The sequence below is a fragment of the Micromonospora sp. DH13 genome (assembly GCF_020873825.1).
Classification (GTDB): Bacteria; Actinomycetota; Actinomycetes; order Mycobacteriales; family Micromonosporaceae; genus Micromonospora; species Micromonospora haikouensis.
Window position 1 is genome coordinate 1 of sequence record NZ_JAHWGR010000042.1, and the last position, 57,671, is coordinate 57,671.

At 75.8% G+C, this 57,671-nt stretch carries 45 protein-coding genes and 1 pseudogene (1 of these 46 running past the window's edge); 24 read left to right on the forward strand and 22 right to left on the reverse strand.

Features of this window, described 5'->3' with window-relative positions; translation table 11 throughout:
* Positions 1–264 (reverse strand): MbtH family NRPS accessory protein (locus LPA42_RS29015; RefSeq protein ID WP_228987002.1); only part of this gene is annotated, 264 nt, incomplete at its 3' end.
* 298 nt (positions 265–562) lie between these two features.
* Between LPA42_RS29015 and LPA42_RS29020 the strand changes: the two genes are divergently transcribed.
* Positions 563–4,033, forward strand: a complete 3,471-nt coding sequence (locus LPA42_RS29020) for a non-ribosomal peptide synthetase (RefSeq protein ID WP_077939826.1) — start codon at positions 563–565, stop codon at positions 4,031–4,033.
* A gap of 94 nt (positions 4,034–4,127) precedes the next feature.
* On the forward strand, positions 4,128–5,225 hold the full coding sequence (gene aroF, locus LPA42_RS29025) for a 3-deoxy-7-phosphoheptulonate synthase (RefSeq protein ID WP_077939827.1): 1,098 nt from the start codon (positions 4,128–4,130) through the stop codon (positions 5,223–5,225).
* Between the two features lie 61 nt (positions 5,226–5,286).
* On the opposite strand, the gene LPA42_RS29030 is transcribed toward aroF, so the two are convergent.
* Genes LPA42_RS29030 through LPA42_RS29040 form a run of 3 tightly spaced genes read right to left on the reverse strand, consistent with a single transcriptional unit; the run spans position 5,287 to position 8,008 of the window.
* Positions 5,287–5,949 (reverse strand): response regulator transcription factor, encoded by a 663-nt coding sequence (locus LPA42_RS29030; RefSeq protein WP_077939828.1) that lies wholly within the window; start codon positions 5,947–5,949, stop codon positions 5,287–5,289.
* Positions 5,946–7,031, reverse strand: a complete 1,086-nt coding sequence (locus tag LPA42_RS34610) for a sensor histidine kinase (protein ID WP_077939829.1) — start codon at positions 7,029–7,031, stop codon at positions 5,946–5,948. Before LPA42_RS34610 ends, LPA42_RS29030 begins: the two co-directional genes overlap by 4 nt.
* Positions 7,032–7,081: 50 nt before the next feature.
* Positions 7,082–8,008 (reverse strand): UbiA family prenyltransferase, encoded by a 927-nt coding sequence (locus LPA42_RS29040; RefSeq protein WP_198956746.1) that lies wholly within the window; start codon positions 8,006–8,008, stop codon positions 7,082–7,084.
* Positions 8,009–8,236: 228 nt separating this feature from the next.
* Between LPA42_RS29040 and LPA42_RS29045 the strand changes: the two genes are divergently transcribed.
* Positions 8,237–9,091, forward strand: coding sequence for a BTAD domain-containing putative transcriptional regulator (locus LPA42_RS29045; protein ID WP_077939830.1), 855 nt, complete (start codon positions 8,237–8,239; stop codon positions 9,089–9,091).
* Between the two features lie 101 nt (positions 9,092–9,192).
* Positions 9,193–10,146 (forward strand): annotated as a pseudogene (locus LPA42_RS29050) (hydroxyacid dehydrogenase); the annotation flags it as partial.
* Between the two features lie 77 nt (positions 10,147–10,223).
* Here the strand turns inward: LPA42_RS29050 and LPA42_RS29055 are convergent.
* Positions 10,224–11,456 carry a CdaR family transcriptional regulator gene (locus LPA42_RS29055; protein WP_077939867.1) on the reverse strand — a complete coding sequence of 411 codons (1,233 nt, stop codon included), beginning with the start codon at positions 11,454–11,456 and terminating at the stop codon, positions 10,224–10,226.
* Between the two features lie 84 nt (positions 11,457–11,540).
* On the opposite strand from LPA42_RS29055, the gene LPA42_RS29060 reads away from it, so the two are divergent.
* Both LPA42_RS29060 and LPA42_RS29065 read left to right on the forward strand, forming a co-directional pair.
* Complete coding sequence (locus LPA42_RS29060) at positions 11,541–12,632, forward strand: ferredoxin reductase (protein ID WP_077939831.1); 1,092 nt, start codon at positions 11,541–11,543, stop codon at positions 12,630–12,632.
* Between the two features lie 14 nt (positions 12,633–12,646).
* The gene (locus tag LPA42_RS29065) at positions 12,647–13,819 is read left to right on the forward strand and encodes an acyl-CoA desaturase (protein ID WP_077939832.1); all 1,173 of its coding nucleotides are present in this window, start codon (positions 12,647–12,649) and stop codon (positions 13,817–13,819) included.
* Positions 13,820–13,874: 55 nt separating this feature from the next.
* Here LPA42_RS29065 and LPA42_RS29070 read toward each other — a convergent pair whose 3' ends face one another.
* The 5 genes from LPA42_RS29070 to LPA42_RS29090 form a co-directional block, all read right to left on the reverse strand.
* Positions 13,875–14,723, reverse strand: a complete 849-nt coding sequence (locus LPA42_RS29070) for a hypothetical protein (protein WP_077939833.1) — start codon at positions 14,721–14,723, stop codon at positions 13,875–13,877.
* Positions 14,724–14,836: 113 nt separating this feature from the next.
* Positions 14,837–15,016 carry a hypothetical protein gene (locus LPA42_RS29075; RefSeq protein ID WP_077939834.1) on the reverse strand — a complete coding sequence of 60 codons (180 nt, stop codon included), beginning with the start codon at positions 15,014–15,016 and terminating at the stop codon, positions 14,837–14,839.
* Between the two features lie 148 nt (positions 15,017–15,164).
* Positions 15,165–15,872 (reverse strand): spermidine synthase, encoded by a 708-nt coding sequence (locus tag LPA42_RS29080; protein ID WP_228987003.1) that lies wholly within the window; start codon positions 15,870–15,872, stop codon positions 15,165–15,167.
* A gap of 124 nt (positions 15,873–15,996) precedes the next feature.
* Positions 15,997–16,365 (reverse strand): DUF4180 domain-containing protein, encoded by a 369-nt coding sequence (locus tag LPA42_RS29085; RefSeq protein WP_077939836.1) that lies wholly within the window; start codon positions 16,363–16,365, stop codon positions 15,997–15,999.
* On the reverse strand, positions 16,358–16,819 hold the full coding sequence (locus tag LPA42_RS29090; protein WP_228987004.1) for a helix-turn-helix domain-containing protein: 462 nt from the start codon (positions 16,817–16,819) through the stop codon (positions 16,358–16,360). Before LPA42_RS29090 ends, LPA42_RS29085 begins: the two co-directional genes overlap by 8 nt.
* Positions 16,820–16,944: 125 nt before the next feature.
* On the opposite strand from LPA42_RS29090, the gene LPA42_RS29095 reads away from it, so the two are divergent.
* Positions 16,945–17,502, forward strand: coding sequence for a histidine phosphatase family protein (locus tag LPA42_RS29095; protein WP_077939838.1), 558 nt, complete (start codon positions 16,945–16,947; stop codon positions 17,500–17,502).
* Positions 17,503–17,538: 36 nt separating this feature from the next.
* Here LPA42_RS29095 and LPA42_RS29100 read toward each other — a convergent pair whose 3' ends face one another.
* The gene (locus LPA42_RS29100; protein WP_043968569.1) at positions 17,539–17,808 is read right to left on the reverse strand and encodes a metal-sensitive transcriptional regulator; all 270 of its coding nucleotides are present in this window, start codon (positions 17,806–17,808) and stop codon (positions 17,539–17,541) included.
* A gap of 165 nt (positions 17,809–17,973) precedes the next feature.
* Here LPA42_RS29100 and eccB point away from each other — a divergent pair, with 165 nt between their 5' ends.
* Positions 17,974–19,362, forward strand: coding sequence for a type VII secretion protein EccB (gene eccB, locus LPA42_RS29105; protein WP_077939839.1), 1,389 nt, complete (start codon positions 17,974–17,976; stop codon positions 19,360–19,362).
* A gap of 97 nt (positions 19,363–19,459) precedes the next feature.
* On the opposite strand, the gene LPA42_RS29110 is transcribed toward eccB, so the two are convergent.
* Complete coding sequence (locus tag LPA42_RS29110) at positions 19,460–20,062, reverse strand: bifunctional 2-polyprenyl-6-hydroxyphenol methylase/3-demethylubiquinol 3-O-methyltransferase UbiG (protein ID WP_077939840.1); 603 nt, start codon at positions 20,060–20,062, stop codon at positions 19,460–19,462.
* 249 nt (positions 20,063–20,311) lie between these two features.
* Between LPA42_RS29110 and LPA42_RS29115 the strand changes: the two genes are divergently transcribed.
* Positions 20,312–21,142: a sugar phosphate isomerase/epimerase family protein gene (locus tag LPA42_RS29115; protein ID WP_077939841.1), complete on the forward strand. Its 831-nt coding sequence runs from the start codon at positions 20,312–20,314 to the stop codon at positions 21,140–21,142.
* A 56-nt stretch (positions 21,143–21,198) separates the two neighbouring features.
* Entirely contained in the window at positions 21,199–22,488 is a 1,290-nt protein-coding gene (locus LPA42_RS29120) for a hypothetical protein (protein WP_096761729.1), read from the forward strand.
* Positions 22,489–22,529: 41 nt separating this feature from the next.
* Here LPA42_RS29120 and LPA42_RS29125 read toward each other — a convergent pair whose 3' ends face one another.
* From LPA42_RS29125 to LPA42_RS29150, 6 genes are all read right to left on the reverse strand, one after another.
* A complete protein-coding gene (locus LPA42_RS29125) occupies positions 22,530–23,234 on the reverse strand; it encodes a CBS domain-containing protein (protein WP_077939843.1) in 705 nt (234 codons plus the stop codon).
* Between the two features lie 128 nt (positions 23,235–23,362).
* Positions 23,363–23,770: an arsenate reductase ArsC gene (locus tag LPA42_RS29130; RefSeq protein WP_077939844.1), complete on the reverse strand. Its 408-nt coding sequence runs from the start codon at positions 23,768–23,770 to the stop codon at positions 23,363–23,365.
* A 35-nt stretch (positions 23,771–23,805) separates the two neighbouring features.
* Positions 23,806–24,873, reverse strand: a complete 1,068-nt coding sequence (arsB, locus tag LPA42_RS29135; protein ID WP_077939845.1) for an ACR3 family arsenite efflux transporter — start codon at positions 24,871–24,873, stop codon at positions 23,806–23,808.
* Positions 24,870–25,577 carry an arsenate reductase ArsC gene (locus LPA42_RS29140; RefSeq protein WP_077939846.1) on the reverse strand — a complete coding sequence of 236 codons (708 nt, stop codon included), beginning with the start codon at positions 25,575–25,577 and terminating at the stop codon, positions 24,870–24,872. Before LPA42_RS29140 ends, arsB begins: the two co-directional genes overlap by 4 nt.
* Entirely contained in the window at positions 25,570–26,259 is a 690-nt protein-coding gene (locus tag LPA42_RS29145) for a helix-turn-helix domain-containing protein (protein ID WP_077939847.1), read from the reverse strand. Before LPA42_RS29145 ends, LPA42_RS29140 begins: the two co-directional genes overlap by 8 nt.
* A 33-nt stretch (positions 26,260–26,292) precedes the next feature.
* Entirely contained in the window at positions 26,293–26,634 is a 342-nt protein-coding gene (locus LPA42_RS29150; RefSeq protein ID WP_077939848.1) for a helix-turn-helix transcriptional regulator, read from the reverse strand.
* 73 nt (positions 26,635–26,707) lie between these two features.
* On the opposite strand from LPA42_RS29150, the gene LPA42_RS29155 reads away from it, so the two are divergent.
* Both LPA42_RS29155 and LPA42_RS29160 read left to right on the forward strand, forming a co-directional pair.
* A complete protein-coding gene (locus tag LPA42_RS29155) occupies positions 26,708–27,196 on the forward strand; it encodes a GNAT family N-acetyltransferase (protein ID WP_255378745.1) in 489 nt (162 codons plus the stop codon).
* Positions 27,197–27,236: 40 nt separating this feature from the next.
* Positions 27,237–28,631, forward strand: coding sequence for an FAD-dependent oxidoreductase (locus LPA42_RS29160; protein ID WP_077939849.1), 1,395 nt, complete (start codon positions 27,237–27,239; stop codon positions 28,629–28,631).
* A gap of 73 nt (positions 28,632–28,704) precedes the next feature.
* Here the strand turns inward: LPA42_RS29160 and LPA42_RS29165 are convergent, their stop codons facing one another.
* Complete coding sequence (locus LPA42_RS29165; protein ID WP_144082794.1) at positions 28,705–29,574, reverse strand: hypothetical protein; 870 nt, start codon at positions 29,572–29,574, stop codon at positions 28,705–28,707.
* 50 nt (positions 29,575–29,624) lie between these two features.
* On the reverse strand, positions 29,625–30,101 hold the full coding sequence (locus tag LPA42_RS29170; RefSeq protein ID WP_077939851.1) for a macro domain-containing protein: 477 nt from the start codon (positions 30,099–30,101) through the stop codon (positions 29,625–29,627).
* 77 nt (positions 30,102–30,178) lie between these two features.
* Here LPA42_RS29170 and LPA42_RS29175 point away from each other — a divergent pair, with 77 nt between their 5' ends.
* Complete coding sequence (locus LPA42_RS29175) at positions 30,179–30,595, forward strand: GNAT family N-acetyltransferase (RefSeq protein ID WP_077939852.1); 417 nt, start codon at positions 30,179–30,181, stop codon at positions 30,593–30,595.
* A gap of 77 nt (positions 30,596–30,672) precedes the next feature.
* Here LPA42_RS29175 and LPA42_RS29180 read toward each other — a convergent pair whose 3' ends face one another.
* Together LPA42_RS29180 and LPA42_RS29185 are read right to left on the reverse strand one after the other, a co-directional pair.
* Positions 30,673–30,927: a flavin reductase gene (locus tag LPA42_RS29180; protein ID WP_074473215.1), complete on the reverse strand. Its 255-nt coding sequence runs from the start codon at positions 30,925–30,927 to the stop codon at positions 30,673–30,675.
* A complete protein-coding gene (locus LPA42_RS29185) occupies positions 30,927–31,211 on the reverse strand; it encodes a hypothetical protein (RefSeq protein WP_228987005.1) in 285 nt (94 codons plus the stop codon). Before LPA42_RS29185 ends, LPA42_RS29180 begins: the two co-directional genes overlap by 1 nt.
* Positions 31,212–31,543: 332 nt before the next feature.
* Between LPA42_RS29185 and LPA42_RS29190 the strand changes: the two genes are divergently transcribed.
* The 11 genes from LPA42_RS29190 to LPA42_RS29240 all read left to right on the forward strand — a co-directional run.
* The gene (locus LPA42_RS29190; protein WP_077939853.1) at positions 31,544–32,311 is read left to right on the forward strand and encodes a DUF5753 domain-containing protein; all 768 of its coding nucleotides are present in this window, start codon (positions 31,544–31,546) and stop codon (positions 32,309–32,311) included.
* Positions 32,302–32,502 carry a DUF397 domain-containing protein gene (locus LPA42_RS29195; RefSeq protein WP_077939854.1) on the forward strand — a complete coding sequence of 67 codons (201 nt, stop codon included), beginning with the start codon at positions 32,302–32,304 and terminating at the stop codon, positions 32,500–32,502. Before LPA42_RS29190 ends, LPA42_RS29195 begins: the two co-directional genes overlap by 10 nt.
* An 893-nt stretch (positions 32,503–33,395) precedes the next feature.
* The gene (locus LPA42_RS29200; protein WP_077939855.1) at positions 33,396–37,127 is read left to right on the forward strand and encodes an amino acid adenylation domain-containing protein; all 3,732 of its coding nucleotides are present in this window, start codon (positions 33,396–33,398) and stop codon (positions 37,125–37,127) included.
* Positions 37,124–40,276 carry a thioesterase domain-containing protein gene (locus LPA42_RS29205; protein WP_077939856.1) on the forward strand — a complete coding sequence of 1,051 codons (3,153 nt, stop codon included), beginning with the start codon at positions 37,124–37,126 and terminating at the stop codon, positions 40,274–40,276. Before LPA42_RS29200 ends, LPA42_RS29205 begins: the two co-directional genes overlap by 4 nt.
* Entirely contained in the window at positions 40,258–42,582 is a 2,325-nt protein-coding gene (locus tag LPA42_RS29210; RefSeq protein WP_228987006.1) for a lantibiotic dehydratase, read from the forward strand. The genes LPA42_RS29205 and LPA42_RS29210 overlap by 19 nt, the downstream gene beginning before the upstream one ends.
* Complete coding sequence (locus tag LPA42_RS29215) at positions 42,579–46,133, forward strand: non-ribosomal peptide synthetase (RefSeq protein ID WP_077939857.1); 3,555 nt, start codon at positions 42,579–42,581, stop codon at positions 46,131–46,133. The genes LPA42_RS29210 and LPA42_RS29215 overlap by 4 nt, the downstream gene beginning before the upstream one ends.
* 11 nt (positions 46,134–46,144) lie before the next feature.
* Complete coding sequence (locus tag LPA42_RS29220; protein WP_077939870.1) at positions 46,145–51,646, forward strand: type I polyketide synthase; 5,502 nt, start codon at positions 46,145–46,147, stop codon at positions 51,644–51,646.
* 56 nt (positions 51,647–51,702) lie between these two features.
* Positions 51,703–52,656: a TauD/TfdA family dioxygenase gene (locus tag LPA42_RS29225; RefSeq protein ID WP_077939858.1), complete on the forward strand. Its 954-nt coding sequence runs from the start codon at positions 51,703–51,705 to the stop codon at positions 52,654–52,656.
* Entirely contained in the window at positions 52,656–52,844 is a 189-nt protein-coding gene (locus LPA42_RS29230; protein WP_043968608.1) for an MbtH family protein, read from the forward strand. Before LPA42_RS29225 ends, LPA42_RS29230 begins: the two co-directional genes overlap by 1 nt.
* Positions 52,841–55,963, forward strand: coding sequence for a non-ribosomal peptide synthetase (locus LPA42_RS29235; RefSeq protein ID WP_077939859.1), 3,123 nt, complete (start codon positions 52,841–52,843; stop codon positions 55,961–55,963). The genes LPA42_RS29230 and LPA42_RS29235 overlap by 4 nt, the downstream gene beginning before the upstream one ends.
* Positions 55,960–57,671 carry the 5' end (the start) of a non-ribosomal peptide synthetase/MFS transporter gene (locus LPA42_RS29240; protein ID WP_077939860.1) on the forward strand. Its footprint extends 3,817 nt past the window's final position, so the window shows 1,712 of its 5,529 coding nt (coding positions 1–1,712); it begins with the start codon at positions 55,960–55,962; its stop codon lies beyond the right edge, outside the window. Before LPA42_RS29235 ends, LPA42_RS29240 begins: the two co-directional genes overlap by 4 nt.

Consider the following 57,671-nt stretch of genomic DNA (forward strand, 5'->3'; position numbering starts at 1 on the left):
CTGCTGGTGCTGCGGGTCGGCGACGGCGACCCGCCCCGACGCCCCGGCCGGCAGCCGCACCGGGAGGTGCGCCGGTGGGTGGGCGGGCGGGCCGGTGGCGGGGACGCCCCGGGTCCGGCTGAGCTCACCGATCTGGGCCAGGCAGCGCAGCCGGCTGCCGATGAAGTGGGTGTCGGCCCAGCCGGCCGGCGTGGGGTGGGCGTGTGGCCACAACGCGTACCGCCCGGCCCGGTTGACGACGACGCGGAGGAACTGTGCTGCCATGGCCGGCCTCCCGTTCCGTCGGTGGACCGGTCCGCCATATCCGGCACGGACCGGCTCCGGTGGATTGAGTGGGAAATGATACGTCGCGTCGGTTGCCTCCCGGTTACCCGCGCCCGCCGGCCGTCGCGCCATCCGGCGTCGGGCCCGCCGTCGGGACGCCCGTAACCGGGGTCTAACCCGGCCTGCCTAACGTCCGCCGGAGACCGACAACCAGCGACGGGGGCGGGGCCGTGCCGATCCGGGCGCGACGCCCGCCGACCCGAGACCGAGATCCGTCGACCACCTGAAGGAGGCGGCCGTGCCCGACACCGCTGCTTGGGAGCGACATCTGCAGGACGTCCCGCGGGCGGTCAACCTGCCCGCCGACCGGACCGCCGCCGCGCGCGACGCGGCGCCCGTCGTCCGGGAGGTGCCGGGCGGGCCGTACCCGGCCGCCGACCTCCTCGCCGGCGTCGGCGCGCTGCTGCACCGCTACGGCGGCGAGCCGCGCCTGCTCGTCGGCCGGTCCGTGGCCGCGACCGGGCGGCTGCTCGCCGTCCGGCTCACCGTCGAGGGCGGACAGACCGTCGCCGGGCTGCGCGCCGCCGCCGCCGAGGCCGTCCGGGCGGCCGTCGACCTCGGCGGGGTCACGCCGGCCGAGCTGGCGCGGCTACGCGGCGTGGACCCGGCCGGCGGGCAGCGGCCCTGCCACGCGGTGGTGGTCGACGGGCCGCCGGAGGCCGCCGACCCGGCCGCCGCCGAGCTGACCGTCACCAGCGCCGACGGGCGCACGTGCCTCGTCGCGGACCCGCGCTTCGCCCCCGGCACCGTCGCGCGCATCGCCGCGCACCTCGGCCGGCTGCTCACCGCCCTCGCCGGTGACCCGGACGCCCGCGTCGCCGAGCTGCCCCTGCTCGGCCCCGACGAGCGGTCGGCCATCCTCTACGAGTGGAACGACACCGCCCGGCAGTTCCCGCCGGAGCAGTTCCCCGAGCTGGTCGCCCACGTCGCCCGCGAGGCCCCCGACCGTCCCGCCGTCGTGGCCGGCGACCGCACCCTCGGCTACGGCGACCTCGACGCCGACGCCAACCGGCTCGCGCAGCACCTGGCGGGCCTCGGCGTCGGCCGGGGCGACCGGGTCGGCGTCTGCCTGGAACGCTCCCCGGAGAGCATCCTCGCCCAGCTCGCCGCGTTCCGGCTGGCCGCCACGGCGGTGCTGCTGGACCCCGAGTACCCGCAGGAGCGGCTGGAGTTCATGGTCGACGACTCGCGGGCCGCGGCCGTGCTGACCCGCGCCGGCCTGCGCGCCCGCCTCGGCGCGGTGGCCTGCCCCGTCGTGGAGGTCGAGGGCGACGAGTGGCGGGCCGCCCCTGCCGTCGACCCCGGCTGCCCGGTCGCCGACGAGGAGGTCTGCCACATCGCCTACACCTCCGGGTCCACGGGCAAGCCGAAGGCGGTGCTGCTGCGCCACGGCCCGCTGCGCAACACCGTGCACGTCCTGCGCGAGCAGTGCGGCCTCGCGCCGGGGCAGCGCGGCACCTGGCTCTGCTCGCCCGGCTTCGGCCTGGTGCAGGTGGACTGCTTCCCGATCCTGGCCGTCGGCGGCACCGTGCACATCCCGGAGCCGGCCGTCGCCGCGTCCCCGGAGCAGCTGCGCGACTGGCTGGTCGAGCAGCGCATCGAGCAGTCGCTGGTGCTCACCGCGATGGCCGAGCGGCTGTGGCGGCTGGACTGGCCCGCCGGCACCGCGCTGCGCTGGATGCGCATCGCCGGCGAGCGGGTGCGCTCCTGGCCCGACCCGCAGCTGCCGTTCCGGGTGCTCAACGTCTACGGCTCCGCCGAGGCCACCGTGGTCGGCACCTGCGACCTGTCCACCCTGGCCGCCGAGGCGCCCGACGGCCGCCCCGACCGGATGCCGCCGGTGGGCCGCCCGGTGGCCAACGTCCGGGCGTACGTGCTGGACGCGAACCGCCAGCCGGTGCCCCCCGGGGTGCTCGGCGAGCTGTACGTCTCCGGCGAGAGCCTGTCGCGCGGCTACCTCAACCGGCCGGAGGTCAACGGCGCCAAGTTCCTGCCCAACGAGCTGCCCGGCGACCCGTACCCCGTGCTGTACCGCAGCGGCGACGTCGCCCGGTACTGGCCCGACGGCACCGTGGAGATCGTCGGCCGCACCGACAACGAGGTGAAGATCCGCGGCTACCGGGTGCACCTCGGCGAGATCGAGAGCGTCCTGGCCGAGCAGCCGGGGGTGCGCCAGTGCGCGGTGCTGGCCCGCGAGGACACCCCGGGGGAGCGGCGGCTCGTCGCGTACGTCGAGCCGGACCGCGCCCGGCCGCCGGAGCTGACGGCGGTCCGGGCCGCCCTGCGGCGGCGGCTGCCGAGCTACATGGTGCCGGCGGCGTACGTCGTCGACGACCTGCCCACCACGGCCAACGGCAAGATCGACCGGGCGGTGCTGCCGCCCCCGCCGCGCACCCGCCCCGAGTTGGACACGCCGTACCGGGCGCCGGAGAACCCGGCGCAGGAGCGGGTGGCCCGGATCTGGGCCGAGGTGCTCGACCTCGACGACATCGGCGTCGACGACGACTTCTTCGAGCTGGGCGGCGACTCGCTGCGGGCGATGCGGCTGCTGGCCCGGCTGCGCGACGAGGCGCGGCTGCGGCTGAAGATGTCCGAGCTGTTCCGCGCGCCCACCGTGGCCGCCCTCGCCGAGCGGGCCGGCACTCCCCGGCGGGCCCCCGGGGTCGTGACGCACGACGCGGCGGGCCGCCACGCGCCGTTCGGCCTCGGCGCGGCCCAGGCCGGCCTGGCCGGCGCACCCGGCGTGCGGTACGTCGAGTGGCAGCGCGACTGGCTCGACGTGGACCGGTTCGTCGCCGCGTGGCAGCGGCTGGTCACGCAGCAGGACGCCCTGCGGCTGGTTTTCGCCGCCGACGGCACCCAGCGGGTCGTCGAGCGCGCGCCCGCCCCGCCGCCGGTGCGCGACCTGACCGACGCCGTCGACGCCGCCGACCGGCTCGACCAGGTCCGCGCCGAGCTGCTGGCCACGCCGTTCGACCTGGCCGAGGGGCCACCGTACCGGCTGCGGTTGACGCTGCTGCCCGACGACGTCGTCGCCGTGCACCTGGCCGTGCACCCGGCGGTCGCCGACGACCGCAGCCTCGACGAGGTGCTGCCCCGGCTGCTCGCCGCCGGCTACGAGGAGCCGGACGGGCCCGCGCCCGCGCTGACCGTCCGGGACCTGCTGCGCGCCGAACCCGCGCCGCCGGCGGAGTCCGCCGCGCCGGCGGGGCCCGTCGCCGCCGATCCGGTCCGGTTGCAGCGCGCCGTCGGCGACGGCTGGTCCGCGCTGGCCGCCGCCGCCCGGCGGGCCGGCACCGGCCCCGAGGAGCTGCTCGGCGCGCTCGCCGTCGACGCGTACGCCGAGGCGACCGGGGCCCCGGCGGCCCTGGCTCCGGCCCCGGCCGGCGCGCCGGCGGCGGCCCGGGACGTCGTGGGCCCGCTGACCGGCGGCCCGACCGACGGGGGGCCCGCCGTCGCCGTGCGCGTGCTGCGCGCCGACGACGACGGCGAGGACTGGCTGCCGGTACGCCGGGCGAACCTGCTGCCCGGCGTCGCGGCCGACCTGACCGCGCGGGTGACCGGCCCCCGGCTGGAGCTGGACTGGACCTGCCCGGGCGGCGAGGCGGCCCGGGCGACGCTCGACCGCGTCGACGCCGCCCTGCGCGCCCGGCTCGCCGACCCGGCCGTCGACCCGACCGCCCCCGCCACCGTCGCGGTGGGCGGCTGACCTCCACCGGTGGCGGCGGCGTCGGTCGCCGCCACCGGCTCAGGGCCCGCGCCGGCCGGCGCGGACCCCCGTCGAAGATTCAGCGAGGTGAACCATGACCGTGATCATCGTGCTCCGGGAGACGGCCACCGAAAGCGAACTGTCCCAGGTGCTCAACCTGGCCGACCGGGTCGGCTCCGACGTGCGCCGGCACAGCCCCCACCTGCTCTCCCTCACCGGCGACCTGGCGACGGTGGACCAGGCGGTCGCGCACCTGCCCCAGGTCCGGCACGTCGCCGGAGTGCCGGGGCAGTACCCGTGCGCGTCCGCCCAGGCCCGCATCGGGCTGCCCAGCAGCGTGCGGCTCGGCGACGCCACGGTCGGCCCGGGCGGGTTCACCGTCATCGCCGGCCCCTGCTCCGTGGAGAGCCGCGACCAGCTGCTGGAGGTGGCGCACGCCGTACGCGACTGCGGCGCGCACGCCCTGCGCGGCGGCGCGTTCAAGCCGCGCAGCTCCCCGTACGCCTTCCAGGGGCTGGGCCGGCGTGGCCTGGCCCTGCTGGCGGAGGCCCGCCGCGCCACCGGCCTGCCGGTCGTCTCCGAGGTCCTCGACGTCCGCGACCTCGACGCGATGCTGCCGGCGGTGGACATGCTCCAGGTGGGGGCCCGCAACATGCAGAACTACGCGCTGCTGCGGGAGCTGGGCCGGCTGCGGGTGCCGGTGTTGCTCAAGCGCGGCCTGGCCGCCACGATCGACGAGACGCTGATGGCCGCCGAGTACATCCTCGACGGCGGCAACCCCGACGTCGTCCTCTGCGAGCGCGGCATCCGCACCTTCGAGACGGGCTACCGCTTCACCCTCGACATCGCCGCCGTGCCGGTGTTCAAGGAGCGCAGCCACCTGCCGGTGATCATCGACCCGAGCCACGCCGCCGGGGAGACCAGCCGGGTGCTGCCGCTGGCCCTGGCCGCGGCGGCCTGCGGCGCGGACGGGATCATCGTGGAGACCCACTGCGACCCCGCCGCGGCGCTCTGCGACGGCAAGCAGGCCCTGCCCACGCACCGCCTGCCGGAGCTCGTCGACGGGGTGCTCCAGGTGGCGCGCGCCGCCGGGCGGCTCACCGCCGACCGGCGGGCCGGCGAGGAGCGCGAACTGGTGCTGGCGGGGGCGCCGGCCGGGCCGGTGGCGGCGGCCCGGGTCGTCCGGCGCTGACCGTCGGGCCTGAGCTGACCGGCCGGCCCCGGCCCGGTGCCACCCGGGGCGGCCCGGTCGGTCAGCTGGTCTCCTCGGTGGAGAGCAGCCGCGCGGCCACGGCCTTGCGGATGGCGTCCACCCGGGACACCGCGTCGAGCTTGGCGTAGATGTTGGTCAGGTGCCGCTTCACGGTGCCCTCGGTGATCCCGAGCCGGTGGGCGATCTGCCCGTTGCTGTACGCCTGCGCGACCAGCCGCAGCACGTCCAGCTCCCGCTGCGACAGCAGCGGCGGCGTGCCCTCCTGGTGGCTCTCCAACTGGCCGATCGTCTCCCGGGACACCGACAGCAGCACGTTGTCCCGCCCCCGGCCGACGGAGTGCACGGCGGCGATCAGCTCCTCGCCGGCGATGTTCTTCACCAGGTAGGCGTACGCGCCCCGGGCCAGCAGGTCCTGCACGATGGCCGCGCTCTCGTGCATGGTGAGCACGATGACCCGGGTGTGCGGGAACTCCCGGCGCACCCGGTCGATGACGACCGGCGTGCCGGGGCCGGGCATCTCGACGTCGAGCAGCAGCACGTCCGGGTGCAGGTGGGCCACGAGCGCGAGGGCCTCGTCGGAGGTGGCCGCCTCGCCCACCACGGCGCAGCCCGGGTCGGTCTCCAGCAGTTCGCGCAGGCCGTCGCGGAACAGCATGTGGTCGTCGGCGACGACCACCCGGGTCTGCCCGGTGCCGTGGGTCATCGCGACTCCCCGGACAACGGCACGCAGATGGCGACCGTGGTGCCCCCGGCGGGGCCGGGGCAGATGGACACCGCCCCGCCGACCAGCTCGACGCGTTCCCGCATGGACAGCAGGCCGCCGCCGGAGAGGTCCTGGGGGCTCGGCGTGAAGCCGCGGCCGTGGTCGCGGACGGTCGCGGTGAGCGCCGTGCCGCACACCTCGACCGAGACGTCCAGCCGGTCGCTGCCGGAGTGCAGCAGGGCGTTGCGGACCGCCTCGCGCAGCACGAGGTAGATCTCCTCGGCGATGGCCTGCGGGACGGTGCGGGTGTCGCCGGTGACGGTGCAGGTGATCGCGACGCTCGACGGGACGCTCGCCTTCAGGTAGCCGCGCAGCGCGTCCTCCAGCCCGGCCGGCCCCACCGAGTGCCGCAGCTCCTCGGACAGGGCCCGGGTCAGCGACAGCGCGTCCCGCATGGCGCGCCCGGCCTGGTCGAGCTTGCCCTCGGCCCGGTCCGACCGGCGTTTCTGGTAGATGCGGTGCAGGTCGAGGTGTTGCAGCCCCACGCCGATGGCGTGCGCCACCCGGTCGTGCAGCTCCCGGCCGATCCGGCGGCGCTCGGCCAGGTGCGAGGTGAACACCCGCTCCAGCAGGAAACCCACGTAGGACAGGGCGCCCGTCTCGATCCGGGCCATGATCGTGCGGTGCAGCGTGGCGGCGATGGTGGCGGTGACCGCGCCGTCGTCGGCGTCCCCGCGGGCGTACTCGCGGATCAGCGGGGGCAGGGCGGCCTCGAAGAGCAGGGTCGCGGCGCGCAGCGACTGGACGGGGTGGATGCCGCGCTGGGCGCGGTCGCGGCCGACACTGAGCGTGAACGGGGTCGCCACCGGCGTCATCTCGGCGGTGCCGCTGGCCCCGTACCGGTCGACGTCGTCGATGACCGCGTTGGCCTGGCACAGCGCCTGCCGGCGCGCCTCCGGGTCGGCGAAGATCGCGTTGCCGGTGGCCCGTAGTCGCTGCTCGTAGGCGTCGAGGATCTCGGCCCGGACCGCGGGTGGCAGGCCGCGTCCGGTCGTGCCCGCATCTGTCCTCGTGTCCCCCACCGCACCTCTCAGCCCAGCGCCGGCTCATGGTCCGAGTTGACCCCCGCACACTAGTGTCCCTGAGTGCCGACACAGGTCGCAACCGGACCGAGTAGCGCCAGGTGGGCCAGGTACTGGGTGGCCATGAAGACCCGGTACGGGCGGCGTCGACGCGCCGGCGTGCCGTCCCCGGCCGTCCCGCAGGTCAACCCGGTCAGCACCAGCGCCCCGGCCACGGTGAGCCAGGACGCGACCCGGACGGCCGGCCACGCGTCGTGGGCCGCGAGCAGGAAGGCGAGCGCGACGGTGAGCGCGACGGCCGCCACGGACCGGCGGGCCCACGGCACGCCCCGCGTGACGGGCAGGGTGCGTCGCCCGGCGAGCCGGTCGCCGGGCACGTCGGAGAGGTCCTTGGCGAGGGCCCCGACGGCCATCCACAGGGCCATCGCGACGCAGAAGACCCACAGGTGCGGCACCGGCCGGGCCCCGGCGCTGTCCGCCCCGGCCAGGTAGGTGAGCAGGCCGGCGATCACCACCGCGCCGGCGGTGCCGGCGACCCGGCGCTTCAACGGCGCCCGGCCCATCGAATACCACCAGCCGAGCGCGAGCTGCCCCGCGCCGAGCAGCACCAGCGTCGAGCCGACGGTCGCGGCCACCAGCAGGCCGGCCGCCGCCAGCCCGTGCGCGGTCCGCAGGGCGACGTCCCGGTCGAGCCGGCCCCGGGCGATCGGGCGGCGGGAGCCGTTGGCCCGGTCCTCGGTGACGTCGGCGACGCCGTTGAGCAGGTAGACGCTCCAGGTCAGCAGCAGCCAGGCCAGCGCGCCCCGGCCGAGGGCGCCGTCGAGGTCCGCCCCGGACAACGCGCCGGCCGCCGCGCCCGCGGCGAACCGGAGCAGGAAGATCACCTGCACCACCGGCCGGGCCTCCACGAAGGACAGGCCGAGGGCCCGCCACCACCGGCCCGACGGTCGGGTCGCCGTCAGCGTGCTCATGGTCATCGTCACCAGCTCCCCTCGGTCGTCGTCGGACCGATCGTCCGGTGTGGACGACGGCGCGGTCGTCTGTCGCAGGTCACAGCGCCCGGGTGCGGTAGGTCGTAGCCCGACTGTCACCTTGGTCGTAGGGGGAGTACCCAGTTGCGAACGGTTCCCTTGTGGACTCGGGAGGTCGTTTTAGCGTCGGAGGTGTCGATGAAGGTTTCCGTCACCGCCTGAGAAGGGACACCCATGCTGCCGAACCCTCCCGCCGCCGTCACCGTTCGTTTCCTCGGTGACTTCGCGGTCACCGTCGACGGCGTGCCCGTCGAGCGCTGGCGCGCCGGCAAGGCGCGCAACCTCTTCCAGTTCCTCGTGCTCAACCGGGGTCACGTGGTGCCCCGGGAGCGGCTCTACGAGGTGCTCTGGCCCGACAGCGACACGGACCGGTCGACCTCGCTGAAGGTGGCCGCCCACGCGCTGCGGCAGATCCTCGGCAGCTGCCCCGGCGGCACCGGGGTCGAGATCGTCTACCAGGACGTCGGATACCTGCTGCGGTGCGCCGAGATCTGCGTCGACGCCGAGGAGTTCGAGGCGGCCGTCGACGCCGCGCGGGAGGCCGAGCGGACCGGCGACACCGGCGGGGCCCTGGCCGCCCACCACCGGGCGATCAGCCTCTACCAGGGCGACTTCCTCAACGGCGAGACCGCCGACTGGGTCGACGAACAGCGCCAGTGGACCCGGGCCATGGTGCTGCGGTCGCTGCACCACCTGCGCGCCGACGCCATGCTCCGCGACGATCCCCGCGCGGTCGTCACCTGGTGCCGGCGCATCCTGTCGGTCGACCCGTACCAGGAGGAGGCGTACCAGAACCTGCTGGTGGTGCACGGCATGCTCGGCGAGCTGGGTCAGGTCCGCAGCTGGTACGACCTGTGCGTGCAGCGGCTGCGCGACGGCCTCGACGTCGGCCCGACCGGGCGTACCCGGCAGATCCGCGATCTCGCCCTCACCGGGCGGCTGCGCGGGCGGCGGGCCTCGGCCCCCCGTCCGGCGTCGCCCCGCCGCCCCGCCGCGCGGGGCCTGCAGCCGCTGTCGCTGACCGCGTAACCACCGGCTAACGCCCACGGTCCATCGTCGGCGCACCGGCGCGTCGCGTGCCGGGGGAGATCCGGACGTCCCCGAGGAGAGCGAAGATGAGCGAGCAGACCATGACGACCGGGGCCGGCGCCCGGCAGCGGGTGCTGGTCACCGAGGAGCTGGCCGGGGAGGCGCTGCGCCTGCTGGCCGACGAGTTCGACGTACGTCGGGTCGACGGCGCCGACCGGGCGGCGCTGCTGGCGGCCCTGCCCGACGCCGACGCCGTCGTCATCCGCAGCGCCACCCGCATCGACGCCGAGGCCCTCGACGCGGCGGTACGCCTGCGGGTGGTGGCCCGCGCCGGCGTCGGCGTGGACAACGTCGACGTGCCGGCGGCGACCGCCCGGGGCGTGCTGGTGGTCAACGCGCCCACCTCGAACGTCGTGTCCGCCGCCGAGCAGGCCGTCGCCCTGCTGCTCGCCGTGGCCCGGCACACCGCCACCGCCAGCGCCGCGCTCAAGCAGGGGCGCTGGCAGCGGTCCCGGTTCACGGGCGTGGAGATCGCCGGGAAGACCGTGGGCGTCATCGGCCTGGGCCGCGTCGGTGTGCTCTTCGCCCAGCGGATGGCCGCGTTCGGCACCCGGGTCGTCGCCTACGACCCGTACGCCACCTGCGAGCGGGCCGCCCGGGTCGGCGTCGCCCTCGTCGGCCTCGACCAGCTCCTGGCCACCAGCGACTTCATCTCCCTGCACCTGCCGCGCACCCCGCAGACCGTCGGGCTGATCGGCCGGGCGGAGCTGGCGCGGGTCAAGCCGGGGGTACGGATCGTCAACTGCGCCCGGGGCGGCCTGGTCGACGAGGAGGCGCTGGCCGAGGCGATCGCCGCCGGCCGGGTGGCCGGGGCGGGCGTCGACGTGTTCGCCACCGAGCCCTGCGTGGCCTCGCCGCTGTTCGCCCTCGACGAGGTGGTGGTCACCCCGCACCTGGGCGCGTCCACCGCCGAAGCCCAGGTCAAGGCGGGCGTCGCCGCCGCCGAGAGCGTCCGGGCGGCCTTGCGCGGCGACGACGTCCCCGACGCGGTCAACCGGCCGGGCCCGCGCCGCGCCGCCGTGCCGGCCTGAGCGGGCGGCCCGACCCGTCCCGCGCCCACCGACACCGGCGGTCAGCCCGGCTCCGGCGGTGGCGGCAGCACCGCCAGGGCGAGCGTCAGGTCCAGCACGGTCTGCGGGTCGAGCAGCCGGTCGCCGTACAGCTCCCGCACCTGCGCCATCCGGTAGCGCACCGTCTGCGGGTGCACGAACAGGGCCGCCGCCACGTCGTCGCGGCGGCCCTGGTGCAGCAGCCAGGCCCGCAGCGTCTCGGCGAGCCGGTGGGCGGTGGCCGGCGGCAGCGCGGCGAAGGGCTCCAGCACCTGCGCCCGCAGGTCGGCCAGGGCCTCCGGGTCCACGCTGAGCAGCAGCCGCGCCAGGTGCCGCTCGGTGTCCAGGGGCGCGTCGGCGTCGTCGCGGGGCAGCCCGAGCAGCAGCGCGCGGGCGGCCCGCTCGTACGACCCGGCCACCCGGTGCCACGGCCGGGCCGGTCCCAGCACCGCCCGGTGACCGCGGAGCACCCGGGCCAGCTGCCGCCGTCGGCCGCCGTGGACGTCGGGCACCAGCAGCACGGCCAGCTCCTCGGCCGGCTCCGGCCCCGGCACGTCCTCCCCGCTCTCCAGCGTGTGCGGGCTGAGCGCGGTCAGCACCGTGCGCAGGCCGCTGCGGGGCAGCAGCACGACGGTCAGCGTCTGCGGCGGGGGCCAGTCCGCCCGGGCGGCGCTGCGGCGCAGCACGTCCTCGGCCTCGCCGGCCAGCAGCTGCTGGGTGAGCCGCTCCAGGTAGCGCTGCCGCGCCCGGCCCACGCTGGCCAGCTCGTCGGCGTGCCCCGCCACGCTGGCGGCGGACAGTTCGTCGATGTAGGCGAACATCAGCTCGGCGAACTCGGCGACGGTCGTCGCCGCGAGCCCGGCGCGCACGGTGGTGGTGGAGACCTCCCGCCAGGCCACCCGCGCCCCCACCCGGTACGCCGCCAGCAGCGCGTCCATGCTGCGGCCGGAGCGGGCCTCGCCGCTGCCCAGGGCGTACGCCGCCTCCAGCGCGGGGGCCAGCGGGGTGCTCGGGTCGGCCGCCGCCTGGGGGCGCCCGACGAGCTGGAGGAAGGTGCCCAACGCGATGCGTACCGCGTTTTCGATCTTGGCCCGCATCTGCCCGGTGAGGGTGCCCGAGTAGGCCGGCACCTCGGCCGTGATCGCGGTGACCGTGCGCTCGGCGACCGCCGGCAGCACCGCGAGCAGGCGGGCGGCCGTCGGCGCGTCCAACGCGAGGTGGGCCGCGCGGCGACCGGTCCCCGACTCTTCCGACATCTTGTTCTCCCGGAACAAAACCGTGCGGGCCTTTCATCTTTCTTGGCCAAGATGTTATGCGATCGTGTCCGCCACCCTGGTCCTATGACCACCACCGTCCCGCGCCCGTCCGGCCGCCGCACCGTCCGGGACAGGCTGTTCCGGCTCGCCGAGACGGTCACCACGCCGCTGCTGCCCGACGACTACCTCGACCTGGTCGCCCCGCTGCGCTCCGGCGCCGCCCTGCGCGGGCGGATCCTCGACGTCCGGCCCGAGACCCGGAACGCGGCGACGGTGACCATCCGGCCCGGCCGGGGCTGGCAGGGGCACACCCCCGGGCAGTACGTCCGCCTCGGCGTGGACGTCGACGGGGTCCGCCAGTGGCGGGCCTACTCGCTGACCTCCGCCCCCGGCCGCCGCGACGGGCTGATCTCGGTCACCGTGAAGGCGATCCCGGACGGCCGGGTCAGCAACCACCTGGTCCGCCGGGTCCGGCCCGGCACCCTGGTCCAGCTCGACCAGGCCCAGGGCGACTTCGTCGCGCCCGCGACCGCGCCGCGGAAGGTCCTCTTCCTCACCGCCGGCAGCGGCATCACCCCCGTCATGGGGATGCTGCGCGCCGGCGTGCCCGCCGCGGCGGACGTCGTGCTGGTGCACTCCGCGCCCACCCCCGACGACGTGATCTTCGCCGCCGAGCTGCGCGGCCTCGCCGACCGGGGCGCGATCCGTCTCGTCGAGCGGCACACCGACACCGACGGCGTGCTCGGCGTGGCCGAGCTGGCCGACCTGGTGCCCGACCACCTCGACCGGCAGACCTGGGCGTGCGGCCCGGTCGGCCTGCTCGACGCGGTCGAGGCCCACTGGGCCGCCCACGGGGCGGCCGACCGGCTGCACACCGAGCGGTTCCGGCCCACGGTGATCTCCCCGGGCACGGGTGGCGACGTCACCTTCACCCGCGCCGGGGTCACCGTCGCCGCCGACGGCGGCACCCCCCTGCTGGACGCGGGGGAGGAGGCGGGGGTGCTCATGCCGTCCGGGTGCCGGATGGGCATCTGCTTCGGCTGTGTGGTGCCGCTGCGCCAGGGCGCGGTCCGGGACCTGCGCAACGGGGAGATCACCACCGCCGTCCCCGGCGACGGCGTGCTCATCCAGACCTGCGTGTCGGCGGCGGCCGGTACCTGCGACATCGACCTCTGACAGGAGAACCGGACGTGACCGCCATCCAGAAGAAGGCCCACAACCCGATCGCCCACCTCACCGCCACCGACATCGAGGAGCTGGGCCGGGAGCTCGACGCCATCCGCGACCGGGTGCTCGCCAGCCGCGGCGAGGCCGACGCCGCCTACATCCGCAAGGTCATCTCGACCCAGCGCCGGCTGGAGCTGGGCAGCCGGGCGGTGCTGCTGTTCTCGCTGTTCCCGCCGGCCTGGGTGGTCGGCACCCTCGGCCTCGCCGTGGCCAAGATCCTGGAGAACATGGAGATCGGCCACAACGTCCTGCACGGCCAGTACGACTTCATGCGCGACCCGAAGATCCACTCGACGACCTGGGAGTGGGACCACGTCTCCCCGGCCGAGCAGTGGAAGCACTCGCACAACCAGCTGCACCACACGTACACCAACGTGCTCGGCAAGGACAACGACCTCGGGTACGGCATCATGCGCGTCGACGAGGACCAGCCGTGGCACCCGGTCCACCTCGGCCAGCCGCTGTGGAACCTGATCAACGCCTGCTTCTTCGAGTACGGCATCGCCGCGTACGACCTGGAGCTGGGCCGCAACCTGCGCAAGGGTCGGCACAAGGCCCCCGAGTTCCGGGCCCGGGCCCGCGCGGTCGGTCGCAAGATCCGCCGCCAGTTCCTCAAGGACTACGTCATCCACCCGCTGCTGTCGGGGCCGTCGTTCCTCAGCACCCTCGCGGCCACCTTCACCGCCAACCTGATCCGCAACCTGTGGAGCCACTCGGTGATCATGTGCGGGCACTTCCCGGAGGGGGTGGAGACCTTCGAGAAGACCTCCATCGAGGGGGAGACCCGGGGCGAGTGGTACCTGCGGCAGATGCTCGGCTCGGCCAACATCAGCGGCAGCCGGCTGCTGCACATCATGACCGGCAACCTGTCGTTCCAGATCGAGCACCACCTCTTCCCCGACCTGCCGAGCTGCCGCTATCAGGAGGTGGCCCCCGAGGTGCGGGCGCTGTTCGCCAGGTACGGGCTGACGTACACCACCGGGGCGTTGCCGAAGCAGGTCGCCTCCGCCTGGTGGAAGGTCATCCGGCTCTCCCTGCCCAACCGCGCCGCCGAGACCCCCGCCCCGCCGCCCGCCGGGGCGCTCCCGCACGGCCCGCAGGAGAGGAAGGACGCCCTCGCGACCGCCTCGGTGTGACGGGCCGGTGGCCGCGGGCGCGGCTGGTGCCGCGCCCCGCGGCCGGCGGCGGTGCCTAGCCGACGGGTTCCCGCAGCCGGCGGTAGTGCTTCCACAGCTCGACGTACGGGATCTGCCGGCCGGTCGCGCGGGCGCGGGCCCACTCGCCGGCCCAGTGCATCAGCAGGCTCGGCGTGCGCGACCCGACCAACCGGCCGTCCCGCACGGACAGCGACGGGTCGCCGGCCCAGCGTTCGAGGGGGATGCGCCACGACCCGGTGGCCGCCGCGACGGTCAGCAGGCTGCCGTACCCGCCCCCCGCCGTCACGATGAGATAGTTCAGCAGCGGCTGCTCGTAGCAGGACAGCTCCATGTGCTCGGCGAGCGCCAGAGCGGCGGGGAGCCGCGCCTCGACCGATGCCGGCGTCAGGGCCGGCTTGCGGGAGACCACGAACCCGGTGTTGGCGGAGTATGAGACCTGCCGCCGGCTCAGGGCCCCGGCGGCGTACACCGAGTCCTTCCACACCCACCTGCGGAGGTCGGGCAGGTCCGAGTGGGAGGTGAGGAAGTCGAAGCGGTCCAGGAGCCGGAAGGTGAAGCCGATGTCGCTGAGGACCACCGTGTCGGTGTCGATGTAGACGAACTCGTCGAAGGGGCCGTCCCAGATCGCCAGCTTGCGGTACTGCCCGACGGTATGGCCGTGGAACCTGCGACTGATGTCGTCACACCAGTCCAGCCTTGCCTGGTCGCGCCAGACCGAGAAGTCGTACTCGCCAGCGAGCGCGGCGATGTCCCCGACGTCGTCACCGAACGGCACGAGGCACAGCGGGATCGACGGGTTGTGGGCGCGGAAGCTGTTCAGGAACGCGATCGCGAGATCCAGGATGGCGTCGTTGGCGACGAAGTACGCGCCCCGGTTGGACACGAAGCTGCTCCTTCACGGGGCGCGACGGTTGCGCATCGTGAGGATGATAGATCACCCTGTCACTGCCGGACAAGTGATCACGGTGGATGTCCGGCGGTCGCCGCCGGCAGGGCTCAGCGCCGCGCCGAGTGTCGGTGCTGTACCGCCTGCCGGCCCTTGACGAACGCGAACACGATGACCGCGACCAGCGCGATCACCCCGATGATCACCAGCCAGCGGACCGCCTCGAGCAGCAGCCCCAGCAGGATGAGCGCGCCGGCGACGACGCCGACGACCCAGAGCATGGCGCGCATGTCCACCTCCCGTTGACCGGACGGTCCCGCCGACCGGGGCGTCCGCCGGACACGCCTTTCCCGGTTCGGCCGCCGCCATGCCCGCGGCCGCCATGCCCGTGGGCCGGGCCGAGTTCGTCGGCCCGGCGTGGCTGGCCGGTGTCGGCGGCTAGCGGCGGGCGACGTAGACGGTGTTGGCCGACTCCCGGCCCTGCAACGGGTTGGGGAAGCGGACGACGTGGGCCAGGGAGGTCGGGAACACCCCGGTGAGCACCCGCTGGAAGTCCGGGTCGGGCGGGTCGTTGGACCAGAGCGCGAACACCCCGTCCGGGTGCAGCAGGCCGGCGAGGCGGCGCAGGCCCTCGTCGGTGTAGAACGGGGCGTGGCTCGGGTGCAGCACGTGCCGGGGCGAGTGGTCCACGTCGAGCAGGATCGCGTCGAACCGGCGGCCGGGGGAGTCCGGGTCGAAGCCCGCCCCGTCGGCCACGGCCGCGAAGAAGTCCGCCTGGACGAACCGGGTGCGCGGGTCGTCGGCGAGGCCCGCCGCGAACGGCAGCAGGCCCTGCCGGTGCCAGCCGATGACGTCCTCGATCGCCTCCACCACCAGCAGCGAGGCCACCCGGGGGTCCTCCAGGGCGGTGCGGGCCGTGTAGCCGAGGCCGAGTCCGCCGACCACGACGTCGAGCGCCGTGCCGTGCAGCGGGGCCAGCCCGAGCCGGGCCAGCTCGATCTCCGCGACGGGGAAGAGGCTGGACATCAGGAACTCGTCGTCGAGCTTGACCTCGTAGACCTCGCGGTCCAGTGCGGGGTCGTGCCGACGGCGGAGGCTGATCTCGCCGATCGGGGTCTCCCGCCAGGCCAGTTCCTCGAATCGCACGCCCACGCGGGTCCTCACTTCGGCCGGGTCCGAGCGGATCTTACCGCCCGCGCGGGCCCGGCCGCCGCAACAACCGCCATCCGGTACGGGCGCGCCGCGCCCGCGTCCGGCCGCCGGGGACCGGTCAGGACCCGGCGCGCAGCCGGGCGTCGAGCGCGTCGAGGTCGGGCAGGAACCACACGTGGTCGGCCCGGTTGGACTCGTGCACCAGGGCGCGCAGCGCCGGGCTGGCCGCCAGGTGCCCGGAGATGTCGCCGACGACGGCCAGGCGCAGCCGGTAATTGACGAACTTCTGCATCACGTCGCCGGCGAACCGGGTGCCGAGTGAGAAGAACCCCTCGGCCAGCCGGTCCACGGGCACGGCCACCACCTGCGCGCCGAGGAAGGCCGCGCCGATCAGGTCCAGCGCGTCCTGCTCGGTGGCCACCACGGGGCCGTCGGCGTCGCACACCAGCACCGGCACCCCGGCCAGCTCCCGCATCTCGTCAGGCATCGTCCGCCTCCCCGTCCTCGCGGCCGAGCAGGCCGCCGTCGGCGTCGAGCACGGCATCGATCATGCGCAGCAGGTCGGCCGTGGCGGCGGTGCCGCCCAGGATCACGATCTTCATCCGGTTCCGCTCCTCGTCGTGGACGGTCTGCACCCGCAGCGGGTGCGCGAGGTCGTACCCGTTGTTCGCCCCGGCCAGGACAAACGTGCCGAGCCGGTCGGCCGTGGCCCGGTCGACGCCGTCGACCTGCACGATGCTCGACACCTCCACCGAGGTGCTCCGCGCCGGCGGCGTCGGCGGGTGGCCGGTGAGCGCGTCGAGGTCGGCGCGGGCGATCCGGTACTGCTTGCCGATCCGGGTGGCCCGGAGCCGGCCGGCACGGATGTAACCGCGCACCGTGCGCACGTGCAGGCCGAGGAGGTCGGCCACCTGCTCGACCGAGTACATTTCTTCCCTCATCGCTCCCTACCGTACCCCGAAAGGGTGTTGATAGGGAATGTTGGGTCGCGGCCGGGGGCGGTTTCGCTCACAGGGCTGTCACGCGACGGCAACCTCTGCCGCCGTCGGGCCCCTAGCCTTGATCCATGTCGACGCGGATCGTCTTCGAGACCCATTCGTGGAGTGAGGACAACGACCGGGGAGTGGCGACCGGCTGGCTGCCGGGGCGGCTGTCCGCGCGCGGCCGGGCGCTGGCCGCCGAGCTCGGTGACCGCAGGCGCCACGACGGCATCGCGGCCGTCTTCACCTCGGACCTGCGCCGGGCGGTGGAGACCGCCGAGGTGGCCTTCGGCGGCACCGGCATCCCGGTCCTGTACGACTGGCGGCTGCGCGAGTGCGACTACGGCGACCGCAACGGCACCTCCGCGGTGGAGCTGCACCAGGGCCGGGCCCGCCACCTCGACTCGCCCTATCCGGGTGGCGAGAGCTGGCGGCAGGCCGTGCTGCGGGCCGGGCGCTTCCTCGACGACGTCCCGCTGCGCTGGCACGGGCGTCGGATCCTGGTGATCGGGCACGTCGCCACCCGGTGGGCGCTGGACCACCTGCTCGACGGCGTCCCGCTGGAGGAGCTGATCACCGTCGACTTCGCCTGGCGCGAGGGCTGGGAGTATGACACCGACGCCCGCCACCCCGCCCGCGCCTGAGCCCGCGCCCGCGGGTGACCCGCCGGGCGCGGGGGCTCAGGAGAGTGCCAGGAAGAGCTTCTCCAGCTCCTCCTCGGTCATCTCCGGGTCCTCGCCCCGGTCGCGGGCGGCGTTGCAGTGCCGCATCCCGGACGCGATCAGCTTGTAGCCGGCCCGGTCGAGGGCCTTGGAGACCGCGGCGAGCTGGGTCAGCGTGGCGCGGCAGTCCTCTCCCGACTCGATCATGTCGATCACGGCGTTGAGCTGACCCCGGGCCCGCTTCAGGCGGGTCAGGGCGTCGGCGGTCATCTCCGGTCGCAGCTTCACCTCGCGTCACCTCCGGGGAGAAGGGTACCCCGGGGGGTACGCCGTGGCCACCGCTTCGCGTCACACCCTACGACCCCGCGCCTGCCCGCCCTCGTGGCGGAGGGTCTCCGGGGGATCGACGCAGCGTCTATCCTGTGCCCCGATCGACCGGTCGGAGGAAACCGCATGCCGTCGCGGCAGGACCAGCTTCACTCGTACCAGTTCACCGTGCAGCGGGCGGTCGCCGCCCTGGTGATGCGGGAGACGGACCCCGCACGGTCGCCGTTTCGGCGGCTGGCCGGGGCCGGGCTGGCCAGTGTCCTGGTCGCCGCGATCGCCCTCGGCGGCTTCGCCCTCTACGGGCTGTTCGCCGGCGGCGGCACCAAGTGGCGCGACACCGGCGCGGTGATCGTGGAGAAGGAGTCCGGCGCCCGGTTCGTCTACCGCGAGCAGAAGCTGCACCCGGTGCTCAACTACGCCTCCGCCCTGCTGATCATCGGCGCCGAGCGGGCGAAGACCGTGCTGGTCTCCCGCCGCTCGATCGAGGGCGTGCCGCGCGGGCTGCCGCTGGGCATCCCCGACGCCCCCGACTCGCTGCCCGACCGGGCCCGGCTGTCCACCGCCGGATGGACGGTCTGCTCGGCCGCCGGGGCCGAGCGCGCCGCCGCCGGGGCGGAACCCGCCGCACCCCGGTCGGTCGTGCTGATCGGCACGGCGGCCACCGGCGGCCGGGCCCTGGGCGACGACGCGATCCTGCTGCAACACCCGGACGGCGGGCTGCACCTGGTCTGGCACGCCCGCCGCTACCTGCTGCGCGACACCGGGCGGGTGCTCGCCGCGCTCGCCGCCACCCGGCAGCGGGCGGTGCCGGCCGCGCCCGCCCTGATCAACAGCATCCCGGCCGGGGCCGACCTCGCCCCGCTCGACCTGCCCGGCCTCGGCCAACCGTCGCCCCGGGTGACCGGCGCGACGGTCGGCGACGTCTTCCTCGTCCGCAACTCCGGCGGCGGCCGCCAGTACGCCGTCGCCCTCACCGGCGGCCTGGCCGGCGTCACCGAGTTGCAGGCCACCCTGCTGCTGGCCCGCACCGGCCAGGGGGAACCGGAGGCGATGACCCTCGGCCGGTTCGCCGCCCTGCCCAAGCTGCCGGACCTGGTGCCGACCGGGCCGGCCGCCCCGCCGCCGACCCCGCCCCGGCTCGCCGCGGCGGACCCGGGGGCGCTCTGCGTCCGCGTCGGCGACGACGCGGACGCGGGCGACGTCCGGCTGGGCGCGACCCTGCCCGACCTGTCGGACACCCCGCAGGGGACGGGCGGGACGGCGGTCGCCGACCACGTCGTGGTCGAACCCGGGCACGGCGCCGTGGTGGAATCGGTCGCCGCACCGGGTGCCACCGGCGGCGCGCTGAGCGTGGTCACCGATCTCGGCCGCCGGTACGTGCTGGCCGACCCCACCGTGCTCGGCATGCTCGGCTACCGCGACGTGCGCCCCGTCCGGCTGCCCGCCGGCCTGGTGGGTCTCGTGCCGGCCGGCAGCCCGCTCGACCCGGCGGCGGCCCGCTCGGCCGGCGAGTAAGGAAGGGCCCCCTGTTAACGCCTACGGTAGAGAAGGGTTCCCCTCTCACCCCGCTCCGGCGGCGGGCGCCGGCCGGCGGCGGGCGTGGGGAGGCCGGTCAGGCGGGGCGGCGCAGCACGGTGACCGCGAAGTCGGCGTCGTCGCGCCACGGCCGCAGGTCCCAGGTGGCGAAGCGGTGCTCCAGGCGGAGGCCGGCGGCGACCGCGTCGGCGTCGAAGTCGGCCAGCCGGTAGCCCCGGTCGGTGCCGAAGCCGACGACCACCACCCCGTCGGGGCGCACGTGCGCGGCGACCCGCCCGAGCACCCGCTGCTCGGTGCCGGGCGCGACGAACGCCATCACGTTGCCGGCAAGCACGGCGGCGTCGAACGGCTCGGGCTCCCCGGCCGCCGCGAGGTCCAGCTCGGCCAGGTCGCCGACCAGCCAGCGGGGGCCGGGGTGGTCGACGCCGGCCGCCTCGACCAGCACCGGGTCGGCGTCGACGCCCACCACCGTGTGGCCCCGGTCGTGCAGCGCCGCGCCCACCCGGCCGGTGCCGCAGCCGGCGTCGAGGACACGGGCGCGCGGCGGCACCATCGCGTCCAGCAGCCGGGCCTCGCCGGCCAGGTCCGCGCCCTCGGCCGCCAGCCGGCGGAACCGGTCGACATACCACTGCGAGTGTTCGGGGCCGGTGTCGGTCACCCATCGGGTCGGGTTCGCCATCGCCCCACGCTAGCCGAGCCGACCCGCCGGGCCCGCGGTCAGCCCCACCCCGCCCCGCCGGAAGGGTGCCGATTGATCAATAACAAGACATATGCCGATTTTTTGCTCTACACTGAAGCCCAGTGCAACCGATGTGACTCATGGTCAACCGGGTTGTCCCACTCGCCGGCCCCGACGGATCAGCTCAGGTGCCCGGGTGCCGCTCGACCACGGCGACGCCGACGCCCGCCACGTCGTGCCGAGGTGCCCATGACCGTTCCGCCGACCATCCCGCTGGCCTGCCAGGAGCAGCTGCTCCCCGGCGACGACCTGATCCGCAAGCACGCCCTCGCCGCCGCGCTCGGCTTCACCGGCATCGAGCTGCGCGGCCGCGGCGAGCCGGCCCTCGCCCGCCGGCTGCCGGAGCTGCGCCGCGCCCGCGCCGCCGGGGTGGTCATGCCGACCGTCCGCGTCGAGCCGGGCCCCCTCATCGGCGACGTCGACCCCGAGCGCTCCGCCGACGCGGTACGCGACCTGCGCTCCCAGCTCTCCGTCATCGCCGAGCTGGGCGGCGTCGGGGTGACGACCGCCGCCGCCCGGGCGACGCCCGCCCGCCGGCTGCCGCCGTTCCAGCGGCCCCGCCCGCCGGCCGGCGACCGCCAGGCCCTCCTGGACGCCCTCGGCACCCTGGGCGAACACGCCCGCGCCGAGGGTGTCACCCTGTTCCTCGCACCGCTCAACCGGTACGAGGACCACATGGTCAACCGGCTCGACGAGGCGGTGGCGCTCTGCGCGGCCGTCGGCCTGCCCTCGGTGCGGGTCGCCGCCGACACGTTCCACATGAACATCGAGGAGGACGACGTGCACGCCGCCCTGCGGGCCGCCGCCCCCTACCTCGGGCACGTGCAGGTCAGCGACACCAACCGGCACCAGCCCGGCGCCGGCCACCTCGACTGGCCGGAGCTCGTGCGCACCCTGCGCGACCTCGGCTACCCGGGCTGGCTGGCGCTGGGCTGCCGGCTGCGCGGCGAGCCGGTGCAGGCGCTGCACCAGGCGGTCACCGTGCTGCGGCACGCCGAGCCCCGGCGGATGGCCGCGTGAGCACCGGCACCGCCGCCGACGGCGGCGCACCGGCCCGCGCCCGGGAGACGGGGGCGCTGTGGCGGCTGGCGGTGGCCACCCTCGACGGCAACTGGGAGCACGACCACACCGTCCCGTCGCGCACCCTCTATCCGCACCAGTGGAGCTGGGACTCGGCTTTCGTCGCCGTCGGTCTGGCCCACGTGCGCCCCGACCGGGCCTGGCGGGAGCTGCGCACCCTGTTCGCCGCCCAGTGGGCCGACGGGCGGGTGCCGCACATCGTGTTCAACCCCGCCCTGCGCGCCGGGTCCTACTTCCCGGGGCCCGCGTTCTGGGACTCGGCGCAGGTGCCCGGCGCGCCCGCCGTGGCCACCTCCGGCATCGTCCAGCCGCCCCTGCACGCCCTCGCCGCGTGGCTGGTGCACCGCCGGGCACCGTCGGAGCGCAGCCGGGCCGAGCTGGCCTGGCTCTACCCCCGGCTGGTCGCCTGGCAGCGCTACCTCACCGGCCGGCGCGACGTCGGCGGGGCGGGGCTCGCCTGCATCGTGCACCCGTGGGAGTCCGGGCTGGACAACAGCCCCGCCTGGGACCCGCCGCTGGCCGCGGTGCCCGCCGACGCGGCGGTCATGCGGGCGTACCGGCGGCACGACACCGTGCACGCCGACGCCGCGCACCGCCCCACGGACCTGGACTACGCGCGCTACGTCGCGCTGGTCGACGCCTATCGGGCCGGCGGATACCGCGACGACGGGCTGGACGGGCGGCACCTGTTCCTGGTGGAGTGCCCGCTGCTGAACACGGCGCTGGGGCTCGCCGAACACGCGCTCGCCGCGATCGCCCGCGAGACCGGGGCCGACCCGGGCCCGCACCGCGAGCGCGCGGTCCGCATCACCGCCGCCCTGGTGGACCGGCTGTACGACCCGGTCGGCGGCACCTTCCACCCCCGGGACCTGCGCACCGGCCGGCTCGTCCCGGCCCGCACCGCGCTGGGCCTCATGCCCCTGGCGCTGCCCGGCCTGCCCGCCCGGCCGGTCGCGGCGCTGCTCGCCGAGGCCTGCTCGCCCCGGTTCGGGCTGGCGGCCCGGATGGACCGGCCGCTGCCCAGCCACGACCGCACCGCGCCCGACTTCGAGCCGCTGCGCTACTGGCGGGGCCCGAGCTGGCAGAACCTCAACTGGCTGCTGTGGCGGGGGCTGCGCGCCCACCACCGGTTCGACCTGGCCGCCGGGCTGCGCGACTCGATGATCGACCTCGTCGCGACCGCCGGCTGTCACGAGTACTTCCACCCCGACACCGGTGCCGGGCTCGGCTCGCCCGCGTTCGGCTGGACCGCCGCGCTGCTGCTCGACGTCCTCGCCGAAACCTGAGCGGCCGGCGGCCCACGGGCGGGCCGGCCGGCCGCCGGGGATCAGGACACGCCCGCCGGGGTGCCGCCGCCCACCCGCAGCCCGGACAGCGGGATGTCGTCGACGGCGTACCCGAGCGCGTCGACCACCTCGACGACCCCGCTGACCTGTGCGGACAGCCGCAGCGCGAGGCGCACCGTGGAGCGGCGGTCGAGCTGGCCGGTGAGGGTGACCACGCCCTCGTGCACGGTGACGTCGACGACGTCGTCGCGGACGCCCAGCGTCCGGCGCAGCACCTCGTCCACCACGTCGGCGCGGATGTCGCCGTCGGGGCGCAGGTGCACCCGGAGCAGGTCGCCACGGGTCACGATGCCCACCAGCCGGCCCAGGTCGTCGACCACCGGCAGCCGCTTGACGTGCCGCTGGGTCATGAGCCGCGCCGCCTCGACGCAGGACGCGTCCGGCCCGACGGTGACCGCCGGGGCGCTCATCAGGTCGGCGGCGAGCGTCGCCCCGGCCTTGACCTGCGCCTCGCGGTGCCGGCGGCCGACGAACACCCGCCGCTCGTGCGGCTGCCCGAGCAGCTCCACCTTGTGCAGGAGGTCCGCCTCGGAGACCACCCCGAGGACCCGCCGCGCGCCGTCCACCACCGGCGCCGCGGTGACGCGCCAGCCGGTGAGCACGTCGACGATCTCCCGGTACGCCGTGCCCTCCCGTACCGCCGCGACGTCCGTCGTCATCACGTCCCGCACCTGCCACGCCCGCATGGCGACCTCCCTCGTTCCACCCCGACCGTAGGAGCGGACGGGTGGTGCTGGGCAGGGCCGGCCGGCCCGGCGAACGCGGGGACCTCCTGCCCGTACCCCACGGGCCGGAGGTCCCGGCGGGCGGCCGGTCAGCGGGCGGGGGACAGCTCGCGCAGCAGCGCCTCCACCCGGGACCGGATCTCGTCGCGGATGGGCCGGACGGCCTCGACCCCCTGCCCGGCCGGGTCGTCGAGCTTCCAGTCCTCGTAGCGCTTGCCGGGGAAGACGGGGCAGGCGTCGCCGCAGCCCATGGTGACGATCACGTCGGAGGACTCGGCGGTGGCGTACTCCAGCAACTTGGGCCGCTGGTCGGTGATGTCGATGCCCACCTCGGCCATGGCCTCGACGGCGGCCGGGTTGACCGTCTCGGCGGGGGCGGAGCCGGCGGAGCGGACCTCGACGGCGTCGCCCGCCAGGTGACGCAGCCAGCCGGCGGCCATCTGGGAGCGGCCCGCGTTGTGCACGCAGACGAACAGGACGCTGGGCTTGTCGGCCACGGTGGTTTCCTCCGGGGTGACGGGGTGTGATGGGGTCAGTGGGTGAAGTGCCGGCGCAGCCACAGCGAGACGTAGACCAGGCCGACGAGGACGGGCACCTCGATCAGCGGGCCGACGACCCCGGCGAGGGCCTGGCCGGAGGCGACGCCGAAGGTGCCGATGGCCACGGCGATGGCCAGCTCGAAGTTGTTGCCGGCGGCGGTGAAGGCGAGGGTGGTGGTGCGCGCGTAGCCGAGGCCGATCGCCCGGCCGAGCAGGTACGCCCCGGCCCACATGAGCGCGAAGTAGACCAGCAGCGGCACCGCGATGCGGGCCACGTCGAGCGGCCGGCCGGTGATCGCGTCGCCCTGCAACGCGAAGAGCACCACGATGGTGAACAGCAGCCCGTACAGGGCGGCGGGGCCGATCCGGGGCAGCAGGCGCGACTCGTACCACTCGCGGCCCCGGGCGCGTTCGCCGAGGCGGCGGGTGAGCCAGCCGGCGAGCAGCGGCACGCCGAGGAAGATGAGCACGTTGCGGGCGATGTCCCAGCCCGAGACCGCCAGCTCGGCGCCGGACAGGCCGAGCCAGCCGGGGAGCACGGCCAGGTAGAACCAGCCGAGCAGCCCGAAGGCGAGCACCTGGAACACCGAGTTCAGGGCGACCAGCACGGCGGCGGCCTCCCGGTCGCCGCAGGCGAGGTCGTTCCAGATGATCACCATGGCGATGCAGCGGGCCAGGCCGACGATGATCAGCCCGGTGCGGTAGGCGGGCTGGTCGGCCAGGAAGATCCAGGCGAGGGCGAACATCAGCGCGGGGCCGACGATCCAGTTGAGCGCCAGCGAGGAGACGAGGAGCCGGCGGTCGCCGGTGACCGTGTCGAGGCGGTCGTAGCGGACCTTGGCCAGCACCGGATACATCATGACCAGCAGGCCGAGGGCGATCGGCAGCGAGATGCCGCCGAGCTGCACCGCGTCGAGCGCCCGGTCCAGGCCCGGCACGGCCCGGCCGAGCAGCAGGCCGGCGGCCATGGCCAGGCCGATCCAGACGGGCAGGAACCGGTCGAGGCGGGACAGCCGGGCGACCACCGCGGTCTCGGCGGCGTCGGTGTGGGTGGTGGTCACGGGCGCTCCAGGCGAGTGTCGGTGTTCGGGTGGGCGCGCCCGGCCGGCTCGGGGACGATCCCCAACTGGTCGAGCAGCAGTCGGACACGGCGCTCGATGTCGTCGCGGATCGGCCGGACGTCGGCGACGTCGAGGCCGGCCGGATCGTCGAGGTCCCAGCTCTCGTAGTGGGTGCCGGGGAAGACGGGGCAGGCGTCGCCGCAGCCCATGGTGACGACCACGTCGGCGGCCCGGACGATCTCGTCGGTCCACGGCTTGGGGAATTCACCGGCGATGTCGACGCCCCGCTCGGCCATCGCCGCGACGGCAGCCGGGTTGACCTCGGCGCCGGGCTCGCTGCCGCCGGACCAGGCAACCGCCCGCTCGCCGGCGAGGTGGGCGAAGAAGCCCAGCGCCATCTGGGAGCGGCCCGCGTTGTGGGTGCACAGGAACAGCGCCACGGGCCGGCCGTCGCGGTGGTGGCCCTCGACCCGGGCGAGGGCGCGCAGGCGCTGCCGGGCGAAGCGCTCGGCGAGCAGCGGGAGGTGGTGGGGGACGCTGCCCGCCGTGGCGAACTGGTCGTAGCTGGCATGCAGGAACCGCTCGATGGTCTCGGCCCCGTAGGTGCCGTCGAACTCGGCGGCCAGCCGGGTCGCGGCGGTGCGCAGGGCCAGCCGCTGGTCCACGGAGAAGCCCTCCGGTGGGCGCGGTCGGGTGTCAGTCATGGTGGGCTCCGGGCGAGACGGCGGGGGCGAGGCGGTCGACGCGGCCGGCGAGGTCGGCGTAGGCGGCCTCGAACGCCTCGTCGGTGTCGATCCGGACGGGGTCGGGCACGGACCAGTGCAGCCGGGGGCGCACGGGGCCGGTCAGCTCCTCGTGCGCGTTGTCGCACACCGCGATGACCAGGTCGTCGGCGCCGACGACGTCGGCGACGTGGGCGGTGCGGGTGGGGTCGAGCTCCAGCCGGTGGCGGCGCGCCACCGCGACGGCCCGGGGGTGCACCCGGGCTGCGGGCTTCGTGCCGGCGGAGGCGGCCGCGCCGTGGGTGCGGCGCCGCCACAGCGCGGCGGCCAGCTGGGAGCGGGCGGAGTTGTGAGTGCAGACGAAGACCACCCGGTCGACCCCGGTCAGCGGGGCGGGTGTGAGGGCGGCCAGGGCCTCCGGCAGCAGTCGCAGGTAGGTGCGCCGCCGGTCGCCCTCCGACCGCGCCCGGACGACGAGGCCGGCCTCGGTGAGCACCCGGACGTGGTGGGCGACCAGGTTGGTGGGCATGTCGAGGCTGCGGGCGATCTCCCCGGGGGAGGCGTCGCCGAGGGTGAGCGCGTCCACGATCGCCAGGCGCGCGGGGTCGCCGAGGGCGGCGTGGACGCGGGCGCGTCGGGTGAGGGAATTAAGCTCAGCGTTCATTGACTCAACTATCGTTGAGCGGAACGCCGGATGTCAACTGGCGAGCAGGGCGGCGAGTTGGCGCAGCGTGCCGGAGCGGGCGCGGTACCAGACCCAGGTGCCGCGCCGCTCGGCGTCGACCAGGCCCGCCTCGCGCAGCACCCGCAGGTGGTGGGAGATCGTCGGCCCGGTCAGGTCGAAGGCGGGGGTGAGGTCGCACACGCAGATCTCGCCGCCGTCGGCGGAGGCGATCATCGACAGCAGCTGCAGCCGCACCGGGTCGCCCAGCGCCTTGAACGCCGGGGCGAGCGCCGCCGCCGTCCCGGTCGGCACCCGGCGCTGCGTGAGGGGCGCGCAGCAGAGCGCGGCGGTCAGGTCCGGCGCTTGTTTCGACATCGCTCTAGGTTGACAGACGTCTAATCAGCGTGCAAGCCTCTGGTTCGACGGATGTCGAGACAGGGAGGCTGCATTGCTGATCCGCGCCATGGTCGCCGCCGACGCCGCACCGGTCCTCGCCATCTACCAGGCCGGCCTCGACGGCGGCGACGCCAGCTTCGAGACCGTCGCCCCCACCTGGGAAGCGTTCGACGCGTCCCGGCTGGCCGCCCACCGCCTCGTCGCCGTCGACGACGCCGACACCGTGCTCGGCTGGGTCGCGGTGTCGCCCACCTCGACCCGCCCCGTCTACGCGGGCGTCGTCGAGCACTCCGTCTACGTCGACCCGGCGGCCCGGGGCAGAGGTGTCGCCCGGCTCCTGCTCGACGCGTTGATCACCGGCACCGAGGCCGCCGGGATCTGGACCATCCAGTCCGGGATCTTCCCGGAGAACGCCGCCAGCCTCGCCCTGCACGCGCGGGCCGGCTTCCGGACCGTCGGCGTACGGGAGCGGGTCGGCCGGCACCACGGCCGCTGGCGCGACGTGGTGCTGCTGGAACGCCGCAGCACCGTCGTCGGCTGACCGCCACATCCCGCTGATCCGACCCACCTGGAGGAAACCTGTGACCGTCCTCGACGACCTGCCCGTCGTGGTGATCGGCGCCGGCCCCGTCGGCCTCGCCGCCGCCGCGCACCTGCACGAGCGCGGCCTGCCCTGCACCGTCCTGGAGGCGGGGGACAGCGTCGGCGCGGCCGTGCGCCGGTGGGGGCACGTGCGCGCCTTCTCGCCCTGGCGCTACGACATCGACGACGCCGCCCGCCGGCTGCTCGCCGACAGCGGCTGGACCGCGCCCGATCCCGACGCGCTGCCCACCGGCGACGAGCTGGTCGACGCGTACCTGCGGCCCCTCGCGGAGCTGCCGCAGATCGCGCCGCAGGTGCGGCTGAGCGCCCGGGTGGCCGCGATCAGCCGGCTCGGCCTCGACCGGCTGCGCACCGCCGGCCGCGAGCAGACCCCGTTCCTCGTCCGGCTCGCCGACGGCGAGGAGCTGCTGGCCCGCGCCGTGATCGACGCCTCCGGCACCGGGGACACCCCGAACGTGCTCGGGGCCTCCGGCCTGCCCGCCCGGGGCGAGGCGGCAGCCGGGGCGTACCTGGACCATGCGTTGCCGGACGTGCTCGGCGCGGACCGCGACCGGTTCGCCGGCCGGCATACCCTCGTCGTCGGCGCCGGCCACTCCGCCGCCAACACGCTGCTCTCCCTCGCCGAGCTGGCGGCCGACGCGCCCGGCACGGAGGTGACCTGGGCGATCCGCGCGGCCTCGCCGACCCGCGCCTACGGCGGCGGCGACGCCGACGCGCTGCCCGCCCGGGGCGCCCTCGGTTCCCGGCTGCGCGCCCACGTCGAGGCGGGCCGGATCCGGCTGCTCACCGGCTTCTCCGTGCACGCCCTCGACCCGGCCGGCGACCGGGTCACCGTCACCGTGCGCCGCCCCGACGGCGGGCAGGAGTCGGTGACCGTCGACCGGATCGTCGCCGCCACCGGCTTCCGCCCCGACCACGGCATCGCCGCCGAGCTGCGCCTCGACCTCGACCCGGTGCTCGGCGCGACCCGGGCCCTGGCCCCGCTGATCGACCCCAACGAGCACTCCTGCGGCACCGTCCCGCCGCACGGCGTCGACGAGCTGAGCCACCCCGAGCCCGGCTACTACGCGGTCGGCATGAAGAGCTACGGGCGCGCGCCGACGTTCCTCATGGCCACCGGCTACGAGCAGGTCCGCTCGGTCGTCGCCGCCCTCGCCGGGGACTGGGCGGCGGCCCGCGACGTGCGGCTGGAACTGCCCGAGACCGGGGTGTGCAGCAGCGACCCGGCCGACTCCGTCGACGGGGAGAACTGCTGCGGCCCCGCCCCGCAGCCGCCCGCCCGGGGACTGGCCACCGGCCTGGCCGGCGGGCTGCTCACGGTGCTGCCACCGGCCACCGTGGACTCCGGCGCGGGCGGGTGCTGCGCCGGCTGACCCGGCGCCGCCGGGGCGCGGCGACGGCCCGTGCCCCGGCGGCGGCCGGCGTGCCCCGGCAGCGGCCCCCGGCTCAGGGGATCGGCGCGACGGGGCGCACCGGCGTCTCCCCGAGCAGGCCGCCGTCGTGCACGGTCCCCGCCAGCTCCCGCTCCCGGTAGGCGGTGGCGAGGACGATCCAGCTCAGGAAGCTGCCGTAGCCGCCGCAGAGCGACGCGCCGCCGTCGCCGCCGCACAGGACCGCCGGATCGGTGGTCAATTCGGCGCGGTACGGGTCGTCGCCGATGACCAGGCCGAACAGGTTCGGCTCCTGGATGAGCGGCACCGTGCCGTAGGGCAGGCCCTCGGGATAGCCGTCGCCCCACCGGAACAGGGTGGTGGCCCCGGCCCCGCAGGCGTACTCCCACTCGTCGGGGGTCGGCGGTCGCAGGCCGAGGCGGTCGAGCCCGGCCACCAGCCACGCGTGGCCGTCGTCCTCGTCGCCGCCCTCGGGATCGTCGCCGCCCTCGGTGCCGTCATCGTCCTCGGGGTCGTCATCGTCGTCGGTGGGCAGCAGCGTGTCGGCCTCCACGGAGCGGACCGCGACGAGGCGGGCCGGCAGGGACACGCGACGCGGCGGCGAGGTCACCTCGGCCAGGAAACGGTCGAGCGGCTCGGTGAGGGCCCACTCCGTGCTGGCCTCGGCGAAGTCGGCGCGCATCCGGGCGTCGGGAACGAAGCGCTCGGGGTCGTGGCCGAGCTGTGCGGTGCCGCCCGGCACGAGGGCGAAGCTGACGCCGTCACGGTCGAAGAAGGCGACCCGGCCGCCCCGGCCGGCGTACGCGTGCGGCCCGATGCCGGTCAGGCGTGTTCTGGTGCTCCGCGCGATGGCGGCGGCGGTGCGGGCTGCGGCATCGTCGGACAGACCCGACCAGGCGGACAACGTGAGATCGGCATGCGACACGGGGGCATTATGTCTGCGGGCCCTGACATGTCCGGACCGGCGGCCACCGGTCAGTCGTGGTCGTAGACGGTGGTGGCGATGTCGCGGTCGCACAGGGCCGCGACGACGAGCGGCTCGATGCGCTCCCACCGGCCGCCGGCCAGGCCACAGCCGATGCGCGGCAGATGGACGCTGGCGGACAGCCGCGTGGCGTGCGCGGCGACGGCGTCGAGGCAGCGCTCGACGGCGTCGTACCGGATCGGGGGCCCGTTGCTGCCGGTGCGGATGCCGCGCTGGGCGACCATGTTGGCCACCCAGGTGTCGGGCCGGACCTGGACCAACTGGGTCGCGCCGAGGCCGAAGTCGTTGCCGGAGCGCTCGCGGTGCCACCGCCGGTAGGCGCGCTCGGGCTCCGGCCACCGGCGGGACACGGCCAGGACGAAACCCTTGCCCCACCCGCCGATGTCGTTGCACACGTGGGCGATGATCTTCGGCCCCCTGGCCTGCGGGCTGGTCGCGTCGCCCCTGATGATCTGCAGTGGTACCACCCGGTGATGCTCCCACCGGCGCTGGCTGCCGTCGACTTCGTTATCCACTGACAACGACCGGGGAGAGGACACAGACCGTGCTGCGCATCCGGCAGTTCCGGTGGAGCGACTACGACGCCGTCGCGGCGGTGTGGACCGCGGCCGGCCGCGACGTCGTGCCCCGGGCCGAGCTGGCCGCCAAGCTCACCCGGGACCCCGAGCTGTTCCTCGTCGGCGAGGCGCACGGCGACGTGGTGGCCGTGGTGCTGGGCACCTACGACGGGCGGCGCGGCTGGATCCTCCGGCTCGCCGTCCACCCCGCTCACCGGCGTCGGGGCATCGCCAGCCGGCTGGTGGCCGAACTGGAGCGGCGCTTCGCGTCGCTGGGCTGCCCGAGGGTGAACCTGCTGGTCATGCCGGACAACGCGGCAGGGCTGCGGTTCTGGCAGGCGCTCGGCTACCTGCCGATGCCCGACGTGCTGTGCACCAAGCCGATGCCGCCCGCCCCGCGCTGACCGCCCGCCCGGCTCACCCGGCGCGGGGCCCGTCCCGGGCCGGTGCCGGGGGAGTGGACCGGCCCGGGACGGGGGGATCAGGAGGGCGGTCGCGGCGCGCGTACCCAGGACAGGAAGCGGTTGGTGAGGTCGCCGGGCGGGCTCGCCGGGTTCAGCGCCGTCAGGTGCGCCGTCGCCTCCTGCATGAGCAGCGCCAGGTAGAACAGCAGGGCGGTGCGGTCGCCCCGGTACTCGACGAGCAGCGACAGCCGCGCCGGACCGCACGGCCACGGTGCCCCGCAGCGACGACACCGCCAGACGGGGCGCATCGGCAGGTGCGGGCCGCCCGACATCAGCGGTACCGCAGCGCGGTCGCCCGCGCCTCCTCGTCGGTCATCGGCAGGAACCACAGGAACCGCCGCACGATCTGCGGCGGCGTCGGGCCCTCCGGCCGGCCCCGCAGGTCGCGGATCGCCGGGCGCAGGAAGAGCGTGAAACTCGCCAGCAGTACGCCGCGCAGGTGATCGTCCAGCGGCAGGCCGCGCCACGCGGCGCAGGGGAACGGCTCGCCGTCGGCCTCGCACCGCCAGGTGGGCCCGGCCGCGCAGTGCCGCTCCAGCGCGGGCGCGGGCCTCACCAGCGGCCTCCGTCTCTCCGCCGGTGCCCGATCGGGGTACGCGGACGCATCGGTGTCGCCGTGCGCGAGGCTGGTCGCCCGGTCACGTGCTCGTCGGTGGGGCATGGCTCTCCCTCGGTGCGTGTCGGCAGTGGAGCAGTGGAGCAGTGGAGAGGGGGCCGCCCGCCCGACTGGTGCGGAAGGACCGGGACGGCCCCTCGGCGAACACGGGTCGAGACGTCTGTCGACCGACCCGCGCCGCCCCGACACCAGCTTGCTGAGGGTTGTGAGACAAACACACCGCGTAGCAGTATGGGTTGTAGGTGCACGGGATAATCCAGAGGGGAATCCGGATGAACCATGCCTTTGTCGAGGCCATGGCGGCCGCAGGGCTGACTGCTGAAGCCCTTGCAGCTCGGGTCAACGTTGACCCGAAGACCGCCGGGAGGTGGGCAAACCCCGGACATGTCCCGCAGTCTCGTCACCGAGCCAAGGTTGCTGCCATTCTCGGGCGGGAAGTCTTGGAGCTGTGGCCTGATGCCCTCAAGCGTCGAGGCCCGACGTGGCTGCGCGAATGGGTCGACTGGGAGCGTGACACCCTCACGTTGCGGTGGTTCGAGTTGGCGTGGATCCCGGGTCTGCTTCAGACCGAGGCATACGCGCGGGCAACGCTGGCCGGCGAGCCGTTGTCCGCAGAGACCGTTACCCAGTTGGTCAAGGCACGCATCGGGCGGCAGGTGATCCTGGAGCGGGATTGTCCACCCCTGTTCATCGCGATCATCGACGAAGCGGTCCTGCGGCGGTCGGCCTACGGTGACCGGAACCTCATGCGTGAGCAGTGCGAACACCTGGCCGAGTGTGCGCAACGCCCCTCGGTGCAGGTCTACATCGTGCCGGCCACCGCCGGCATGTACCCGGGACTGGGTGGCCCGATCATCCTTGCCGAACTGCCCGATGGTGAACAGGTCGCGCATGTCGACAGTCAGGCGCACGCGCAGATCATCAATCAGGCTTCGGACGTTGCTACGCTGGTCCGGCGGTGGGAGCGCATTCGCGGCGAAGCTCTCTCCCGGACGCAGTCACTCGACCTCATCAGGGAAGCGGCGGCATCATGGACATGAGCCAGGCGAGGTGGCGTAAGAGCACCAGGAGCGGCAACAACGGTGGATCGTGTGTCGAGGTCGCCGGCAACCTGCCTGGTGTCGTTCTCGTCCGGGACACGAAGGACCGCGACGGCGGGACGCTGGCCTTCGCGCCTGCCGCCTGGGCCGGGTTCGTGAGTCTCGCCAAGCGGATCGGCCCCGTCGGCTGACCAAGCCGCCCCGGACCGTGCGCGAGTCCACCACGACGTGACCTGAGGGTCGACCAGAACGTGCTCACCACCGTTAAGGCGACGCCGCTGGCGATGGGCGTTGGCAGATCTTGGTAGGTTTCGGCCCCTCTGGGGGCCGTTTCGTACCAAGATCTGTCGATCTCGTTCAGGTGCCTCGTGTTTGTGGCGGGGTGGGGCGGACGAGTGATCGCGTGAGCCCCGGCCCGGTCGGGCTCGCCGCATGTGGCTCGCCCGGGTGGCGCGGGTCGTCTGGTGGCGTGGGGCGAGCGTTCGGTGGCCGGTTGCGGTGGAATCGCGTCGGCGTGTCGTGTCGCGGAGGCGGCCAGGGTCCCGGGCGAAGGTCTCCTTGGTGCCCCGACGGGCAGGGTCGGTGGGCAGGGGCCGACGGGCGGGAGTCGGCGGGCGGGAGTCGGCGGGCTGGCTGGCGAGCGAACGTGCGCGATCTGGCTGACGCGCAGGGCGTGGGAAGCGGGTGCGGGGCGGCCGACGCGGGGCGCGGCGGGGTCCGTCGGGGCCCCGTTTCGGCGTACGATGGTCGGGGTCCGGCCCGCCCGGTGCCGCCCTTCCTGAGCTGCCGTTAAGGATCGCCCACATAGGAAAAACGCCGGTCACCAGGCGCTTTGGCCGCAAGATTACTTGCCGGTATACCTCTAGGCCGAAACTCATGTGCGCGCTAGGGGGATGATCGGGTGAATCTTGCCGGCCGTCCCGGGTCGCGTCCGTCGGCTGTTCGGTCCGACTCTGATCGATGATCTTGCCGCCCAGGCATCGAGTCCTATGCTGCATCCATTGTGAAGTCCTGGGGGGGATCGTGATCACGATGCTTGGATGCTGCGCGCCCGTCGGCGTGGCGACGACCCGCGCCCACTGACATGGAAATATACAACGTCGTCCATCGTTTCGCTGACCGTTCGGCCATCTTCGCCGACCGGCCGGCCCTGCTCGGCGACGGCCAGCCGGTCAGCTACGCGGCCCTCGCCGCCTCGGCGGGCGGTCACGCCGCGCTGCTCGCCGCCGCCGGGGTCGGCCCCGGCGACCGGGTCGCCCTGCTGATCCCGCACGGCGCGCCCACCGTCGCCGCGATCCTCGGCACGCTCGCCGCCGGGGCCGCGTACGTGCCGCTGGACCCGGGCTTCCCCGCCGACCGGCTGCGCCACATGCTCGCCGCCGCGCGGGTGCGCGCCGTCCTGGCCGCCCCCGAGCACCGGGACCTCGCCGACCGGCTCGCCGCAGACCACCGGGAACCGGCCGACCTGCCCGGCGCGGAGCGCCAGCCCGGCCCCGACCACCGGGAACCGGCCGACCTGCCCGGCACCGCCGTGTCGGCCAGCGTCGTGCTGACCACCGACGCGGTCACCCCCGCGCCGCTGCGCCCCGTGCCGGTCGACCCCGACGCCCTCGCGTACGTGCTGTTCACCTCCGGCTCGACCGGGCTGCCAAAGGCCGTCGGGCAGACCCACCGCAACCTCGCCCACGTCGTCGACAACCAGATCGCCACCCTCGGCGTCGGCCCCGACGACCGGCTCAGCCTGCTCGCCTCGTTCAGCTTCGACGCGGCCATCCCCGACCTGTACCCGGCGCTGCTCACCGGCGCCGCCGTCGTCCCCGTCGACCTGCGCCGGCACGGGCTGGCCCACGCCGTCGAACAGCTCGAGAAGCACCGGGTCACCGTCTACCACTCCACCCCGACCGTCTACCGGTTCCTGCTCGACGCCCTCGGCGACCGGCGGCTGGACAGCGTCCGGGCGGTGCTGCTCGGCGGCGAGCAGGCCACCCACGCCGACGTCGCCCGGGGCCGGGACCGGTTCGCCCCGGGCTGCGTGCTGGTCAACGGGTACGGCGCGACGGAGATGACGTTCGCCGCCCGGTACGCGCTGCCGCTGGCCGACGCCGACTCGGCGGCCACCGGCCCGCTGCCGATCGGCACCGCGCTGCCCGGCTACGAGCTGCACCTGGCCCCTGCCGGGACCGCCGAAACCACCACCGCTGAAACCACCGATGCAGCTCAGGACGACGCTACCGGGGAGATTGTCGTGCGGGGGCGGCACGTCGCGCCCGGCTACCTCGACCGCACCGACGACCGGTTCAGTCGCGACGCCGACGGGGTGTGGTCGTACCGGACCGGGGACCTCGGGGCGCGGCTGCCCGGCGGCGACCTCGTCTGCCTCGGCCGGCTCGACCGGCAGGTCAAGGTGCGGGGCTTCCGCGTCGAGCTGACCGAGATCGAGGCCGTGCTCGCCGCCGAGCCGGGCGTCGGCGCGGTCCGGGCGATCGCCCGTGGCGGCGAGCTGCTCGCGTACGCCCGACCGGCCGGCGGGGGCCTCGACCCGGCGGCCCTGCGCGCCGCCCTCGCCCGGCGGCTGCCGGACTACGCCCTGCCCCGGGCCGTCGTCGTGGTCGACGAGTTCCCGCTCACCGTCACCGGCAAGGTCGACGAGCGGGCGCTGCCCGACCCGGTCGCCGAAGCCACCACCGGCAGCGAGGCGGCCGACCAGGAGCCGGCCACCGCCACCGAGCGGGCCGTGCACGACATCTGGTGCGCGGTGCTGGGCCGCGAGACGGTCGCCCGCACCGCCGGCTTCTTCGACGTCGGCGGCCAGTCGCTGCTGCTCGGCGTCGTCCAGCAGCGGCTCGCCGCCCGGTTCGGGGTGCGGCTGCCCCTGCTGCGGCTGTTCGAGAACCCGACGATCGAGGCGCAGGCCCGCCTGGTCGACGTGCCGGCCGCGCCCGGCCACGCGCCCGTCGGGCCGACGCCGGCCGCGCCCGCCACGGCCGCCCGCGAGTACACCGGCGACGAGATCGTCGTCGTCGGGCTCGCCGGCCGCTTCCCCGGCGCGCCCGACCCCGCCACCTTCTGGTGGAACCTCTGCGCCGGCGTCGACGCCATCCACGACCACACCGACGAGGAGTTGGCCGCGCTGGGCATCGGCCCCCGGCTGCTCGCCGACCCCCGGCACGTGCGGGCCGCCGGCCGGCTCGACGACGTGGCCGACTTCGACGCCGACTTCTTCGCCTTCGGCGCGCAGGAGGCCGCCCGCACCGACCCGCAGCACCGGCTGTTCCTGGAGACGGCGTGGGAGGCCCTGGAGGACGCCGGGCACGACCCGTCCCGGTTCCCCGGCCTGGTCGGCGTCTACGCCGCCACCTCCGCCAACCGGTACTTCCTGTTCCACCTCCTGGACAACCCGGCGGTGGTCGGCGACGTCGACCCCGACGACTGGGAGGCCCGGCTGGTCGGCCGGCAGTTCACCGACCACCTGCCCGGCCAGGTCGCCTACCGCCTCGGGCTGACCGGGCCGGCGCTGGCCGTGCAGAGCGCCTGCTCCAGCTCGCTGGTCGCGGTCTGCGTCGCCGCCCAGAGCCTCGCCGACTACCAGTGCGACATCGCCCTGGCCGGCGGCGTCAACGTGACCTGGCCCCGCTACCGGCACGCCCCCGGCGGCATGGCGTCCCCGGACGGGCGGTGCCGCGCCTTCGACGAGTCCGCCAACGGTTCCGGCTTCGGTTCCGGCGTCGGGGTCGTCGCGCTGCGCCGGCTAGCCGACGCGCAGGCCGACGGGGACCGGATCTACGCGGTGCTGCCCGGCTGGGCGGTCACCAACGACGGCGCGGACCGCGCCGGCTTCGCCGTCCCCGGCCCGTCGGGGCAGGCCGCCGCCGTGGCCGGCGCGCTCGCCGCCGCCGAGGTCGCCCCCGGCGAGGTACGCCTCATCGAGGCGCACGGCAGCGGCACCCCGCTCGGCGACGCCCTGGAGGTCGCCGCCCTGCACGAGGTGTACGGGGGCGCCGCGCCCGCCGAGAGCTGCGCGCTCGGCTCGGTGAAGACCAACATCGGCCACCTCGACGCCGCCGCCGGCATCGCCGGTCTGATCAAGGCGGTGCTCGCCGTCCAGCACGGGGTCATCCCGCCGAACCTGCACTTCACCCGCCCGCACCCCGAGATCGACCTGGCCGGCGGCCCGTTCTACGTGCCGACGAAGGCCCGGGACTGGCCGCAGGTCGCCCGCCGGGTCGCCGGGGTCAGCTCGTTCGGGCTCGGCGGCACCAACGCCCACGTGGTCGTCGAGCAGCCGCCCCCGGTCGAGCCGCTCGACGTCGGGGACGCCGCCGCCCCGGAAGCCGCCGCGGGGGAGGATGCCGACGCCCCCGACGCGGTCGCGCACCTGCTGCCGGTGTCGGCGCGTACCCCCGTGGCGTTGCGGGCGGCGTTGCGCCGGCTGCGGCAGCACCTGTCCGGGGCGTCCCCGGCGCTGGCCGAGGTCGCCGCCACGCTCGCGCTGGGCCGCAGGGAGTTCGGCTGCCGGGCGGCGGTCGTCGCCACCGACCTCGCCGCCGCCCTCGCCGGCCTGAACGAGCTGCTCGACTCCGTCGGCCTGGACGAGATGCCCGCCGCCGCCGGCCCGGAGGAGCTGCCCGCCGCCGATGCCCGGGTCGCCGGCCCGGACGGCGCGCTGCGGGAGCTGGCCCTCGACTGGGTCGCCGGCCGCGACGTCGACTGGGCGGCCCTGCACCCCGAGGGCGGCGTGCGGCGCACCGGGCTGCCCACGTACCCCTTCCAACGTCAGCGGCACTGGATCGACCCCCCTCAGAAAGGTGCGCGGTGAACTGGTTCGTCTCCGCCGGAAGCCGACCCCAGGCGCCGGTGCGGTTGTTCTGCCTGCCCTACGCCGGGGCCGGGGCCAGCGCGTTCCGCGAGTGGCAGCGGGCCTTCGGCGCGGACGTCGAGGTGCTGCCGGTGCAGCTGCCCGGGCGGGAGAACCGGATCAGCGAGGACCCGAACTTCACCGTCGCCGACGTCGCCGCCGCGATCGCCGGCCGGGCCGACCGCCCGTACGCGATCTACGGCCACTCGATGGGCGGGCGGGTCGGCTTCGAGGTGGTCCGCGAGCTGCGCCGCACCGGCGGGCCGCTGCCGCTGCGGCTCTACGTCGGCGGGGCCCGCGCCCCGCACGTCGACGACGCGAGCCTGTTCGACGGGCTGTCCACGGTGGACGACGAGGAGCTGCTGCGCCGCCTCGGCGACGGCGGCGGGCTGCCGCCGGAGGTGCTGGCCCACCCCGAGCTGGTGGAGCTGCTGCTGCCGCTGCTGCGCGCCGACTTCAGCCGGGTCGACAGCTACCGGTACGTCCCGGGCGAGCCGCTGCCGGTGCCGGTCGTCGCGTTCTCCGGCCGGGCCGACCGGGCCGTCAGCCACGCGCAGAGCGCCGCCTGGGAGCGGCACACCGCCGCCGGGTTCACCCTGCACGAGATCGACGGCGGGCACTTCTTCCTGCAGGACCGCCTGCCCGAGCTGGTCGCCGCGATCCGCGCCGACCTCACCGACGCCCTGCGGGGCGCCGCCGCCGTCCGGGTCGCCGGCGCACACGGGACCGTGCCGGCCCCGGACGGCCCGGCGGAGCAGACGGCGATCGACCCGACGGGGGACGGGGCCGACGCGGCCGGCGCGCACCGGGTGCCGCTGGGCGACACCGGCTGGTCGGTGTGGCGCGACGCCATCCTGCGTACCACCGGGTTTCCCGCCGACGGGCTCACCGCGCTCTCCGCGCCGCAGGCCGCCGCCGCGGCCGACGACCTCCTCGCCACCGGCGAGGGCGCGGAACGGTTCGACAAGGAGTTCGCCGAGGCGCTCACCGCCGCCGCCGGCCGGCTCAACGAGCTGGCCGCCGACCCGCTGCTGCGCGAGGCCGTCACCTGGCAGAACCGCAACGCCCTGCTCGCCCTCGACGGGCTGGCCCGCGCCGGCGCCGACGCGCCCCGCAACGTGCGCCGCCGCGACCGCGAGCGGGCCCTGCTGAAGTACTGGCAGCGCTACTGCGGCAAGAACGAGACCGTCGGCTTCTTCGGCCCGAGCTGCTGGGTCACCCTCGACCCCGGGCAGGCCGACACCGCCCGGGTGCGCCCCGGGCCGGCCCTGACCCGGCGGCGCTGGGTGTGGTTCGAGTCGTGGGCGCTGTCCGCGTACGCCGACACCGTCGGGGCGGACCTGGCCGTGCGGCAGTGGTGGCCGCCGCTGCTCCAGCCGCACCTGAGCCTGCGCGACCGGTCGGTGCTGCGCCCCGGCCGCCCGCCGGTCACCCTCACCCCCGTCGAGGCGGCCCTGCTCGCCGCCGCCGACGGCCACCGCAGCGCCCGCGACCTGGTCGCCGACCCGGCGATCGGGCTGCGCCGCCCCGACGACGGGTACGCCCTGCTCGACCGCCTCGTCGAGCGGGAACTGATCACCTGGGACGCCAACCTGCCCGTCGCCCCCGACGCCGAGGCGGCCCTGGCCGCCCGCATCGACGCCATCGGCGACGAGCCGGCCCGGCTCGCGGCCCGCGCCGGCCTCGACCGGCTGCGCGCCGCCCGCGACGAGGTGGCCGACGCCGCCGGCGACCCCGACCGGCTGCGCGCCGCCCTCGACCGGCTCGACGCCACGTTCACCGAGCTGACCGGCCAGCCGGCCCGCCGCCGCGCCGGCCAGATGTACGCCGGGCGCACCCTCTGCTACGAGGACACCGCCCGCGACCTCGACGTGAGCTTCGGCGCGCCGCTGCTGGCCGACCTCGCCGCCCCGCTCGCCGTGCTGCTGCGGGCCGCCCGGTGGCTGGCCGGCGAGCTGGAGCAGGCGTACGGGGCGACGTTCCGTGAGCTGTACGAGGAGCTGCGCGCCGACACCGGCGACGCCCCCGTGTCCCTGGCCGACCTGTGGTTCCTCGTGCAGGGCCTGTTCTGGGGCACCGGCGAGCGGCCCGTCGACGCCGTCGCCGCCGAGTTCGCCGCCCGCTGGGCGGGACTGTTCGGCCTCGCCGACCTGCCCGACGGCGCGACCGAGGTGCGGCTGGCGGTGGCCGACCTGGTCGACCGGGTCGCGCAGGTGTTCCCCGACCGCCCCAGCGACTGGACCAGCGGCCGGCTGCACAGCCCCGACCTGCAGCTCTGCGCCGCCGACGCCGACGCCCTCGCCCGGGGCGACTACACCGTCGTGCTCGGCGAGCTGCACGCCGCCTGGCCGTCGTTCGACTGCCAGGTGTTCACCCCGTCGCACCCGGACGTGGCGCGGCTGCGCGCGGCGCTCGCCGCCGACCTCGGCGAGCACCGGATCCGGCTGCTGTTCCCCGCCGACTGGCCCCGGCGCACCAGCCGCACCGCCGAGGCGCTGACCGGCCCCACCGACCGGCAGCTCGCGTTTCTGCCCGCCCCCGGCGTCGACCCCGACCGGGTGCTGCCCACCGTCGACCTCACCGTCACCGACGAGGACGGCCGGCTCGTCGTCACCGCCCGCGACGGGGCGCGCTGGCCGCTGACCGAGGTGTTCGCCGGGCTGCTCAGCGCCCACGCCGTGGACGGGTTCAAGCTGGTCGCCGCCGCTCCGTACACGCCCCGGATCACCCTGGACCGGCTGGTGGTGGCCCGGCAGACGTGGCGTACCACGGTGGCCGAGAGCGGCCTGGCCGACGTCACCACCGAGCGGGACCGGTTCCTCGCCGTGCGCCGCTGGCGGCGCGACCTCGGCCTGCCCGAGCGGGTCTACGTCAAGCTCGGCACCGAGACCAAGCCCTGCTTCGTGGACCTGTCCAGCCCCGCGTACGCCGCCATGTTCGCCGCGATGGTGCGGGCAGCCCGCACTGACGGCGGCGACGCCGTGTCGCTGACGGTCAGCGAGATGCTGCCGACACCCGACGACGCGTGGGTGCCCGACGCCGCCGGCCGCCGCTACTTCAGCGAGCTGCGGCTGCACATCGTCGACGACCAGTGGCGGGCCGCGGAGTGAGCCACCTGCTGCCACTGGGCGACACCGGCTGGTCGGTGTGGCGGGACGTGCTGCTGCGTACCGCCGGGTTCCCCGCCGCCGGCCTCGACCTGCTCGCCGCGCCCGAGGCCGCCGCGGCGGCCGACGCCCTGCTGGCCGGCGAGGTCACCACCGACGGGTACGACAAGGAGCTGGCCGCCGCCCTGGCCCGCTCCTCCGACGTGCTCGCCGGGATCTGCGCCGACCCGGCCGTGCGCGAGGCGGTCACCTGGCAGAACCCGGAGATGCTCGTCGCCCTCGACGGGCTGCTGCGCACCGACCCGGCCGTGCGCAACAAGCCCCGCCGCAAGCGGGAGATCGCGGTGCTGCGCTACTGGCAGCGCTACTGCGGCAAGGCCGAGACCATCGGCTTCTTCGGGCCGGTCTGCTGGGGCACCCTCGACCCGGACAGCCCGCACACCCGGCTCGCCCCGGGCACCGGGCTGGTCGGCCGCCGCGAGGTGCACCTGGAGGCGTGGGCGCTCGCCGCGTACGCCGACCGGCTCGCCGCCGACCTTGCGGTGCGCCGCTGGTGGGCCCCGGTGCTCCCGCCCCACCTGCGGCTCGACGGCCGCCGGTTGTGCCCGCCGCTGGCCCTGGCGGTGGAGCTGACCGCCGTGGAGGCCCGGCTGCTCGCCGGCTGCGACGGCCGCACCCCGGCCCGGGAGATCGTGGCGCGGCTGTGCGAAGACGGCGACGCCGGCCTGCGCCGCGCCGACGACGGCTACCTGCTGCTCGACCGGCTCGTCGAGCGGGGCCTGCTGACCTGGGACGCCGGCCTGCCCAACAACCCGCAGGCGGTGCGGGTGCTCGCGGCGCGGATCGCCGCCGTCGGCGACCCCGAGCTGCGCGCCGACCTGACCACCGGCCTCGACCGGCTCACCGCCGCCCGCGACGCCGTGGCCGCCGCCGCCGGCGACCCGGACCGGCTCGCCGCCGCCCTCGCCGCCCTCAACGCCGCGTTCACCGCCGCCACCGGGGAGTCGGCGACCCGGCACGGCGGGCAGATGTACACGGGCCGCACCGTCGTCTACGAGGAGACGACGCGGGACCTGGAGGTCGCCGTCGGGTCGGCCGTCCTCGACGCCCTCGCCGCCCCCCTGGCGATCGTGCTGCGGGCCGCCCGCTGGCTCACCGCCGAGATCGGCGCGGCCTGCGAGCGGGTCCTCGGCGAGCTGCACGCCGAGCTGGCCGCCGACGGGCCGGTGCGGCTGGCCGACATGTGGTCCCTCGCGCAGGGGCTCATCCTCGCCCCGGACGGCCCCGTCGCCGTCGCCAGCGCCGGGTTCACCGCCCGCTGGGCGGAGCTGTTCGGGCTCGCCGACGTCGCCGCCGACCAGCCGGAGCTGCGACTGCGCAGCGCCGACCTGGCCGGGCGGGCCGAGGCGCTGTTCCCCGCCACCGCGCCGGGCTGGCCCACCGCCCGCGTGCACAGCCCCGACGTGCAGGTCGCCGCGGCCGGCGTCGACGCGCTCAACCGGGGCGAGTTCCAGCTTGTCCTGGGCGAGCTGCACCCGGCGACCACGCCGTTCGACAGCGCCGTGTTCGCCCCGTTCCACCCCGACCCGGCCGCGCTGCGCGCCGCCGTGGACGCCGACCTGGGGCCGGCCCGGCTGCGGCTGCTGCCGCCGGCCGGGTTCCCCCGGCAGACCACCCGCACCACCTGGCACCTGCGGGGCCCGGCCGACCGGCAGGTCGGCATCGACACGGCCCGGGGCGCGGACGTCACCGACCTCGTCGCCGCGAGCGCCGTCCGGGTCGAGTCCGTCGCCGGCCGGCTCGTCGCGGTGCTGCCCGACGGGACCCGCTGGCCGCTGGTCGAGGTGTTCGCCAACCTCCTCGGCGCGCTGCTGCTGGACAGCTTCAAGCTGCTCGCCCCCGCGCCGACGACGCCACGGATCACCATCGACCGGCTGGTGGTGGCCCGGCGCACCTGGCGCACCACCGTCGCCGACAGCGGCCTGGCCGGGGCCACCGGGGAGTCCGCGCGCTTCCTCGCGGTGCGCCGTTGGCGGGCCCGCCTCGGCCTGCCCGAGCGGGTCTTCGTGAAGGTCGGCACCGAGGTCAAGCCCTGCTACGTCGACCTCACCGGCCCGCTGTACGCCCAGTCCCTGTGCGCCATGGCCGACGCCGCCGCCCGGACCGACCCGGCCGTCACGCTCACCGTCAGCGAGCTGCTGCCGGCCCCCGCCGACGCCTGGGTGACCGACGCCGCCGGGCGCGGCTACGTCAGCGAGCTGCGCCTGCAGATCACCGATCCAGCCACCTACCGGGGGGAACACGGGTGACCGACATCCTGTCCATCAGCGCCGCGCACGGCGAGCCGCTGCCGTGGCCCGACGCGACGCTGGCCGAGCTGGTCGCCGCGCAGGCCGCGCGGACCCCGGGCGCGGTGGCGGTGCGCCAGTGGGACGAGCGGCTCACCTACCGGGAGCTGGTCGGCCGGGCCGCCGGGGTGGCCGCCGCGCTGCGCGAGCGCGGCGTGGGCCGGCACAGCCGGGTCGGGGTGTGCGGGCACCGTCGCCCGGACCTGGTGGTCACCGTCCTCGGCGTGCTGCTCGCCGGCGCGTGCTACGTGCCGCTGGAGCCCGGCGGCCCCCGCCGCCGGCTGCGGGAGATCGCCGCCGACGCCGGGGTGCGCGTCGTCGTCGGCGACGCCGCCGAGGCCGAGTTCGGGGACGTTTCCGGCGTGACGGCGCTCGGGCTGCCCGGCCCCGCGCCGCTGGCCCCCTGCCCGGCCCGGCCCGGCGACCCCGCGTACGTGCTGTTCACCTCCGGCTCCACCGGCCGGCCCAAGGGCGTGCTCACCACCCACCGCAACGTCGTCGAGTTCGTCACCGGCTGCGCGGCCCTGACCGGTGCCGACGCGTCGGTGCGCAGCCTCGGCATCGCCTCCCTCGGCTTCGACGCCGCCACCATGGACCTGTTCGTGCCGCTGCTGCTCGGCGGCACGGTGCAGCTCATCGGGGCCGACGACCGGTCCGACCCGGCGCGGCTGGCCCGGTTCGTCGCCGCCCACGAGGTCAACTGGGGCTTCATCACCCCGACCGTGCTGTCCATGCTGGACCCGGCAGAGCTGCCCGGCTGGCGCACCGTGCTCTGCGGCGGCGAGGCCGTGCCCGCCGAGCTGGCCGCCCGCTGGGCCCCCGGCCGGCGCTTCGTCAACGGCTACGGCCCCACCGAGACCACCGTGCTGGCCGTCACCGCCGAGCTGACCGCCGCCGAGACCGACCCCGTGCCGATCGGCCGGCCGCTGCCCAACCACCGGGCGTACGTCGTCGACGCCGACCTGCGCCCCGTGCCGCCCGGCGAGACCGGCGAGCTGCTGATCGGCGGCCCCGGCCTGGCCGACGGCTACCTCAACCGGCCCGGCCTGACCGCCGACCGGTTCGTGCCCGACCCGTTCTCCGGCCTGCCCGGCGAGCGGCTGTACCGCACCGGCGACCTGGTCACCCAGGCCCCCGACGGGCGGATCGTCTATCTCGGCCGCGCCGACCGGCAGGTGAAGATCCGGGGGCAGCGCATCGAGCTGGGCGAGGTCGAGGCCGTCCTCGCCGGGCTGCCCGGCGTCGACCGGGTCGTGGCGGAGGCCGTCGACGCCCCCGCCGGGGCCGAGCTGGTCGCGTTCCTCACCCCCGCCGACGCCCCCGACGACGCGGCGGTGCGCGCGTACGCCGAGCCGAGGCTGACCGCCGCGATGCGCCCCGCCCGGGTGCTGCGCCTGGCGGAGCTGCCGGTCAGCCCGACCACGGGGAAGCTGGACCGGCCGGCGCTGCGGGCCCTGGCTGCCGCCGCCCGCCCCGCGCCCGGGGCCGCCGACGCCGACGGGCCGGCCGACGCCGACCCGGTGACCCGGGCGGTGGCCGGGGTGTGGGCGCGGCTGCTCGGCGCGGCCCCCGGCCCCGACACCGACTTCCTCGCCGCCGGCGGCAACTCCATCGCCGCGATGCGGCTGGTCGCGGCGCTGCGCGCCGAGCTGGGCCGCGCCGTGGACACCCGGGACGTGTTCGCCGGCCGCACCCTCGCCGGCCTGGTGCAGCGGATCACCGCCGCCGCCCCCGCCGCCGCCGACGGGCTGACCACCGGAAACCCGCCGACGCTGTCCCCGCCGCAGCGGCGGCTGTGGTTCGTCGACCAGCTCGCGCCCAGCAGCGCGCCCTACAACATCGCGGTGGCCCACCGGCTGCGCGGCGAGCTGGACGTGCCGGCCCTCGGCGCGGCCCTGCGGGCGGTGGCCGAACGGCACGACGTGCTGCGCTGGCGCATCCCGCAGACCGCCGGGGTGCCGTACGCGGTCTGCGCGGAACCCACCGACGTGGCGGTGCCCGTGGTGGACCTGACCGGCGGCGGCGATCCCGCCGCGGAGCTGGCCCGGATGCTCGCCGACGGGGCGGCCCACGCGTTCGACCTGGCCACCGGCCCGCCCTGGCAGGTGACCGTCTACCGGCTCGGCCCGGCCGAGCACGTGCTCGCCGTCACCTGGCACCACGCCGTGTTCGACGGCTGGTCCGAGGCGGTGTTCTACGCCGACCTCGCCGCCGCGTACGCCCGCGCGGTGGCCGGCGACGACCCGGCGCTGCCCGCCCCGGCGGCCCGGTACGCCGACTACGCCGTGTGGCGGGCCGAGCGGGACCGCCGCCGGGGCGCCGACGACCTCGCCTGGTGGTCCGCGCACCTGGCCGGCGCGCCGACGGTGCTGGAGCTGCCCCGCGACCGCCCCCGCCCCGCGGTGCAGACGTACGCCGGGGTGGAGGCCGCCGTCACGTTCTCCGCCGAGGCCGACCGGGCGGTGCGGACGCTGGCCGAGCGGCGCTCGACGACCGTGGCGGCGGTGCTGCTGGCCGGGTTCGGCGAGCTGCTGAGCCGGCTCACCGGCGGCGACGACCACGTCGTCGGCGCGATCGTCGCCGACCGGCGGCTGGCCGCGTTCGACGACGTCGTCGGGTTCTTCATCGACACCGTCCCGGTGCGGGTCCGCACGGCCGGGGCGAGCTTCGCCGAGCTGGTCGACCGGTGCGCCGCCGAGCTGCACGACGCCACCGCCCACCCCGGCGCGCCGCTGGAGCGGATCGTGGAGGCCCTCGGCGTGGGCCGGGACACCTCCCGCGCGCCGCTGGTGCAGGTGCTGTTCAACGTGCTCAACTTCGCCGAGCCCCGGCTCGGGCTGGCCGGGCTGGCGGCTGAGCCGGTGCCGGTGCCCAAGCCGGGCTCCCCGTTCGACCTCACCGTCTACGTGGTGGAGCGCGCGCCTGCCGGAACGAACGGGGCGGACGGGCCGGGGCGGCTCGGCGTCGAGGTGGTGTTCAACCCCGACCTGTTCGACGCCGACCGCGTCGCGGCGATGCTGGCCGACCTGGCCGCCCTCGTCGGCGCGCTGGCCGCCGCGCCGCGGTCCCCGGCCGGGGAGGTGGCCGCCGAGCTGCCCCGCCCGACGGTGCGCACCGCCGGGCTCGGCGCGATGACCGTCGCCGCGTCCGCCGAGCCCGCCCGGCCGGTGGCGCTGCCGGCGGGGCCCGACGCGCTCACCGACACCGAGGAGCTGGTCGCCGGCATCTGGCGGGAGGTCCTCGGCCGCGACCGCGTCGGCGTGACCGACAACTTCTTCGACATCGGCGGGCACTCGCTCGCCCTGGCCGCCGTGCACGCCCGGCTGACCGCCGCCACCGGCCGGTCGATCGCGATGCTCGACCTGTTCCGCCACCCCACCGTCCGGGCCCTCGCCGCGCACCTCGACGGCGCGGCCGACCGGCCGGAGCTGGCCCGCGCCGCGCTGCGGGCCGCCGCCCGCCGCAGCCGCGCCCGACGTATCCCTCCCCGCCGCCCCGGCGGCACCGCATGAAGGACGACCTGATGGACAACGCGATCGACACCGACCACCCCGCCGACGACGGCATCGAGCCGATCGCGATCGTCGGGTTGGCCGCCCGGCTGCCCGGCGCAGCCGACGTGCACGAGTTCTGGCGCAACCTGGTCGACGGCGTGGAGTCGGTGACCGAGCTGACCCGCGAGGAGCAGATCGCCCGGGGCGTGCCGCCCGAGGAGGTCGACGACCCGGGCTGGGTCAGCCGCGCCCCCCTCGTCGACGGCTACGACGAGTTCGACGCCGGCCTGTTCGGGATGACCGCCCGGGAGGCCGAGGTCACCGACCCGCAGCACCGGCTGTTCCTGGAGACCTGCTACACGGCCCTGCAGGACGCCGGCTACGACCCGGCCCGCTACGACGGGGCCGTCGGCGTGTACGCGGGCACCGGCGCGGCGTCGTACCTCAACCGCAACGTGCTGCGCAACAAGAAGGTCGGCGGCAACCCGCACAGCGCCGTCTCCATCGCCACCAGCAACTCGCCGAACTACGTGGCGACGAACGTGTCGTACCGGCTGGACCTGCGGGGGCCGAGCCTGACCGTGCACACCGCCTGCTCCACCTCGCTGGTCGCGTTCCACCTGGCGTGCGAGGCGCTGCGCAACGGCGAGTGCGACATGGCCCTGGCCGGCGGCGTCAACATCGAGCTGCCGCAGGCCGGCTACCTCGGCATGGACGGCTTCACCTCGCCCGACGGGCGGTGCCGGCCGTTCGACGCCGCCGCGAACGGCACCGTGTGGGGCAGCGGCGTGGGGGTGACGCTGCTCAAGCGGCTCTCCGACGCGATCGCCGACGGCGACCACATCCGGGCCGTGGTGCTCGGCAACGCCATCAACAACGACGGGGCGGGCAAGGTCGGCTTCACCGCGCCCAGCGTGGACGGGCAGATGGAGGCCGTCGCCCAGGCCGTCGGGATGGCCGGGATCGACCCGCGCACCATCAGCTACGTCGAGGCGCACGGCACCGGCACCGCGATGGGCGACCCGATCGAGGTGGCCGCCCTGTCGGCGGTCTACACGAAGGACACCGACGACCGGGGCTGGTGCGGGATCGGCTCGGTGAAGTCCAACATCGGCCACCTCAGCCAGCCCTCCGGCATCGTCAGCGTGATCAAGACGGTGCTGGCGATGGAGCACGGCCTGATCCCGCCGACGATCAACTACGAGACCCCCAACCCGGCGATCGAGTTCGCCGACACCCCGTTCTACGTGGCGAACACCCTCACCAAGTGGGACACCGACGGCGCGCCGCGCCGCGCCGGGGTCAGCTCCTTCGGCATCGGCGGCACCAACGCGCACGTGGTGCTGGAAGAGGCGCCGGCGGCGCACCCGGGCGACCGGCGGGTGCGCCCGGCGCAGCTGCTGCACGTCTCGGCGAAGACCGCCACCGCCCTGGACGCCGCCGTGGACCGGCTCGCCGAGCACCTCGCCGGCAACCCCGACGGCGGGGCCGCGCACCTCGCCGACGTCGCGCACACCCTGCGGGTGGGCCGCCAGCAGTACGCCCACCGCCTCGCCGTGGCCGCCACCGACCTGCCCGACGCGGTCGCCGCGCTGCGCAACCCCCGGCGCGCGACGCGCGGGGTGACCGACGGGCCCGCCCCGAAGGTGGGTTTCCTCTTCTCCGGCCAGGGTTCCCAGTTCGCCGGCATGGGCGCGCAGCTCTACGCCGAGGAGCCCGCCTACGCCTCCGTGGTCGACGAGTGCGCCGAGCTGCTCCGCGCCGAGCTGGGCCTCGACATCCGGGACCTGATCCTCGACCGGCACCCGGAGGCGGCCGAGCTGCTGGCGCAGACCCGCTACACCCAGCCCGCCCTGTTCGTCGTGGAATACGCCCTGGCCGTCACCTGGCAGCGCTTCGGCGTGCGGCCGGCGGCGATGGTCGGGCACTCCATCGGCGAGTACGTCGCCGCGACCGTCGCCGGGGTGCTCGACCTGCCCGACGCGCTGAAGGTGGTGGCCGCCCGGGGCCGGCTCATGCAGTCCCTGCCGGCCGGGTCGATGCTGGCCGTGCCGCTGGACGAGTCGGTGGTCGCCGGGCTGCTGCCCGAAGGCGTGTCGATCGCCACGGTCAACGGGCCGGGCACCTGCGTGGTGGCCGGCGAGGCCGACGCGGTGGCCGCGTTCGCCGAGACGCTGAAGGCCACCCGCAAGGTCAAGAGCAAGGCGCTGCGCACCTCGCACGCGTTCCACTCGCCGATGATGGAGCCGATCCTCGCCGAGTTCACCGCGCTGATGGCCACCGTGGCGCTGCGCGCGCCGCGCATCCCGTTCGTGTCGAACGTCTGCGGCACCTGGATCACCGACGCGCAGGCCACCGACCCGGCGTACTGGGCGGCGCACCTGCGCCAGCCGGTGCGCTTCGGCGACGCGGTGGCCGCCCTACTCGCCGAGGGCACCTGGGCCCTGGTGGAGTGCGGCCCCGGCCGGCAGCTGGCCAACCTGGCCCGGATGCAGGTCGCCAAGGGCTCGGCGCAGCAGCGGGCCCTGGTGCCGCTGGGCAGCCTCCCGGGCCCGGGGGAGCCGACCGGCGACCTGGCGACGCTGCTGGCCACCGCCGGGGCGCTGTGGTGCGCCGGCCTGCCCGTGCGCACCGGCTCCGACCCGGCGGCGCGGCGGGTGCCGCTGCCGACGTACCCGTTCGAGCGCCGCCGCTACTGGGTCGACCCGGACCCGGTGGAGGCGGTCGCCGCCGCGCCGGCCGAGACGGGCCCCCGGCCGCTGCCGGAGTGGTTCGCCGTGCCGGTGTGGCGGCAGGCCGCGCCCGCGCCGGCCACCGCGCCGCCCGGCCGGTGCCTGGTGCTGGCCGACGGCCCGCGCGGCGCGGCGCTCGTCGCCGGCCTGCGCGCCGCGGGCGCCGACACCCTCGTGGTACGCCCCGGCGACGCGTTCGCCGCCGTCGACGGCGGCTTCACGCTGCGCCCCGCCGCGCGGGAGGACTTCGACGCGCTGGTCGCCGCCCTCGGCGACGACCTGCCGGCGCGGCTGGTGCACGCCCTCGCCCTCGACGGCGAGCCCACCGGCACCGACATCGCCGCCACCCTCGCCGCCCAGGACCGGGGCTTCTTCAGCGTCCTGCACCTGGTGCAGGCCCTCGCCGGGGCCGGCCGCACCGGCGACGAGCGCCCGCTGGCCCTGGACCTGGTGACCGCCGGCATCGGCGACGTGACCGGCGCGGACCTGACCCGCCCCGAGCACGCCACCCTCGCCGGCCTGGCCCGGGTCCTGCCGGTCGAGCTGCCCGGCCTGACGGTGCGGCTGCTCGACGCCGACCCCGCCGCGCCCGACGCGGACGCGCTGGTCGCCGAGCTGCGCCGCCCGGTCGACCCGGCGCACCCGGAGGTGGCGCTGCGCGGGTCCCGCCGCTGGGTCACCGGCTACGAGCAGGTGACGGTCGACGCCGAGGCCGAGCCGGGCGTGCTGCGCGACGGCGGCCGGTACGTCATCACCGGCGGCCTCGGCGGCATCGGCATCACCCTCGCCGAGGACTTCGCCGCCCGCGCGAAGGCGAAGCTGGTGCTGCTGGCCCGCTCGGGCCTGCCGCCGCGCGAGCGGTGGGACGACCACCTCGCCGTGCACGGCGCGGACGACCGGGCGGGCCGGGCCATCGCCGCGATCCGCCGGATGGAGGCCGCCGGCGCGTCGGTGCTGGTCCTCGCCGCCGATGTCACCGACCCGGCCGACCTGCGCCGGGTGCGGGCCGCCGCCGAGGCCGAGTTCGGCGGGATCGACGGGATCGTGCACGCCGCCGGCCTGCCCGGCGGCGGCATGGCCGAGGTGAAGGACCGCGCCGAGGCCGACCGGGTGCTCGCCCCGAAGCTCGCCGGCACCCTCGCCTTGGCCCAGGTCTTCGGCGACCTGCCGCTGGACTTCGTGGTGCTCTGCTCCTCGATCACCGCCGTGATCGGCGGCTTCGGCCAGGTCGACTACTGCGCGGCCAACAACTTCCTCGACGCGCACGCCCGCGCCGGCGCCGGCTGGGCCGCGCCGGTGGTGTCGCAGAACTGGGGCGGCTGGGCCGAGGTCGGCATGGCGGCGGAGAGCACCGCGCCGGCCGGGTTCCGGGCGGTGACCCGGGACACCGTCACCGCCACGGTCGACCACCCGGTACTCACCACGCGGGTGACCGGCCCGGAGGGCACGGTGCTGCACGGGCTGGTCTCCGCCGCGACCCACTGGCTGCTCGACGAGCACCGCATCGGCGGGGTGCCGGTGGTGCCGGGCACCGCCCACCTGGAGTCGGTGCGCGCCGCCGTGGCCGCCGCCGTCGCGGCCCCCGGCCCCGACGCGGCGGTGGAGCTGCGCGACGTGGTGTTCCTGGAGCCGTTCTCGGTGCCCGACGGCACGATCGCCCCGTACCGGGTGGCGCTCACCGCCGCCGAGGACGGTGCCACGGAGTTCGTGGTGCAGAGCCTCGCCGCCGGGGTGCTGCGCACCCACGTGCGCGGCGCGGCCGGCTGGACCACCGAGCCCGCCCCGGCGGCGGTCGACGTGGCGGCGGTGGCCGCCCGCTCCCGCCGGGTCGACGACGACGCGTCGTTCGGCCGGGGTCGCACCAGCATGCTCACCTTCGGGCCGCGCTGGCGGTCGCTGACCGCGCACCACCTCGCCGACGGCGAGGAGCTGGCGCTGGTGGAGGCGCCCGCCGAGGCCGCCGCCGACCTGGGCGCGTGGGGCCTGCACCCGGCCCTGCTGGACGTGGCCACCGCGTTCGGCCGGGGCCAGGGCTCCGGCACCTACCTGCCGCTGTCGTACGGGCGGATCGTGGTGCGCGGACCGCTGCCCGCGCGGTTCCACAGCCACCTGCGCCACCGCGCCGGCGGCACCGACGAGGTCGTCTCCGCCGACCTGACCCTGATCGACCCGGACGGGCGGGAACTGGTCTCGATCAGCGACTTCGTGCTGCGCCGGGTGGACGCGTCGGCGGTCACCGGCGGGCTCACCGCCGACGGCACGCCCGCCGACGCCGACGGCCCCGCGGCGGGTGCGCCCAGCGAGGACATCCGCCCGGTCGACGGCGCGGAGGCGTTCCGCCGCAGCCTCACCGCCGGCCTCGGCGCCCAGGTGGTGATCACCACCCGGTCGGTGGCCGACATCCGGGCCCGCGCCGCCCGGGTCACCACCGGGAGCCTGGAGTCGGAGGCCGACCCGGCGGTGTCGGCCGCCACCGTGGAGGCCGGCGCGTCGGCCGCGCCGCGCACCGAGCTGGAGGCCACCATCGCCCAGGTGTGGCGCGACGGCCTCGGCGTGCCGGTCGTCGGCGTGGACGACGACTTCTTCGCCCTCGGCGGCAACTCCCTCGTCGCGGTGCAGCTCATCGCGTCGATGCGCAAGGCGACCGGGGTGCGGCTGCCGATGCGCAGCCTCTTCGAGACGCCCACCGTCGCCGGGCTCGCCGCGCGCATCGAGGAGCTGCGCGCCGAGGCGTCCGCCGCCGACGAGCCCCCGGCCCCGGCCCCGACCACGAGCATCCCGCGGTTGCCCCGCGCGTGAGCACCAAGCAAGCACCCAGGGTTCGTGGCTTCGAGCAAGCAAGGGAGTACAGAGCAATGAGCGACACGATCGCCACGCTGCCGGTGGTCGTCGAAAACGACGGCCGGGCACTGACCGACCTGATCGGCGAGCGCCGCGCCGAGCTGCGGGCCGCCCTCGTCGACCACGGCGGGCTGCTGTTCCGCGGCTTCGACGTCGGCGGCGTCGACGGCTTCGACGCGGTGGTGCGGGCGCTGGCCGGGGAGCCGCTGGTCTACACCGAGCGGTCCTCGCCCCGGCACGCCATCAAGGGCCGGGTCTACACCTCGACCGACTACCCGCCGGACGAGGAGATCTTCCTGCACAACGAGAACTCGTACCAGGCGCGCTGGCCGCTGACGCTGTTCTTCTGGTGCGTCACGCCGCCGGACACCCTCGGCGCGACGCCCCTGGCGGACGTGCGCCGGGTGTACGAGCTGATCGACCCGGCCGTGCGGGAGGAGTTCGTGCGCCGCCGGTGGATGCTGGTGCGCAACTTCCACGCCGACTTCGGCACCCGCTGGCAGGACGTGTTCAACACCGACGACCGCGCCGAGGTCGAGGCGTACGCGGCGGCGAACCGGATCAGCCTGGAGTGGGTGGGCGCGGACGGGCTGCGCACCCGCGCCGTGCGCGAGCCGGTGCACTACCGGCCCGGCTCGGACACCCCGCGCTGGTTCAACCACGCCACGTTCTTCCACCTGAGCACCCTGCCGCAGGAATACCAGGAGGGGCTGCTGGCGATGTTCGGCCCCGACGGGCTGCCGTCGAACACCTACTACGGCGACGGCGGCGAGATCCCCGCCGACGTGCTGGACCACCTGCGGGCCGCGTACCGGGCCGCCAGCGTCCGCTTCGACTACCAGCGCGACGACGTGCTGGTGGTCGACAACATGACCGCCGCGCACGCCCGGGAGCCATTCACCGGGCCCCGCAAGATCGCCGTCGCGATGGCCGAGCCGCACACCCCCGAGAGCACTGGAGACAACTGATGGCCGAAACCCGATTCCTGGTCGTGCGCAACGACGAGGAGCAGTACTCGATCTGGTCGGCCGACCGGGAGCTCCCCGCGGGCTGGCACGACACCGGCTTCGCCGGCACGCGCTCCGAGTGCCTCGCCCACATCGACACCGTCTGGACCGACATGCGCCCCCGCTCGGTACGCGAGGCAGCGTCATGACGCGGGAGTGGACCTTCCCCGCCTCCTTCGCCCAGGAGCGGGTGTGGCTGGCCAACCAGCTCGACCCCGGCTCGCCGGTCTACAACGTGTCCAACCCGTGGCCCTTCCCGCTCGAGCTGGACGCCGACGCCGTGACCGAGGTGTTCAACCGGGTCGTCGCCCGGCACGAGGCGCTGCGCACCCACCTGCGCTCCGACGACGGGACGCTGGTGCAGGTGGTCCGCGAGCACGAGCCGGTCCGCCTGCCGGCCGAGGACCTGTCGGGCCTGCCCGAGGCCGAGCGGCTCGCCCGCTACCACGCGATCCGCGAGGAGCTGGCCCGCACCCCGATCCCGCTGGACGTCCCGCCGCTGTGGCGCGCCCGGCTGGTCAAGGTCAACGAGGCGTGGTCGGTGCAGTTCGTGGTGCACCACGCCGTCTTCGACGCCCACTCGGCGGTGCTGTTCACCACCGAGCTGTCCGCGTTCACCACGGCCGCGCTGACCGGCGCGCCCGCCGCCGTGCCCGAGCTGCCCATCCAGTACGCCGACTTCGCCGCCTGGCAGCGCGACCAGCTCGCCGGGCCGGAGTTGGACCGGCAGCTCGACTTCTGGAAGGCGCACCTGGCCGGCGCGCCCGCCGTGACCGGCCTGCCGCTGGACCGGCCCCGCCCGGCCCAGCTCGGCTTCGCCGGCGACGAGGTCCGCTTCGACCTGCCCGACGGGCTGCTCGACGCCGTCGGCGCCCTCGCCACCGCGTCGGCGGCCACCCCGTACATGGTGCTGCTGACCGGGTTCGCCGCGCTGCTGTCGCGGATCTCCGGCGACGACACCGTGGTCGTGGGCGTCTCCACCGCTGGCCGGGACACCGCCGAGGTGGCCCCGCTGATCGGCATGTTCGTCAACCCGGTGGCGCTGCGCTGCGACCTGACCGGCGACCCCACCGTCGCCGAGCTGCTCGGCCGGGTCAAGGGCGGCCTGCTCGACGCGATGGAGCACGGGCAGACCCCGTTCCAGAAGATCGTTGAGGCGGTGGCCCCGCAGCGGGACCCGTCCGTGCAGCCGATCTTCCAGACCGCGCTGAACTTCATCCCCGACTCCGGCCTGGACCCGGTGCCGCTGGGCACCACGAAGGACGACCTGGCCTTCGACGTCACCGCGGGGGAGAGCCGGCTGGTCTACCGCACCGACCTGTTCGACCGGGCCACCGCCGAGGCGGTCGTCGCCCGCTACGTGCGGCTGCTCGCCGCCGCCGTCGCCGACCCCGGCCGGCGGGTCAGCGAGCTGCCCCTGCTCGACGACGCCGAGCGGCGGCTGGTCCTCGACGCCTGGAACGCCACCGACCACGCCCGGCCGGCCGGCACCGTCGTCGACGCGGTGCAGCGGCAGGCCGCCGCCACCCCGCACGCCACCGCGCTGGTCAGCGACGGCGTCGAGCTGACGTACGCCGAGCTGAACGCCGCCGCGAACCGGCTGGCCCGGCTGCTGGTGGCGCGCGGGGCCGGCCCGGAGACCCGGGTCGCGCTGGCCCTGCCCCGCTCGGCGGACCTGCTGGTGGCCGTCCTCGCGGTGCTCAAGTCCGGGGCCGCGTACGTGCCGGTCGACACCGGCTACCCGGCGGCCCGGATCGCCTACCTGCTCGACGACGCCGAGCCGGCGCTGGTGCTCGCCGCCGCCGACACGGCGGCCCTGGTGCCCGGCGACGCGCTGGTGCTCGACCCGGGCACCGCCGCCGACCTCGACGCGGCCGACCTGACCGACGCCGACCGGGTCGCCCCGCTGCGCCCCGGACACCCCGCGTACGTGCTCTACACCTCCGGCTCCACCGGCCGCCCCAAGGGCGTCGTGGTGGAGCACCGGGCGGTGGCGGCCTACCTGGCCTGGGCCCGGGACGCCTACCCGGGGCTGGCCGGCACGGCGCTGCTGCACTCGCCGGTGTCGTTCGACCTGACCGTCACCGGGCTGCTCGGCCCGCTGACCGCCGGCGGCACCGTCCGGCTCGCCGCCATCGACGAGCCGGCCGCCCGCGCGGGCGGGAAGCCGGCCTTCCTGAAGGTCACCCCGAGCCACCTGCCGCTGCTCGACGACGCCCTGTCCCCGACGGCGGACCTGGTCATCGGCGGCGAGGCGCTCACCGGCGAACAGCTCGCCGCCTGGCGGGCCGCCCACCCGGGCGTGGCCGTCACCAACGAGTACGGCCCGACCGAGGCCACCGTCGGCTGCGTCGCCGCCCGCATCGCACCCGGGCAGGACCTGGCCGCCGGGCCGGTGCCGATCGGCACGCCCACCTGGAACACCCGGGCGCTGCTGCTCGACGCCGCGCTGCACCCGGTGCCCCCGGGCGTGGCCGGCGAGCTGTACGTGGCCGGCGACCAGCTCGCCCGCGGCTACCTGCGCCGCCCCGGCCTGACCGCCGAGCGGTTCCTGCCCTGCCCGTACGGGCCGCCGGGGCAGCGCATGTACCGCACCGGCGACCTGGCCCGCTGGCGGGCCGACGGGACGCTGGAGTACCTGGGCCGCCGCGACGACCAGGTGAAGGTGCGCGGCATGCGCATCGAGCTGGGCGAGGTCGAGTCGGCCCTGCTGGCCCGGCCCGGCGTGCGGGCGGCGGCGGCAGCCGTGCGCGCCGACTCCGGCGAGCCGGCGCTGGTCGGCTACCTCGTCGGCGACGCCGACCCGGCGACCCTCGCCGCCGACCTGGCCCGGGAGCTGCCCGCGCACCTCGTGCCGGCCGCGTTCGTCACGCTCGACGCGCTGCCGCTGACCCCCAACGGCAAGCTGGACCGGGCCGCGCTGCCCGCCCCGGCCGCCCCGGCGGCGGTCGACGACGCGTACGTCGCCCCGCGCACCGACGCCGAGGCCCTGGTGGCCGAGGTGTACGCGGACATCCTCGGCGTGGAGAAGGTCGGCGCGGCCGACGACTTCTTCGCCCTCGGCGGCAACTCGTTGCGCGGCATGCGGGCAATGGCCCGCATCCGGGCCGAGGTGGACGTGGACCTGCCCATGCGGGCGCTGTTCGGCAGCCCGGTGGTGGCCGACCTGGCCGCCCAGATCGAGAAGCTGATCGCCGCGGAACTCGACGAGCTCTCCGACGCCGAGGTCGCCGAGCTGCTGGCGACGGAAGAGGGACCCACCGCATGACCGACCTGAAGGATCCGGCCCGGGAGGCGGCCCGGCAGGCGCTGATCGCCAAGCGCCTGCGCAAGCGGACCGCCGCCCCCGCCGCCCGGATCACCCCCCGACCCCCCGGCACGCCGGTGCCGCTGTCGTACGCCCAGGAGCGGGTCTGGTTCATGGACCAGATCGCCCCGGGCGAGGCGGCGTACCACATCGCGGTGCCGCTGCGGGTGCGCGGACCGCTCGACGTCGCGGCCCTGCGCGGCGCGCTGGCCGCCCTGACCGCGCGGCACGAGTCGCTGCGCACCCGGTTCCCCGCCGACGCCGACGGCCGCCCCACGGTGGTGGTCGAGGAGTCCGTCGAGGTGCCGCTGACGGTGACGGAGGCGGCCGACGCCGACGCCGCCCAAGCACTGGTGGAGGCCGCGTCGGCGGAGCCGTTCGACCTGGCCAGCGGGCCGCTGCTGCGCGCCCTGCTGATCCGCCTCGCCCCCGATGACCACGTGCTGTTCCTGAGCAAGCACCACATCGTCGGCGACGGCTGGTCGGTGGACGTGCTGCTGCGCGACCTGATCACCCTCTACCACGGCGGCGAGCCGCCCGCCCTGCCCGTGCAGTACGGCGACTTCGCCGTGTGGGAGGGCAAGGAGCTGGACGGCCCGGCGGCCCGGGGGCACCTGGACTGGTGGAAGTCCCGGCTGGCCGGGATCACCCCGCTGGAGCTGCCGCTGGACGCGCCGCGCCCGGCCACCCAGACCTACCGGGGCGACTTCGTCGAGTTCCAGCTCGACCCGGCCGAGACCGAGCGGCTCAACGTGCTCACCCGGTCGTCCGGCGCGACGCTGTTCATGACGCTGCTCGCCGCCTACCAGGTGCTGCTGTCCCGGCACGCCGGGCAGGAGGACTTCGCCGTCGGCGCGTCCGTGGCCGGCCGGTCCGTCCCCGAGCTGGAGAACGTCGTCGGCATGTTCATCAACATGCTGCCGCTGCGCGCCGAACTGGCCGGCGACCCGACGTTCACCGAGCTGCTGGAGCGCACCCGGCGCGGCGTGCTGGACGGCTTCGAGCACGCCGACGTGCCGTTCGCCAAGGTCGTGCACGAGCTGGGCCTGCCCCGCGACGTGAGCCGGTCCCCGGTGTTCCAGGCCATGTTCGTGCTGCAGAACTACGAGATGGGCCGGTTCACCGGGGTCTCCGACGCCGCCGACGTCCGCTTCGAGTGGACGCCGATGGAGCTGCGGGCCACCCGGTTCGACTTCGAGCTGCACGCCGTGGAGACCACCGAGGGGCTCTGGGGCAAGCTCGTCTTCAACACCGACCTGTTCACCCGGGCCACCGTCGAGTGGATCGCCCGCCGGTGGACCACCCTGCTGCGGGCGGTCGTCGCCGCACCGGACACATCGGTCTCCGCCCTGCCGATGGTCGACCCCGCCGAGCGGGAGCTGCTGGCCGCCTGGAACGACACCACGGCCGGGTTCCCGCAGGAGCAGACCCTGCACGGGCCGTTCGAGGCGCGGGCCGCCGCCACCCCCGACGCGGTGGCGCTGACCTTCGAGGGCCGCTCGGTCACGTACGCCGAGCTGAACGCCGCCGCGAACCGCGTCGCCCACCGGCTGCGCGCGGCCGGCGTCGGCCCGGAGACCCTGGTCGGGGTGTGCGCCGAACGGTCGGTGGAGCTGGTCGCCGGGCTGCTCGGCGTGCTCAAGGCCGGCGGCGCGTACCTGCCGCTGGA

What these genes read in the sequence shown, in the direction of transcription:
- eccB (WP_077939839.1), top strand. Translation starts at nt 17,974, where the DNA reads ATGCCGTCGCGGCAGGACCAGCTTCACTCGTACCAGTTCACCGTGCAG.
- LPA42_RS29030 (WP_077939828.1), bottom strand. Translation starts at nt 5,949, where the DNA reads ATGACCCACGGCACCGGGCAGACCCGGGTGGTCGTCGCCGACGACCAC.
- LPA42_RS29150 (WP_077939848.1), bottom strand. Translation starts at nt 26,634, where the DNA reads ATGTCGAAACAAGCGCCGGACCTGACCGCCGCGCTCTGCTGCGCGCCC.
- LPA42_RS29200 (WP_077939855.1), top strand. Translation starts at nt 33,396, where the DNA reads ATGGAAATATACAACGTCGTCCATCGTTTCGCTGACCGTTCGGCCATC.
- LPA42_RS29075 (WP_077939834.1), bottom strand. Translation starts at nt 15,016, where the DNA reads ATGCGCGCCATGCTCTGGGTCGTCGGCGTCGTCGCCGGCGCGCTCATC.
- LPA42_RS29110 (WP_077939840.1), bottom strand. Translation starts at nt 20,062, where the DNA reads ATGGCGAACCCGACCCGATGGGTGACCGACACCGGCCCCGAACACTCG.
- LPA42_RS29235 (WP_077939859.1), top strand. Translation starts at nt 52,841, where the DNA reads ATGACGCGGGAGTGGACCTTCCCCGCCTCCTTCGCCCAGGAGCGGGTG.
- LPA42_RS29145 (WP_077939847.1), bottom strand. Translation starts at nt 26,259, where the DNA reads ATGAACGCTGAGCTTAATTCCCTCACCCGACGCGCCCGCGTCCACGCC.
- LPA42_RS29180 (WP_074473215.1), bottom strand. Translation starts at nt 30,927, where the DNA reads ATGTCGGGCGGCCCGCACCTGCCGATGCGCCCCGTCTGGCGGTGTCGT.
- LPA42_RS29190 (WP_077939853.1), top strand. Translation starts at nt 31,544, where the DNA reads ATGAACCATGCCTTTGTCGAGGCCATGGCGGCCGCAGGGCTGACTGCT.
- LPA42_RS29060 (WP_077939831.1), top strand. Translation starts at nt 11,541, where the DNA reads ATGACCACCACCGTCCCGCGCCCGTCCGGCCGCCGCACCGTCCGGGAC.
- LPA42_RS29140 (WP_077939846.1), bottom strand. Translation starts at nt 25,577, where the DNA reads ATGACTGACACCCGACCGCGCCCACCGGAGGGCTTCTCCGTGGACCAG.
- LPA42_RS29085 (WP_077939836.1), bottom strand. Translation starts at nt 16,365, where the DNA reads ATGCCTGACGAGATGCGGGAGCTGGCCGGGGTGCCGGTGCTGGTGTGC.
- LPA42_RS29220 (WP_077939870.1), top strand. Translation starts at nt 46,145, where the DNA reads ATGGACAACGCGATCGACACCGACCACCCCGCCGACGACGGCATCGAG.
- LPA42_RS29045 (WP_077939830.1), top strand. Translation starts at nt 8,237, where the DNA reads ATGCTGCCGAACCCTCCCGCCGCCGTCACCGTTCGTTTCCTCGGTGAC.
- LPA42_RS29055 (WP_077939867.1), bottom strand. Translation starts at nt 11,456, where the DNA reads ATGTCGGAAGAGTCGGGGACCGGTCGCCGCGCGGCCCACCTCGCGTTG.
- LPA42_RS29225 (WP_077939858.1), top strand. Translation starts at nt 51,703, where the DNA reads ATGAGCGACACGATCGCCACGCTGCCGGTGGTCGTCGAAAACGACGGC.
- LPA42_RS29195 (WP_077939854.1), top strand. Translation starts at nt 32,302, where the DNA reads ATGGACATGAGCCAGGCGAGGTGGCGTAAGAGCACCAGGAGCGGCAAC.
- LPA42_RS29125 (WP_077939843.1), bottom strand. Translation starts at nt 23,234, where the DNA reads ATGCGGGCGTGGCAGGTGCGGGACGTGATGACGACGGACGTCGCGGCG.
- LPA42_RS29040 (WP_198956746.1), bottom strand. Translation starts at nt 8,008, where the DNA reads ATGACCATGAGCACGCTGACGGCGACCCGACCGTCGGGCCGGTGGTGG.
- LPA42_RS29090 (WP_228987004.1), bottom strand. Translation starts at nt 16,819, where the DNA reads ATGAGGGAAGAAATGTACTCGGTCGAGCAGGTGGCCGACCTCCTCGGC.
- aroF (WP_077939827.1), top strand. Translation starts at nt 4,128, where the DNA reads ATGACCGTGATCATCGTGCTCCGGGAGACGGCCACCGAAAGCGAACTG.
- LPA42_RS29230 (WP_043968608.1), top strand. Translation starts at nt 52,656, where the DNA reads ATGGCCGAAACCCGATTCCTGGTCGTGCGCAACGACGAGGAGCAGTAC.
- LPA42_RS29095 (WP_077939838.1), top strand. Translation starts at nt 16,945, where the DNA reads ATGTCGACGCGGATCGTCTTCGAGACCCATTCGTGGAGTGAGGACAAC.
- LPA42_RS29115 (WP_077939841.1), top strand. Translation starts at nt 20,312, where the DNA reads ATGACCGTTCCGCCGACCATCCCGCTGGCCTGCCAGGAGCAGCTGCTC.